Origin of the sequence: Mesorhizobium sp. M1050 (assembly GCF_040318715.1) — a bacterium.
Taxonomy (GTDB): domain Bacteria; phylum Pseudomonadota; class Alphaproteobacteria; order Rhizobiales; family Rhizobiaceae; genus Mesorhizobium.
Genome location: NZ_JAMYMV010000047.1, coordinates 1 through 49,706, shown reverse-complemented (window position 1 = coordinate 49,706; position 49,706 = coordinate 1). Strand labels below are relative to the sequence as shown.

Below are 49,706 nucleotides of genomic sequence, written 5' to 3'. Positions count from 1 at the left end.
ATCCTCGGCGAGGTCACGTCAACCGAATGCCGAAATTACTTCACCGAGGCTGGCTATGCCCAACCTAAATTCATCCCGCTCTAGGCCGGAACGGACCATCGGTAAATCAGCAGAGCATTCGCGGGTAAAGATTTGTTCGCGGTGTGGCCGAAATGCTCACGGTCACGAAACGCTCATGGCCCCTTGAGACTGCCGGCGATGGCACCCACCAGCGGGTCGTATTTCGACTTGAGGGCCGGCGGGTAGTCGATCCAGACCGTGCGGATGATGCCATCCCTGCCGAACAGGCGCCGCTCGTAAAAGATCTTTCCGTCCTTTATCCCAGACAGCACCGCCCAGTCCTTGCCGGACTTGCTGTAGGTGACCTTGTAGCCGGCTTCATCGCTGGCCTTCTCGGCAGCCACAAAACCCTTCGGCGTCTCATCGTCGATGTTGCGGATGCCCGAGCAGATCAGGCTGGCGCCATCCGTGCTCAGCCATACCTGTCCGTCGCCATTGTCCGGCTCGGGCTGGCGATCGGTGAAAATCTCACCGGGAAAGGTGCAGACGGTGCCGAAGCGCTCGTTCACATAGGTGGACGGTGCGGCAACCGCACTGGTCGCCGCACCTGCCATGACAAACGCCGGGAATAAATAACGCCGTTGCATGTCGCGCCTCGAAGCAAATGACCTCGGAAGCGATCTTGCCTGAATTTCACGAAAAGATCAGCCGCCGGTGACGCTCATATGGCGTGACACCGATGGGCGGCTGGTGCGGCGGTCGATGATGAAATCATGGCCTTTCGGCTTGCGGCCGATCGCTTCGTCGATGGCCTCGGCGACCAGTTCGTTGCCTTCGGAGGCCCGCAAGGGCGCGCGCAGGTCGGCGGCGTCCTCCTGGCCGAGGCACATATAGAGCGTGCCGGTGCAGGTCAGCCGGACGCGGTTGCAACTCTCGCAGAAATTATGCGTCATCGGCGTGATGAAGCCGAGGCGTCCGCCGGTTTCGGCGACATGGACGTAACGAGCCGGCCCGCCGGTCTTGAAGGGAATGTCGGTCAGCGTGAACTGGCGTTCCAGCGACGCGCGCAGCAGCGACAGCGGTAAATACTGATCGGTGCGGTCGGCGTCGATCTCGCCCATCGGCATGGTCTCGATGACCGTCAAATCCATGCCACGGCCATGCGCCCAGCGCATCATCTCGGGCAACTCGGCGTCGTTGAAATCCTTCAGCGCCACCGCGTTGAGCTTGACCTTCAGCCCGGCCGCCTGCGCGGCATCAATGCCTTGCATGACCTTGTCGAGGTGGCCCCAGCGGGTGATCTTGTGGAACTTGTCGGCGTCGAGTGTGTCCAGCGACACATTGATGCGCTTGACGCCGCAATCAGCGAGTTCGGCGGCAAAGCGCGAAAGTTGCGAGCCATTGGTGGTCAGCGTCAGTTCTTCCAGCGCGCCGCTTTCGAGATGCCGCGACAACTGGCGCACCAGATGCATGATGTTCTTGCGCACCAGCGGCTCACCGCCAGTGAGCCGCAATCTCCTGACGCCCTTTTCGATGAAGACGCTGCACAGCCGGTCGAGTTCTTCCAGCGACAGCAGGTCCTTCTTCGGCAGGAAGGCCATGTCCTCGGCCATGCAATAGGTGCAGCGGAAATCGCAGCGGTCGGTAACCGACACCCTGAGATAGCTGATCGTGCGACCGAATGGGTCGATCATGTCCATGCTTCGAGCGCTTCCCGTGGCCGTGAGCGGCATCGTTATATACCGCTATGTGATACGATCCAGCCTGTCATTCAAGATAGCGGTTGTTGATCTTTCGCAACATCCCTGCGCCGACATAGCATGTCGGTCGGCATCAAACAGCCTTTTCCCGTTTGACGAAGCGGCGTAGGGAAGGATGGATAATACGGATCGAACAGCATGACCGCACCGAAAGAACTCCGGGTTTCGAAGGACCGCAAAGTGCTGTCCGTCACCTTTCCCGATCATAGGCCGTTCGAACTGCCGGCGGAGTTGTTGCGCGTCGCCTCGCCATCGGCCGAGGTGCAGGGCCACTCGCCCGAACAGCGTGTGACGGTTCCCGGCAAGCGCAATGTCAAGATCCTCAAGATCGAGCCGGTCGGCAACTACGCCGTGCGCATCACCTTCGACGATTTCCACGACACCGGTATCTTTACCTGGAACTACCTGCACACGCTCGGCCACGAGAAGGATGCACGCTGGGACGCCTATCTGGCAGAGCTTGCGGAAAAGGGCTTGAGCCGGGACCGCTAGAGGCGAAGAGATCGAGCAAGATGTCGTCCGAAAACCGCCCACACTGTTCGGAATCGTGCTCCTGTCGTTGTCGTCAAAGCGTCATCGAAATGGAGTAGCGCCGGCGAAGGTTTGGAGACGAAAAAGATGTCCGTCATCACCACAGTCGAGCAGATCGAGGCGCTCTATGGCGTTCCTGGCGAGGCCTCCCTGGTCAAGGAACTCGACCGTGTCATTCCAGAATACGCCGCTTTCATCGAGTCCTCACCGTTTGTCGCATTGGCGACCAGCGGGCCGGAGGGGCTTGACTGCTCGCCGCGCGGCGATCTCGCCGGCTTCGTGCGCATCCACGATCCGAAAACCCTGATGATGCCGGACCGTCGCGGCAACAACCGCGCCGATTCGCTTCGAAACATCATCCGCGATCCGCGAGTCGGCCTGCTGTTCCTGGTGCCGGGCTCCGGCACGACGCTGCGCGTCAATGGTCGCGCTCATATCACCACGGATACAACGTTGTGCGCGTCGTTCGCGGTTGAAGGCAAGGCGGCGCGATCGGTAACCGTTGTCGACATCGATTCGGTCTACTTCCAATGCGCCCGCGCCATCGTCCGCTCCGAACTCTGGAATCCGGCGAGGCATGTCGACCCGAAGTCGTTGCCGACGCCCGGACAGATCCTGGAAATCACCAGCCGCAAGAACATCGATGGCGACACCTACGACAAGGAATGGCCGGAGCGGGCGAAGAAGACGATGTGGTAAGTTTGGGCTGAGGGGCGGTCACGCCTCCTTCAGCACCTCATAGATCTTGCGCATCTGCTCGCCGATCATGTCGCATTGTTCCGGCGTCGACTGGCTCATCGCCTTCTCGATCAGCGCCATGTGCACTTTCAGCGCCTGCATCAGCAGCGCCTCGCCGGCCTCGGTGAGCGCGAGCCGCAGGATGCGCTTGTCCTTGTCGTCGCCTTCGCGGCGCAGCAGGCCACGCGCCTCCAGCTGCGGCAGAAGCATGGTGATGTTGGAGCGACCGACGAGCAGCTTGCGGGCAAGGTCGTGCTGCGACATGCCGGGATGGCGGTAGAGGTTCATCAGCACATCGAGCTGAGCCGGCTTCAGGTCGAGCGGCCCCAGCTTCACCGCCAGCGTGCGCTCAAGCACATGGCAGGCGCGCGCTACCGCGACCCAGTTGCGAAAGCGCGGGTTGTCCCAAGGTAGCTCTTGTTTATTGTTCATCTTTGAACTATTATGTTCATGCTTGAACGTATGGATGGATTCTCACTATGGCATCATTCGGGCTGAAGGTCATCCGGGGCGTGTTTGGTGCGGCCGAGCGTGTCGCGCCGCGCCTGACCGGGCGCGCGGCGTTCGAATTGTTCTGCCGCACACCGAACGTCAAGGCGCTCAGCGACGGCGAACGGCGCGCAGTCGATCGCGCTGCCGAGTTCATGACCGAGGCGCGCCATCACCGGCTCAAGACCGCGACCCGCTGCGTCATGGTGCACGAGTTCCGGCCGGAGCCGGGCGGGGCAGCCGTTGGCACGGTGCTTGTCGTGCATGGCTGGCGCTCGCGCACCGAATATATGCGCGCGTTGATCGAAGGCTATCGCGCCGCCGGTTACAGGGTGGTTTCCATTGATCTGCCGGGCCACGGCCAGTCGCAGGGCAGGCGGCTGAACATGGTCAATGCCGTTGATGCGGTGCGGGTTGCCGGTGAGTGGTTCGGCCCGTTCGTGGCAGCGGTCGGTCACTCCTTCGGCGGTGCCGTCGCCGCCAATGCCGTCGCCGGTTCGGTCAAGAACATCCCGCCGCTGGCGGCCGGACGTCTGGTGCTGATCGCGGCGCCAAGTTCCCTGCCGGCGATCTTCGCCGACTTCAGCCGCATGCTCAATGTCGGTCCGCGCTCGCAAGCCGCAATGGCGGATCGTGTCCAACATCTTTCCGGTCGGCCGTTGCACGAATTCACCGGCGACCGTCAGCTCGCCCAGGCGCCGGTCCCGACCCTGGTCATCCACGCACCGGACGACCGTGAGGTTTCGGCCGATCACGCAAGGCGCTATGCCGGCGCCGGCGGTCATGTGCGGCTCTACTGGGCAGACGGGCTCGGCCATCGCCGCATTCTTGCGGACAAGGGTGTGATCGAAAGCGCGGTCGGCTTCGTGGCGCATCGCGAGCCGTCGCTGCTGCATTGACCGGCGATCGAAATTATTTCTTCTTCTCGCCGGGTTCGACCGGCAGTCCGGCCGCCTTCCAGGCGGTGTAGCCGCCAAGGATATGCTTTACCGGCGCAAGCCCCATGTCCTGCGCCGTCTTGGTGGCCAGCGCCGAGCGCCAGCCACCTGCGCAGAAGAAGACGAAGCTCTTTCCCGAGGCGAAGAACGGCTTGTGGTAGGGGCTTTCGGGGTCGATCCAGAATTCCAGCATGCCGCGCGTGACATGTTTGGCGCCGGGAATCCGGCCGTCGCGCTCCACTTCGCGCGGATCGCGCAGATCGACGAAGATGGTGTCTTCATCGTCGAGCAGCCCGGCTGCTTCCTCGGGCGAAACCACCTCGATCTCGGCGTTCGCCTCGTCCAGCAGTTCGCGATAACCTTTCTTCACGCCTTCATACCTCCCGGCTCGCTGGCGAATTTCGAGCACACCAGCCGCCGTTTGTCACGCCGCATCGGTTGCCGCCATTGTCTTCCAGGCCGCCATGGCCCCGGCCACCGTTGCCAGCAAGGCATCGTGCGAGGCGCCGTCGCGGGCCTGGATCGACATGCCGTGCTGAACCGTGGCGAAGAAAGTCGCGGCGACGCCGCAGTCGAAATCCGCCGACCGACACCGACATGAACCCGGCCGATGGTCCGCATGCCGAGCACCAGCGCCAGAAGATGGCGACGCCGCGATTCGGCAGGGCCGAGGACATCGCCGGCATGGTTGCCTGGCTGGCGGGCCCGGAAGGCCGATTCGTCACCGGCGCCGCGCTGACCATCGATGGCGGCGCCAACGCCTGATCTGCAATGGATTTCCCGGCTGGACGCAAACACCCCGCTCCAGCCGTCACGACGTTGTGAAACCGTTCTGCAACAGACGTTCCAAAATTTATGAAAGCTTAACGAAATCGGTATGAATCAGCATAGTCGCGCCTTACATCCGCCATGCGGTGAGCGAGACGATCTACGTGCGGAACGGGAACCGGTTGCGGCCGGAAGCGGGTGATCCATGAAATTCCTCGGAAACAAGGCAGCTGCGGTGCCGCTGATGGCGATCACGGCAACGCTCGCTTTCGGTATCCCGCAAGCAGGCGCGCAGGGGCTGTTCGACATGCTTTTCGGCGGCGGCGTCAAGCACGCGCCGCAAGGCGAGTTTCCGCCGCCGCCGAAGAACAAGCCGAAAGTGCCGGGCGGCGGTGGCAGCGTGAGAATCAGCGGCCCGTCCTATTACACCTACAAGGCCGATCGGCTGGTCCGCGTCGACTTCTCGGCGCTGGCGGCGAAGCCAGAGCCGGCGGTGCCGCAGGATGCGGCTTTCGTGCCGTCAGTGACCGTCGCTGCGTTTCGCGATGCCGTTGCCAGCTTGAATGATTACGAACTTTATGCCGAGCCCGATATCGCCAAGGCGCTGATCGCCTATTACTCGGCCAATCCGGATTTCATCTGGGTAACAGGGACCAGCCTCAACAGCCGAGCACAGGATGCTGTTCGGGTGCTTGGCGAAGCTTCAAGCTACGGCCTCACGCCGGCCGACTATACGGTCGAAGTGCCCGCCGTAGCTACGTCGACGACCGACCCCAATGCCCAATTGAAAGAACTCGTCCGTTTCGAGATGACGCTGTCGGCGCGCGTGCTTCGCTATGCTCATGACGCCCAGAACGGCCGCGTCGAGCCCAACCGCATGACCGGCTACTATGATTTCCCGGCCAAGCCGCTCGACTTGCAAGGCGTGCTGAAAACGCTGGCGCATACCCAGGAAGTGCGCACCTATCTCGAATCGCGGCATCCGCAGAATGCGGAATACCAGGCGCTGCGCGTCGAACTGGAATCCCTGCAGGCAAGTGCTGAAAACGACATCGTCGTCGACCCCAAGCTGTTGCTGAAGCCGGGCGAAACCAGCCCCGAATTGCCGAAGCTGCTGACTTTGATCGCGCGCAATCTCGATGACGAGACGGGCGGCGCCTATGGCGAGATCCTGTCCCGACTGGCCACCAGCGAAGTCTATGACCCGGAACTCATTCCGATCATCAAGGCCGTGCAGCAAAAGGCCGGCATGAAGGGCGATGGCGTCATCGGCCCGCGCACCGTTGCGTCGCTCGCGGGGACATCCAAGGCCGACAAGCTGCTGAAGGTGGAAGTGGCACTGGAGGAACTGCGCTGGCTGCCTTCCGATCTCGGCAGCCCGCGTGTCTTCATCAACCAGCCGGCCTTCACGGCGAGCTATATCGACAACGGGGAGGAAAAGCTGAAGACGCGCGTGGTCGTCGGCCGGACCACCAACCAGACCGCCTTCTTCTACGACCAGATCAAGCAGGTCGACTTCCATCCTTATTGGGGCGTGCCGCAGTCGATCATCGTCAACGAAATGCTGCCCAGGTTGCGCAACGATCCCGGCTATCTCGACCGGGCCGGCTACGAAGTGACGGATTCGCAGGGCAATCGTATTCCTTCGTCGGCGGTCGACTGGGGCGCCTATGGCGCGAACATCCCCTACAGCGTGCGCCAGCAGCCGAGCGAGGCCAATGCGCTGGGCGAACTGAAGATCCTGTTCCCCAACAAGCACGCCATCTACATGCACGACACGCCGCAGAAATCCTTCTTCGAGCGTGACATGCGCGCGCTCAGCCATGGCTGCGTGCGGTTGCAGGACCCGCGTGGCATGGCGGCGGCAGTGCTCGGCACGTCGGTGGACTATATCGCCGAGAAGTTGAAGCACGGCCACGCGACCGAGAATGTGACACGCAATATCCCGGTCTATGTCGCCTATTTCACCGGATGGCCTGACCTGTCCGGCAAGGTCGAATATTTCGACGACGTCTACGACCGCGACTCGCGGCTGAAGCAGGCCCTGGACGCCACCGAGGCGGTACGCTCGCCGTCGAGCTGATTTTTAGTGCTCCAGCAGCGGTCGCCGGAAGCCGGCGTCCCGCCCGGCGATCAGCCAATAGAGCAGCCCGGCGACGAGGCCTGCGGCGGCGATGATGCCGATGTCGACCCAGCGTTGCGGATCCATGTCCTCCGGTACGCTTGGCCAGATCAGGGCGAAGCCGGCGACCGCGGCACCGGCGCCGAAAACCATGTGCAGCAGGACATTGCGCAACGAGAAGAACTCGGCGATCAGCGCGAAGATCAGCGTCTGTAGCGCGGTCACCACAATCGTCAGGAAATAAACGAACATGCCGAGCGGCGGCACCACCAGAACCGCAATCGGCGAGACGCCCATGACGTCGAAATAGTTCGGCGAGTTGGGCAAGGAACTGAGCACGGCATAGATCGCCGCGATTGAGATCAAGCCCACCAGCACCGCCACGAGATAGCCGGCCAGCATCATCAATATGCGCTTCATCACGTGCTTCGCCGTCGCCATGCCCATCCCCCAATGCGGCTCAGTCAACCGCCATAGTCAGCCATCAAAGACGATCTGGCGCAAGGGCAGGGCAATCGCCTCAGGCCAGCAACCGTTTCCAACTCGTGGTGGATGTCAATTGTCGAAGCCGGCGCCGCCCCTCATTGTCCTGCCAGACATTTAGTGCGGGGAGAAAGGGGCTGGCCGCAATGCCCGTACCATCGTTGCAACGTTGGTGATTGGCGAAATCGTCTGCGAGCGTCCCTCTCCCCGTCACTATACGGGGAGAGGATGCCGGCAGGCAGGTGAGGGGCTGCGCCAGCATGGAAAGGCCGATGGGAACGGCCAATGAATTCGCGTCCGAACGGCCTTCGACGACAGCCGTTACTTCGGCTCGGCCGTCACGGGATCATAGTTGATCTCGACCTTCGCCTTATCCGCCGTGTAGTAGGTGACGGTGTAGGCGCCGCTGTCCCAGTCGACCTCCTTCACATAGAGAAAGCCGTCGCGCTTTTCGACCTTGGCGAGAATCTCCGACAGTTTCTTGGCATTGGGTGGCGGCAGCGGCGTATCGTCCGCGGCAAAGGCCGGCCCGCCGGCAAGAAGAACGGCGACGCTTGTCATCAGAAGTAATCTGGACATGGCTTTCCCTCAATTTTCCTCGCACAGAAACTCGCTGGCGTGCCGGTTTGTTCCGCTGCCGGAATGCATGACCATCTAGTCCGCTGATTTGCAGTTAACCGGAAGAAAAAAGCCATGCGCCAAAAAACTACGATGCGCCACTTCACAGTTCGTGGCCATAGGATGTTGGCGGTTCATTGGGGGGCTATATGCGCACGCGTCATTTCGTTGCCCCCGACGATGTCCCAACTGATGTGGAGCGCATCACGCTGAGCCCTTGCTACCTGTTCGAGGCGCCGCCGCCCGCTTGACTTAAGCGGCGCGTCGTTGAGCGGGGTGGAGACCTGAACGGGTTCGACGAGGGTCGACGGCGGTCACGATGCCGTGGTGGTGATTGCAATAGACGCGATCCTGCGAAGTTGGCCCGGCACAAAAACGATAACCGCCGGGTACTGACGCGTCTTCGCTCACCGGGAAGCGGCACTGATAGACGCCTAGCTGAATGAGGGGGACGTCTCTCGAAGTTGGTCTGATATTTTCAGGCATGGTTTTTCAGGTTCCTAGTTCATAGCCATTTTCGGCTGACGGCCGCAGTGCGACCGCGTCAGGGCGAGCTTCTCTCGTTTTGGAGGGCTGTGGATCACCATATGGTGTTAGTCGCAGCGTCAATGAAGCCCGACGTCCTGCTTTGGGAAGCCAGTTATTGCGACTTAAGGCCACACATGCCGCTGGGGTGCGGGTCGCTTGCGGGCCCCCACGCGCTACGCGCTTTTCGGTTTCAGGGCCCTCAACCGGCCAGCCCCAGGATGGCGAGCTGCGGGAGCGAAGACTTTTTGTCAGCAGACAGTGTGGTCGCGTCCCAGAGCATCTCTCCGAACTGTTGCGCCGGTGCTATGGTGTGCCTGCATGATCAGACAGCAGGGATATGAGGCATGCCCGAAGTCACCCGCCGTACACTTCTTGCGTTCACCGCCGTGGCCTCGGTCGTTGAACCGACGTTTGCTGAAGGGGAAGGTGCCTCACCCGAATTGCGGGCGCTGATCGGAGCCCATGAAGCCACCTATGTCGGGCTTCACAGGGTTGTTCATCAAGCGGGCAGTAGCAGCCACGAACGCAAGACGGCAGACCGAATTGAACAGGAATCATTGCTGGCCATCTGCTCCTATCCTGCGATCAGCCGAGGCGATCGCCGGGCCAAGGCCGATTACCTGTTGACCATTGAGGCACGGGGTGAACTCGACCTGGAAGAGCACATGCAGGCCATCCTGCACTCGATGAAGCACTGATCGCGGCTCGACCGGCGCAGTGCAGAGCTTGGACCCATCGACAGGAGTTCGTGCGCGAACTCTCCGGCCACCTTCCATTACTGCGACTACGCATCAGTGGCTAACGTACGAAGCAGTCAGCGACCTGTCGGGCAAATGGCAGGTGAGCCGACTGTTCGATGAAGCCCCGTCCCGTGCAGCCAGGGCGCTGGAACCCTGAACGCTACGCTACACGGTCTATTGCGCCAACGACCACATCGAGGTTTCGTTCTGGGATCTCGAACAGATGAAGGTGCGGCGCGGCTCCGACGTCTGTCAGTTCCAGAGCTACACGAGCTACAGCAGCGCCTTGAATTTCGCCCAGAAGAATTTTGGTGGGGAAGGGGCGGGGTGTAGCTTCTGACGCTGGTTTGGAGTGCGGCATTCAGGAAAATCGATGGTGGGCGATGCAAGGGCACCCGCTAGGGTCAAAACTCAATCAGCATGCGGTCGCCAATGGCAGAAGAGCCCGGTTCGGCTGGAGTGTAGCCATTCGTCTCGTCGATCCGAACGAGCAACTAGCGCCATCTGCGGAAGTTCGAGGCATCGCCGATGAACGGCAGCCGTCGGGCCCGTTCCAGAAGTTGGGGTGCGAGCGCACCATGGCGCAGGTCGGCCCCATTGCCGACTTTCCGCACCCACCATTTCCTTTCGAACGATGATCCTGCTTTGAGGGCGACCACCGCCGCAACACAAAGGCTTCAACGGTTCTATGCGGCCAATCGGACTTCTGCCGGGCCGCAAACGGACAGCCGTTCACTCCGGCAACCCCGCGAACCGCATCTGCTTGATCCAGCGGTCGAGGCTTCCGGGTGCGGTCCAAATCTTGTCCCACTCCCTGCGTTCTTTACTGATGGATTCACTGGGAGTGTTCTGGAGGAACACCGCAAGCGCTTCCTTTGCCTCTCGCTTGTTTCCTAGACAAGCGTGGATCCCCGCAAGCATGCGCTGTGCGCCGCTCGGGATTCTGGACATTTTCCGCATCGCCGCCAGCGCCGCCCCGCAATCATTCTTTTCCCAGAGCGCCCAGCCCATCTGCCAGTGGAACCAGTCAGGGTGGAAGGGATCGATGCCCTTGGCCTGCTCGATCCGATCGATCGCTTCGTCGGCGCGGCCAACATACAGCAGCACGTTCGTACTCATGACGAGGATATGCGAGTCGCTGGGGTTCAAGGCGATCGCCTGATTGTACTGGGCAAGGGCCTGCTCGACCTCTCCGGCTTCGGTATGGATTTCGGCGCGGACCTCATGCGCTCCAGCGTTATCAGGAGCGAGCAGGATGGCCTTGTCGGCGTATTCGGCAGCGAGTTTCAACGCCTCGTCCCGGTTGTGTTCCTGCGCGTGCCACCCGAATACCGCGTCATTGCGATAGGACCAGGCCAGCCCGATATAGCCGAACTGGGAGTTCGGATCCGCTTCCATCGCCTTGAGGCTGAACTGCCTTAACAGCTCGGTCCCCTCGGCTGAGATATCCTCTCCGATCTTGGCCCTCCCTATCAGGTAATAGCGGAGCGCGCTGACCTGCGCGGCATCGCTCTGTGGCAAGGGTCGCTCGATCCTTACTCCGACCCGATCCGCAAGCGTGCGGATGATTTCCTCCTGGACGACGAAAAGATCGCCAATCTCCCGGTTGTAGGAGTTGGCCCAGACATGTGATCCGTCATGCGCATTCAGCAACTGGGCGGACACTTTCAGCCGGTCTCCGATCTTCTGCTGGCTGCCTTCGAGCACGTAATCGACGCTGAGTTCATCGCCGATCTGTCTAATGTCAACCGGCTGGCCGCGGTACCTGAAGCTCGAGTTCCGGGCGATGACGGCATAAGTCTTGCTCCGCGCCAGCTCGGTGATGATCCCCTCGGCAACGGCATCGCTGAGATATCCCTTGTCCGCACCGGCACTCATGTCGTCGAAGGGAAGGATCGCAATCCTGGGCATGTCGCTCGAACGAACGGGAGCGGCTTGCCATGCTTCCGCGCCGTAGTAGGCGCCGATCGCTGCCGCGACGAGAACGAGTGCAGCAAGAATGAAGCCGCGTTGCGAGAATCGCGTCTTGGCACGTTCCGTGCCGGCTGCGGCGTTTGTGTACGCCGCGTTCGACGGATCGGCGTTCAGTCGGTAGCCTCTTCGAGGGACGGTTTCCACGATCACGTGCGCGTCGTCCGCCAATGCGCGGCGAATATCGGCAATGCATTGAGTGAGGCTGTCTTCGGTCACGAAGGTCTCGGGCCAAACCGCCTGCATAATCGCATCCTTGGACACGATTTCGCCCGGTCGCGCCGCGAGGACGGAGAGCACCTCGACGGACTGACTGCGAAGATTGACCGCTTTGCCTTCCATGGTTCGGAGTTCGTTGCTGTTCGCAAGAAAAACAAAACCGCGGAACGTGACCGTTTCAGCAGATTTCAGGTCAATTTCAGGGGCCGTTCGGGACATTTCACCCTCTTGGCGCGCTTCCTAGCATAGCCCAATCGGCCGTCGCTTCCAAGCGATCCCCCGGCAGCACCGGATGAAACGGAGGACGACATGAATCGCACCAAGCTCATCGTCGCTCTCGCTTTTCTTCTGGCAGCGCAAACGGCTGCAAAAGCGGATTCCCGCATCGCCAGATTCTGTGGCCCCGACCATGCCAACGAGGTTGACTCAGGCGACGTCCGTCCCAACCCCGGCGGCTATTGTGTCGCCAGCCTTAAGTCGATGGATGACCGGGCCATGTTCACCGCCATCGCTGTCACAATCTTTCTGACCAAACAGGGGGAGCTAATCAAGCTCCCCCAGGTGAAATCCATGACCTCCATGGCCGAGTGCAGAGCTTGGACCCATCAACAGGAGTTCATGCCCGGACTCCCCGACTATCCACCTTCCATTACTGCGACTACGCATCAGTGGCAAACGTACGAAGCAGTCAGCGACCTGTCGGGCAAATGGCAGGTGAGACTCGATGAAGTCCCGTCCCGTGAAGCAAGCCAGGGCGCTGGAACCGGAGCGCAACACGGTCTACTGCGCCAATGACCACATCGAGGTTTCGTTCTGGGAACTCGAGCAGACGAAGGTCCGAAGCGGCTCCGAAGTGTGCCAGTTCCTATGAGCAAAGATTTGACGGTTGAAGAAGCAATGCGACAGAGGGAGCAAAGAGAGGTCGCCGCCGCCATGCAGAAGCAGTGCGAGGATCGGAGCGGCAGCAAAGGCCGGCCCGCCGGCAAGAAGAACGGCGACGCTGGTCGCCGGCAGAAGTCTGGACATGGCTTTCCCTCAAAGGTTGCGACGGAAGGAAACTCGCTGGTGCCTTGGTTTGTTCCCTGGCGGGAATGAATGACGATCCAGCCTGCCGATTAACAGCTGCCCAACTGGTGGTCCGAAACTGCGCAGGTGCTTTCCAAACAGTGACATTTTAGAAATAGAGATGGCAATCTACTTTATCCCGGATTGCCCGCCGTAGTCCTTGCGGACAGCGGGCAGTGTAAAACCTGGCAACCCACCGGTCCGTGCCTCCATCACGCCGAACAATTCCGGGGATAGCGCTTGAGTTTCTGTCGGAATCTTCACGCATTGCGCCGCAATGGCAAATTGGAGGCCGCTAAAACCGGAATCGAAGAGCATCCGCACAGATGACACAATGGATATGCATAGTTGCTGCTCGGAAGACGACGCTTTGTTGTTGGCCGACCGCGTCTTCTGCCGTCCCGGTGGACATTCCATGGAGGCATCAATGCAGTTGAATATCAGTACTCCAGGTGAATTGAGTTTCGATCGCGCCGTTCAATGTGCTGACGTTTCGATCAGCCCGTTCGGCGAGCGCTGTCACGTCCGAGCCAGCGGCTCGGGAGGCACTTATTCAATCTTCGACTATCGGGCGCCGCCCGGGTTCGGTCCCGCCAAGCATCTGCATCATCGCGAAGACGAAATCATTGAGGTGCTGGACGGCAGGATTGCGGTGTGGACCCCAGAACGGACTTTCTCTTTGGCCGCCGGAGACACGGTTCTACTGCCGAAATCCATTCCGCATACCTGGCGCGGCTTTGGGCCCGATGTCGTGCATCTCACTATCAGCGTGGTGCCAGGGGGGTTCGAACGGTTCTTTTCGATGGTCGAGGAACGCCAGCTCACGACCGACGACCATGACGGTCTCGGCGCCGTTGCGCGGGAACTTGGGCTCGATGTACTGGGGCCGCCATTGTCCGACGAAGAGGTGGCGGCAATCGTCGGCCCGACGGATTGAGGCGGATGCAGGTGGTTGCCGCTCCGATCATCTTCAGCGACGGCCTTGCGGGCACAGCCTTGCGGTGACGGTGTGGACGGCTCGCTTTTTGATGACAGCAATTTCAGTAAGGAAAAATGGTGGGCGATGCAGGGATTGAACCTGCGACCCCACCCGTGTGAAGGGTGTGCTCTCCCGCTGAGCTAATCGCCCGCTCGTTGCCCGAAGGCCAAGCGAGCCGCGATATAAGGGAGGCGGGTGCGGGAAGTCAAGGCGGTGTCCGGTGTTCCGGCAAGGATTGATATATTGCCCCGCCCACCCTGTTTTCGACAAGACGCCGGCCGCCTCCCCGAGGGGATCGCATATGGATTCTTGCGAAGAAGGACCCCCGCCCTAACCCTCCCCACAAGGGGGAGGGAAGCTGCCGCGCGCTCTTCATCTTTGCGGTCAAAACGTCGGCAATTTTGCAGAGATCAGCGCCGACGGAATCTCCCTCCACCTTTGTGGACCTTGGTGGGGAGGGGTGGGGGTATTCGTAGGGCGCACGCCTTTGCCCCTTTGCGATTGCCTTGGCGGCTTCCCCCTCACTGTCCGGCAGCGGCGATCAGCTTTTGCGCCAGATCGAGTGTCAGGGCGTCGAAATGCGAGATCACAGCCGACGGTTCGAATTCGCGCACGTGGCGGTCGGTGTAGCCGAAATCGACTGCAACCACAGGAATGCCGGCCGCTTTTGCGGTGTCGATGTCGGTTTGCGAATCGCCGACCATGAGCGCGCGATGCGGGTCGCCGCCTGCCAGCTTGATGGTCTCGGTGAGGTGGCGCGGGTCGGGTTTGCGGAAGGCGAAGGTGTCCTGTCCGGCGATGGCAGCGAAATGCCTGGTCATGCCGAGCGCCTCGATCAGCGCCAGCGAGTTGGCTTCGTATTTGTTGGTGCAGATGGCCAGGATATAGCCGGCGGCCTCGAAGCGCGCGATGGCTTCGACGACGCCGGGGTAGGGCCGTGATTTACCGGGGATGTTGAGGGTGTAGTGATCGAGGAAAAGCTTGAGCAGCCGGTCGTGCTCCTCGACATCAAGCGATCGCCGCTGGGCGGCGTGCGCCCGCTCGATCATCACGCGGCCGCCGTGGCCGACAAAGCGCCTGAAGCCGGCCTCGTCGACCGCCGCGATCTGGCTGGCGGCAAGGCTGTGGTTCAGGCTGTCGAGCAGGTCCGGCGCCGTATCGATCAGCGTACCGTCAAGGTCGAACACGATGATCGGGCGGGTCATGGTCTGTCCTGGGCCAAGTTCATGCAATGGGCAGGCGATAGCGGCTGCGGCGCGTCAAGGCAAGCTCACTGAGCAAGCTCACTGGGCAAGCGCACGGGGCCAGCTTGGTCAGGGAGATATCGGGCGGAGCATTTCGCGGCGAGCCGCCAGAAACGGAAAACCCGCCACGGCGGCGGGTTGTTGGCGCAAATCAGCACCATAGGCAAATATGTAGCACAGCTGCCGTCACCGGGTCAAGCGCTGCAGGAAATAATTCCTAATATCCATCGCCCGTGCGTCGCCCGCCGACCGCGCATGAACAACATCGAATGCGATGCTGCACATCATCGGGGCACGCAGCGGCCAGGGCTTTGACCGGACCGGCAAAGATGCTACGAGCCCCCAAACGTCAGGGTTCCGGGGCAGCAAGCGACATGGATGCAAGGCAATTGAAGGTCGAAGCCGCACGGGCGGCACTCGCCCATGTGAGCGACGGCATGCGGCTCGGCATCGGCACCGGCACCACGGCCGAAGAGTTCGTGCGGCTGCTCGCCGACAAAGTCGCCGGCGGCATGACCGTCATCGGCGTGCCGACTTCGGAGCGCACCGCCTTGCTTTGCCGCGAGCTTGGCGTGCCGCTGTCGACACTGGAGGAAACGCCCGAACTCGATCTCACCGTCGACGGCGCCGACGAGGTCGACCCGGAACTGACCTTGATCAAGGGCGGCGGCGGTGCGCTGCTGCGCGAGAAGATCGTCGCCGCGGCGTCGCAGCGCATGATCGTCATTGCCGATCGCTCGAAGATGGTCGCCACACTCGGCCGTTTTCCCTTGCCGATCGAAGTCAATCCGTTCGGCCTGCGCGCAACCGAAATCGCGATCGGCGCCGCGGCTGAAAAGCTCGGTCTTTCCGGTCCGGTCACATTGAGGATGACGGGGGAGCAGGCTTTTGTTACAGACGGCGGCCATTTTATCCTCGATGCATCTTTTGGCCGCATTCCGGATACAAGAGCGCTTTCGAATGCTCTCCACGCCATTCCGGGCGTGGTCGAGCACGGTCTTTTCATCGGGCTGGCGTCAGCGGCCATCATCGCCGGCGGCGACGGTATCGAAACTGTCCATGCCGCCCGAAAACCAGGGAGTTCTATCGATCATGATGTTGCATAACCGGGTTCGCAGCCTTTCCATCCTTCTGGCGGCCTCAGCCGTTTTCGCCTTCTCGTCGCCAGCGTTTTCGCAGGATGTGACGGAATCGCACCTGAAGGCCGCCCGTGCCGCGGTAGCCGCGATCCACGCGACCGACCCGTTCGACAACATCTTGCCGCAAGCAGCCGCCGCGCTTGAATCGCAACTCATCCAGAAGAACCCGGACATGCAGGAACTGATCGGCAAGACGATCAGCGAGAAGGCTCTGGCGCTTGCTTCGCGCCGCGCCGACCTCGAGAAGGAAGCAGCACTCGCCTACGCAAAAGTGTTCTCCGAAAAGGAACTGACCGACATCGCCAACTTCTACAATTCCGATTCGGGCAAGAAGCTGCTCGATAGCGGCCCGACGGTGACACGCGACCTGGTCAAGGCAGCCGACATCTGGCAGAACGGTGTCGGCCGCGACCTCGCCCAGCAGGTCGGCGAGACATTGGCTGCGGCCGCCAAGGCAAAGGCGCCTGCAGCGCCTGCCGCGCCCGCGGACGGAGCCGCGCCGGCGGATGATGCCGCACCCGCCGATGGTGCGGCGCCCGCGGACAACAACTGACCCCACGTTTCAAACGGCCTTGCGGCCATCAGCAAAGCCCGGCTTGTCCGGGCTTTTCTTTTGGCGTTTTGCGGCCTACCTGTCTCTCAAATTTCCGAAGCTCGAGGAGCCGTCATGGCCGGTTACGACTACGATCTTTTCGTCATCGGCGGCGGCTCCGGCGGAGTGCGCGCGGCTCGCGTGGCGGCGGCACTCGGCAAGCGGGTCGGCATTGCCGAGGAATACCGTTTCGGCGGCACCTGCGTCATCAGGGGCTGCGTGCCGAAAAAACTCTATGTCTATGCCTCGCAATTCCCCGAGCATTTTGCTGACGCCGCCGGCTATGGCTGGACGGTGCCGCAAGCCAGTTTCGACTGGCAGACGCTGGTCGCCAACAAGGATCGCGAGATCAGCCGGCTGGAGGCGATCTACAAGCGTAATGTCGAGGGCCCCGGCGGCGAGACCTTCCATTCGCGCGCTACGATCGTCGACCCGCATGTCGTGCATCTTCTCGGCGAAGACCGTACCGTCACCGCCGATCAGATCCTGATCGCGACTGGTGGCCGCCCGGCTCCGCATCCGGCGTTGCCGGGCCACGAACATTGCATCTTTTCCAATGAGGCTTTCGACCTCAAGGAGCTGCCGAAGGCGATCATGATCGAAGGCGGCGGCTACATCGCAGTCGAGTTCGCCAACATCTTCCACGGTCTCGGCGTCGACACCACGCTGGTCTATCGCGGCAAGGAGATCCTCAGCCGATTCGACATGGACCTGCGGCGCATGCTGCACCAGACGATGGAAAAGAAGGGAATAAGGATCCTCTGCCATTCGGTGTCCGAGTGGGTGCGCAAGCGGCCGGACGGCCGGCTCGATGCACTTCTCAGCAGCGGCGAGGTGCTGACGGTCGACCAGGTGATGCTGGCCATCGGCCGCATTCCCAACACCGAGAATATGGGGCTGGAAGGCATCGGCCTAGAGATGACCAAGACCGGTGCGATCGCCGTCGACCGATACTCGCGCACCAATTTCGACAACATCTGGGCGATCGGCGACGTCACCAACCGCGTGCAGCTGACGCCGGTTGCGATCCATGAGGCGATGTGCTTCATCGAATCCGCCTTCAAGGGAAATCCGACCGCGCCCGACCACGACGCGATCGCCACGGCCGTGTTTTCGCAGCCCGAGATCGGCACCGTCGGCCTGTCGGAGGACGATGCGGTCAAGCGGTTCCCCGACATCGAAATCTACCGCGCGACATTCCGGCCGATGCGGCACACGCTGTCCGGTCGTGACGAGAAGATGCTGATGAAGCTGGTGGTCGATGGCGCGTCGAAGAAAGTGCTCGGCGCCCACATATTAGGGCCGGACGCCGGCGAGATGGCCCAGCTTCTCGCCATTCCGCTGAAGGCCGGCCTGACCAAGGACGATTTCGACCGCACGATGGCGGTGCATCCGACCGCGGCGGAAGAGCTGGTCACCATGTACAAGCCGATCTATCGCGTGAAGGGCGGCGAGCGGGTGGATTGACGGGCAAACCCCGGGCTTGAGGAACTCCGCCGCGGCACGGTCACGGCGGAGTTCAGGAAGCCGCTACAGCAGCGTGCCGCGCAGGATCACCAGCGCCACCGAGAAATAAATCACCAGCCCGGTGACATCGACCAACGTGGCGACGAACGGGGCCGATGCGCTGGCCGGATCGAAGCCGATGCGTTTCAAGGCGAACGGCAGCATCGACCCCGACAATGAGCCGAAGGTGACGATGCCGACCAGGGCCGCGCCGACCGTGGTCGCGATCAGCGGCCAATGCGGGCCGTAATCGTAGAAGCCCATGTATTGCCAGAGCGCGATGCGGCAGATGCCAACCACGCCGAGCACGGCGCCGAGCACGAGACCGGTGGGCAGTTCGCGCAGGGCCACCCGCCACCAGTCGCCAAGACCGATCTCGCGCAATGCCAGCGCCCGGATGACGAGCGATGTCGCCTGCGAGCCGGAATTGCCGCCCGAGCTCATGATCAGCGGGATGAACAGCGTCAGCACGATCGCCTTCTCCAGCTCGCCCTCATAGCTCTGCATGGCGTTGGCGGTCAGCATCTCGCTGATGAACAGCGCGCACAGCCAGCCGCCGCGCTTCCTGATCATGGCGAGGAAGCTCATCTTCATGTACGGCTCGTCGAGCGCTTCCATGCCGCCGAAACGGTGCGCGTCCTCGGTCGTCTCCTCGATCATCGTATCGATGATGTCGTCGATGGTGACGATGCCGAGGATCTTGCCGTGGTCGACGACCGGGACGGCCAGCAAATCGTATTTGGAGATCGTCTGCGCCAGGGTTTCGCGATCGGTGAGCGGGGTGACCGTCACCGGCGCACGATCCGGCGCCACCGTCATGATCGAATCGTCCGGCTCGCCGGTGATCAGCCGGCGCAGGCCGGTCGACCGCACCAGGAGCTGCGTTTGCGGATCGACGATATAGATCGCGTAGACGGTCTCGCGCGTCCGCTCGACCTTGCGGATGTAGTCTAGCGTGCGCCCGACGGTCCAGTTCGATGGCACGCTGACAAACTCCGTCGTCATGATCGATGCGGCGCTGCCTTCAGGATAGCCGAGAATGGCAAGCAGCGTGGCACGCAGGGGCGGCGCAAGCCCGCCGAGCAACTCGGAACGGGCCGGCTCGTCGAGCTCGCGCAGGATATCGGCGGCGCGGTCAACCGACATGGCGGTAAGCAGCCTGCCCGCCTTGGCGCGCGGCAGCGCCTCCATGAGTTCGGAGGCGCCGTCGAGTTCGGGCTGATCGAAGATCTCGACAAGCCGCTCGAACGTCACTTCACAAAGCAGTTCCGTCGCGGTTTCTCGCGGCTCCCTGTTCAGGGCCTCGACGATGTCGGCGACGTGATCATTGGCTAGGATACGGGCGATCGCGACGGCCTCGTCGCTCGCCACCGTGGTAAATTCGTTCATGGCTCACTCCTTGCCGTCCGGCAGGACATGAACCATTGGAGGTCACGTCTAGGCGGACGGCGGTTGCGTTCGACTGTGACTGTCGCCAGGCATGGCGCGGTGACCTTTCTGCTTGCGGGTTCGCGTTTGACTGTCTGCAAGCGGGCGCAACATAGAAGCGCGCCTTGCCGTGTCAATCGCGGTGAGGAGGGATAATACCGGCGAGCGGCCGAGATCGCGCGACTGTGATCGTCGGCAGCCGCATTGCGGCCAACTCAAGCCGCTGGGGCGCTATTTCTGCTTCAGCCGGCGCGAGAAGCGTAGCCACTTGTCCTCGACCGGCCTTGGCTGTGCGAGAATGGTTGTGAGCTCGACGGGCAAGGTCGGAACCAGTGGCTTCTTGGTGGCGACACCGTCGGCGATGGCGACGATGCTGTGATAGAATTCGCTGCCGGTGATCGATCGCGGCGCCACCGCCTCGTGCATGACGCTGATCACCGTGACATCGGGGCAGTTGTCCTTGATGGCCTGATGGAAGGCAACCTTGCCATCGGGGTCGAGCGCTCCGGTCGCCTCGTCGAGGAACAGCAGACCCGGCTGCTGCAGCACGATGCGGGCCACCACCAGCTTCTGTTTCTGGCCGCCCGACAGGACCTGATCCCAGCTTTTGCCTTCGCGGTTTTCGTAGGCCATGTGCTCGATGAAATCGCCAAGCCCGGCCTTGTGCAACGCCGACGCGACCTGCGCGTCGCCATGGTCGCGCTCGGAGCCGGGCAGGCAGACCAGCTGTTTCAGCGACACCGGCTGCAGCTTGACCTCCTGGGCGGCAAAGAAACTCTTGACGCCTTCCGGGAAGACGATGGTGCCGCGGCCATAGGGCCACAGGCCGTTGATCGCCTTGATCAGCGAGGTCTTGCCGCAACCGGATTCGCCTTTCAGGAAGGTCCATTCGCCGCGCCGGAAGCGCAGATTGGCGGCGCTAAGGAACGGCGTGGCATCCTCGCCCTGATGCGCCAGCTCCAATTTCTGGATGGTCAGGCCGAAAACCGCGTTCTGGCTGGCATACTGGAAGTCGGAGCGGCCGGTCTGGCTGTAGAATTCCTGCGGATGCTGGACATTCTCGATCGCGTTGGCCAATTCGGTGACACGCTGGCTGTTGGCGCGCAGCGTGGCGATGGCGGGCATGACATGGATGAACCAAGAACACTGGCCGATCAGCGAATTGACCAGCTCGGAACCGGTTATGTAGCCCTTGAGGTCGAGGCCGTTGTGGATGAACGGCACCAGGCCAGGTCCGTAGGCGACAATGCGGGCGCCGATGAAATTGTAGATCAGTTCGAACGACATGTAGACCGTGTTGACGATGTTCAGCCGCGTCCAGGTGCCGTCGATATCGACATAGAGCAGGCCATGCATGGTCCTCTGTACGCCTTCGCCCTGAGACGCCGCGACATGGAAGCTGCGGCGCAGGAACGTCGTCAGCTCGCCGCGATAGCTGCCTTCCGCCTGCTGCATCCTGACGTTGAGGCGCTCGAGCAGGCTGCCGAGCTTGACCGCGATCCAAGTGTTCAGCGGCACGTAGGTAGCGACGCCCAGGAAGGCGAGGACGGCGCTGCCATAGTTGCCGAGGAACTCCAGGCCTTTCACCTCGACGGAGTTTTCGAGCAGCTTCTGGCCGACGAAATAGAGCGAAGTGGCGACGCCAAGCACGCCCATGGCGAGGCCGATGGCGCCGCCGGTCATGTCCTTGATGGATTCCTGGACGCGCTGGTCGATGTTGTCGGGGGCCGGTGCGCCGCTGCCGGTTGCCGCATGCTGGGCATGGAAATGGGTATGATTGCCATCCAGCAACGCTTCATTGAAGCGACTGTCGAGCCAGCCGCGCCATTTGCGGTGCAATGTCGCCGAGACAAGATTGCGGATGCCGGTAAAGCCGGCGTCCTTGAGCAAGACCAGCAGCACGAGGATGCCGGCATTGACCAGCAGCGAGCGAAGCGGCGTGGTGTTGGCGGCGTCATGGAAGAATGCGATCGAGTTGACCAGTTCGCCGGAGGCTTCGGCGAACCAGACACCGGCCTTGCTGGACAGCGCCGTGAGCAGCGCGATCACCAGCGTCAGTGTCCAGGCTTCCTTCCAGCGGTCAGAAACCCAGTAGGCCCGCATCAGGCCCCAGAAGCTGCGCATCGACGATACCGGCGTCAGAAGCGATCGCCCTGAGGCATCGCGAGGTGTTTTTTCCGGTACTGACTCTTGCGATGGTCTACCGACCCGAATCACGATCCCGCCCAAACCTTTTTTCTTTTGTTACGGATGGTAACACCAATTGATCATTTTCCATTAATTTAAAACCCGGCCGACTGGATTACCCCGGCAGCCGTTGCCGTGAGGCAACAGAGTGCACGCTGAAATACGACGGCAACGGTCGGCAGAAATCAGGATATAGTGATTGATTTCAAGGAATTGACCTGCAGCGACCAGCTGTCACGGCAGCTTCCCCTAGGGAAGGCAATCACACGGTTTTGTGAACTTGAAATCATGGCAACCGACCGATTTTCTCACTGCGGGTTGACCTGAGCACCCGAAAACTTGCCGTTCGTGATCTCGCCGGGCACGCCATCACCATCCTTTCCTGAGGCAGGAAGTGACCGGAATCATCTGAGCGGCGCGTTCCTGTTGTCGAGGAGCCAGGGGGAACTGCGTTTGACAATTCATCGTTCGGAATTGAACCTTGCCTGGCGTTGTCGATACCCATGCATGTCCGGTTCTCCAACAAGGAAGTTTCCAATGCTTGCACGCGCGGCCGCAATCCTGTCCCTCTTCGCCGGGCTGCCTCTGTTTGCCTGGGTACCTCCGGCGCATGCCGCCTCGCAGGGCATCCCGTCAAGCGCCGAAGGCCAGATCGAGTTCAACACGCCGTCCGCCAACATCGGCTGCATCTACACACTGAAGGGCGGCACCGGCACCTATGAGCCGCGGGACGGCGGCCCGGAGCTGAGCTGCTCGCGCATCGAACCGAGCTATATCACCATCATCCTCGGACCCAAGGGGCCGGCCACGCTGATCAAGAACCCGGGCGAGCAGGGTTGCTGCAGCGACGTCGACAAGCTTGGCTACGGCCACAGCTGGAGTGCGGGGCCGTTCTCGTGCCAGTCGTCAACCAAGGGACTGACCTGCACGGCCACGAACGGACATGGATTTTTTATAAGCAAGGCCAAGGCGACGGTGAAGTAACGCTTGCCTTGTCGGGAAGGCGAGGGATGGCCGGCCTCAGCCGACCTTCTCCAATTCGCCACGCGCCTTGGCAGCCGCCACCTGACGAATGGCATCGGCCAGGGTATCGGCATCCTGCGCGCCCATGACCGCGTATCTGTCTTCGAGCAGAAAACACGGCACGCCTGTTATGCCCATGCGCGACGCGGTGGCGATCTCCGTGCGAACCGCCTCGACATCGGCCTCCGTCGGCAAAAGCGTGGCGACCACGGACGCGTCCATGCCGGCTTCGCGCGCGGCTTCGGTCAATACGCCACGGTCGCCGATGTTGGCGCCTTCCTCGAAATTCAGCTGGAACAGCCGGCGCACAAGCCTGTTCTGCACGGCTTCGCCGGCAGCACCGGCCCAGCGGATCAGGCGGTGCGCATCGAGCGTGTTGGCCGCCACCTTGATGGCGTCGAAAGCGAAGGAAATGCCCTCGGCCTCGCCCAGCGGCTCGATCCGGTCATGAATCTCGCGGATGCGCACGTCGCTGCCGAACTTGGCCAGCATGTATTCGTGGCGATTCTTGCCCTGCGGCGGAATGGTCGGATCGAGCTGGAACGGCCGCCAGCGGATATGCACGTCGATATCGCCGACAGCGGCAATCGCCTTGTCCAGCCGCTTCTGACCGATAAAGCACCATGGGCAGACGACGTCGGACACCACATCGACGGTGACGGCGTTCGGTTCGCTCATCTCGATCTCCTGAATTTCAGTTCGGTTTGCGCCACCAGGCCGGCAGTTGATACCCAAATATGGGCGTCTTTCGCGGATGTTCCAGGTAGTTCCAGTAGGCAATCCATTGCTGCGTGTTGTGCTGCATCGGCACCATGTAGTTGCCGGATATCAGCAGCCGGTCGAGAACACGAACCGCGGCGACATAATCCTCCTTCGTGCGGGCGCGCAGCATCGCTTCGATTGTCGCGTCCACCGCCGGATCGGCGACGCCGGCAAGATTGAACGAGCCTTCCGTCCTGGCTGCGGCCGAACTCCAACGCCCGGTCTGTTCGATGCCGGGCGACAGGGAATTGTTGAAGCCGCTCGAACCGACCAGAACCTCGAAATCGAAGCGCTGCTTGCGAGACTGGATCTGATCGCCGTCGAGGCCGCGAATGGTGACATTGACGCCGATCTTCTCCAGCGTGCGTTGGTAGATGCCGGCGAGGCGCTCCTCATCCTGCGAAGCGGTCAGGATCTCGAAGCCGAAAGGTTTGTCGTCAGGATCGAGCATCGTTCCATTCTGCACGTGGTAGCCGGCGCCTTTCAGCAGGTCGAAAGCTGCCTTCAACACGCGGCGATCCTGGCCGGATCCGTCAGTCACCGGCGGCCGGTAAGAGCCGTCCATCACATCGGCCGGCACGCGGCCGGGATAGGGCGCCAGAAGCGACTTCTCCCTGTCGTCGGCCGGATGGCCGAGCGCGGAGAGCTCGGAATTCTGCCAGTAACTCATCGTGCGCGTGTATTTGCCGCCGAACAGGTTCTTGTTGGCCCATTCGAAGTCGTAGAGCATGCCGAGCGCGCGCCGCACGACCGGGTTGGCGAATTTCTGCAGCCTCGTGTTGAACAGGAAACCGGTCACCACGGGCGGAATGCCGGTGTCGAAGGTTTCGGCAACCACGTCGCCCTTGTGGAACGCGGGAAAATCGAGATCGCGCTCGCGCTTTACCGGATCGCCGTCGTCGTCGATGGCGCAAAGCCCTTTCTTGAACGCTTCGAGCTTGGCATTGGCGTTGAGGAAATACTCTATGGTGATCTGGTCGTAATTGTCGAAACCGCGCTTGGCCGGGACATCCTTGCCCCAGTAATCCGGGTTGCGCTTGAAGACGATGCGCTGGCCGGGCTGCACCTGCGCGATCGTATAGGGACCACTGCCGATCACCGGCTTCAGCGTCGTCTTGTCGAAGGTTTCCTTGTCGAATGCGTGCTTCGGGATAATCGGCGTCAGTGCGATGATCAGCGGGAATTCGCGATCGGCCTTCTCATTGAAGGTGAAGCGTACGCTGTGGTCGCCGGTCTTTTCGAGCTTGGCGACCCTGGCCATGCGGTCGCTGTAAGGCGGGCGGCCTTTCTCCGTAAAGACGTCATAGCTGAACAGCACATCTTCCGGCGTCACCGGCTCACCATCGGACCATTTGGCCTTCGGGTTGAGGTGGAACTCGATGCTCTTGCGCTCGAGATCCATGTCGGCGGTGTCGGCCAGCAGGCCGTAAAGGCTAAACGGCTCGTCATAGTTGCGCTGCATCAGCGGCTCGAAGACCAGATTGCCATAGATCGTATCCATCATGCCGCGCGCCGTCGTGCGCAGGCTCTTGAGGATGAAAGGGTTGAGATTGTCGAAGCTGCCGACGACGCAAGAGGTGATGTTGCCGCCTTTGGGCGCATCGGGATTGACATAGTTGAAATGCGTGTAGTCGGGCGGCAGAGCTGGCTCGCCCTGCATGGCAATGGCGTGCTTCGGCTCGGATGCGGCCGGCTGATGCGAAAGTGCGAGAAACGATATCGCGGTGATCAGCCAAACAAGAACGCGGCCCATGACCGTCTCCTTAATGGGTCGGCTTGATGATTCGGTGCGCACCCTAGCATGACGCAGCTGCGCGCCGGCCAATCGTGCTTTCAACAATTGCTGACATCGGGCTGGATTCGACACCGCTTGCAGTGTAACACGCCCTCCGAAGTCATTCTGTTGCCTCATTTCGGCAACAGGTAGCTGGACCACACGGCACGAAGAAGCCGGTTCCGGGATCATTTGAGAGGAAGTGCACGACATGACGAGCCTGAACAGCAACGCGTACCGCCTGTCGGTCATGGCCGCTGGCGTGGTCGGCTTTCTCTGCGCAGGACTTTCCGCTGCTTCCGCACAGCAGCAACAGCAGATTCCGCAAGGCTGGTTCAAGGCCTGCACCAAGCAGGAAGACGTCGACATCTGCAATGTCCAGAACATCACCACCGCCGGCAACGGCCAGTTGGTCACCGGCGTCAGCCTGATCGAACTGAAGGGCAAGGTGAACCGCAAGGTGTTCCAGGTCACGGTCCCGACCGGTCGTCTGGTGCCTCCCGGCATCGGCCTGCAGATCGATACCGGCAAGGCGCAGAAGCTCGACTATGTAATCTGCTTTCCTGATCGTTGCGTGGCGGAAGTGCCGCTGACCGATCAGCTCGTCGCCGCGTTCAAGAAAGGCCAGGCGATTACGCTGACCTCCGTCAATTTCCAGAACCAGCCCAACCCGATCAAGGTCGCCCTGCAGGGCTTCAGTGGCGCCTATGACGGCCCGGCGCTGCAGCAGTCGGATATCGAGGACCGGCAGAAGAAGCTCCAGGATTTTGTCGCCAAGAACAACCAGGATTTCGCCAAGAAGCTCAAGGAAGAGCAGGACAAGGCGAAGACCGCCAACTGACCGGTCGATATCGCAGGCCAAACAAAGAAGCGGGGTCATGCCCCGCTTTTTTTATGACCGTCGCTTAATGCCTGGACTGCCGTTTCGGCTGGTAGCCCCCATCCGGCTTCTTGTCGAACATCTCCTTGATCTGTGGATGCCGGACGGGTTCCCCCGACTGATCCTCGAGCAGATTCTGTTCGGAGACATAGGCGACGTACTCAGTCTCCGAATTCTCGGCGAGCAAATGGTAGAAAGGCTGATCCTTGCGCGGCCGCACGTCGGCAGGAATGGCTTCGTACCATTCGTCGGTGTTGGCGAATTGCGGATCGACGTCGAAAATGATGCCCCTGAATGGAAACAGCCGGTGGCGAACCACCTGTCCGATTGCGAATTTGGCTGTTTTCATCGTACTCACCACTGAATTCCTTGGCTTTATTTGGCGCAGACTGGGCCTGAATTCAATCCCGAAGCGCTTCAGCGCGCTCCGAAGCTACGCAAGACGAGGCGCAAAGGTTTTACCGCATGCGGCCGATGTCGACGATCGTCGATGACGCAGCTTGTCGGAAACGGGAAGATCGCTGTCAGCGTGCCGGCCTTCGCCGGCCGCCGGCCAGCGCCGCAAAGCCGCTGCCGGGACGAAGTCCCTCGCGCATGAAAAAAGCGCGGAGCGGCGCGAAGCCGCCAAGCGCGCCGAGCCCGGCAACGCGGGCCATCTGTGCCGGCAGCATGCCGGAAAGCAGCGACATGTTGAGCAGATTGACCGCGCTGCTGCGCGCCAGAATATCGGGCCGACGCTTAAAATCATATGCCGCCAGGGCCTTGGCAGCTCCCGGGTCACTACGATTTTCACACGCGATTCCAATTAGATCTTCGACATCCCTGATACCGAGATTGAGGCCCTGCGCGCCGATCGGGGGAAACACGTGGGCGGCTTCGCCGATCAACGCTATCCGGTTTCGCGCAAAACGCAGCGGCGTCACAGCCGAAAGCGGGTAGATCTGCCGGCCCGGCTCGACCGTCACCCGACCCAGCATCGACTGCATCTGCTGTTCGATCCGCATCGAAAGCGTCGCATCGTCCAACGCCGCGAGTTCGGCCGCGGTCTCGGGTTTCACCACCCAGACCAGACTTGAGCGATTGCCGGGAAGCGGGACCTGAGTGAACGGACCGGTCTCGGTGTGGAATTCCGTCGAGGTGAAGGCATGGTCGCCATTGTGACGGAAATTGAGGACAAGGGCTGCCTGCGGATAGGAGCGAGCCGAGGTCGAGATGCCGGCAGCCTGGCGCGCCGGCGACAAGCGCCCGTCGGCTGCCACCCCAAGCGATGCGTCCACCGTGCTGCCATCGGCCAGAACGGCACGGGCGTGTTCGGCGTCGAGGTGCCAGTTGGCCACCATGGACCGTCGCCATTCGATGCCGGCATGCGCGGCAACGGCTCTGGCGAGCGCCGGATTGAGCACACTGTTGGGCAGGTTCAGGCCGAACTGATCCTCGTCTATCTCGCTGGCGCGGAAGGTGACGACCGGACTGCGGATCAACCGACTGGTCGCGTCGACGATGCGCATCACTTTCAAGGGCGCCGCCTTGGACTTGATCCCTTCGAGCACGCCCAGCCGCTCAAGCATTTTCACGGCAGGGTTCATCAGCGCCGTCGTGCGGCCATCGGGGGCAGAGGCCTCGGGCCCGACCAGCGTCACCGGGAAACCGGCAGCGGCCAAACCAAGCGCCGCGATCAGTCCGGCCGGCCCCGTGCCAGCAACCAGTATCCGCGCAGTTCGCTCATGCTCCAAGATCGGCTTCCGGCTTGCAATGCGAGGCGGCCACCCGGCCTGCCCGTCGATGAGCATATAGGGCAGATCATGCCGCTTGATCAACGCGGCGATTCGGCCCATTCGGATGACATGATCGGCCAGCAGGACGACTTCAGCCACCTCGATCGCGCCGGCCGCGCAATGGCCACCATTGCGCGCAATCCTCGGGTCACGGCAAACGTCGTCGTCGGCGCTTGTATCCTGCTTGCCTGGCTATTGCTTGCCGCGATGGCAATCCGCGGCGCCGAAGGCGGATTTGCAGGCGTCAGCGCCCCCGGCGACACGATCCTGCGCAAGCTGCCGCAACCGCCGCTGCCCGATTTCCTGGAACGGTTCTTTGCGCTTTGCCTGTCGCCGGCGCCGCTGGATGCAAGCCTCGGCCTGCAGGCCGGTGGGCTCGTTTCGATGTGGTTCCTGATGGCGATCGCGACGATGCTGCCTTCAGCCGCGCCGATGATCCGGACTTACTGCGAAATCGCCGATACGGCACGCATCAAGGGCGAGCCGGCCGTCCATCCGCTGGTGCTGGTCGCCGGCTACCTCAGTGTCTGGCTCGGCGCCTCTGTGACGTTCGCCGCACCGACCTTGGCCGCCCACGCATTCGGCTCGCCAGACGGGTTGCTGGTCCCGGTCGTCGGCATTGCCGGTGCGCTGGCGCTTCTGACTGCCGGCCTCTATCAGTTCAGCGGCTTGAAAGAAGCCTGCCTGACAAAGTGCAAGAACCCGTTCTCGATCCTTTTCGCGAACTGGAGCGCAAGGCCGGTCGGCATCTTCCGGCTTGGGGTCAAGCAAGGCCTCTGGTGCCTCGGCTGCTGCTGGGCGCTGATGATGGTGATGTTCGCTGTCGGCGTCATGAACGTCTTCTGGATGGCGTTGATCGGGCTGTTCACCCTGATCGAAAAACAAACAGCGAGCAGGGTTCCAACCCGGCTGGCCGGTGCGATACTGCTTGTCTGGGCAGCCGCGCTGCTAGTAGTCTCACTCTGAGTGGGGGAAAATCAATGGCAGATCAGGACTGGGCGATGAAAGGAGAGCTTGTACTCTCCTGTAATTGCACGGTTTTTTGCCCTTGCGTGTTGTCGCTCGGCAATCATCCGCCGACCGAAGGCTATTGTCAGACCTGGGCGGGGTTTCGCATCGATGCCGGCCATTTCGGGGACGTCGACCTATCCGGCCTCAATCTTGGGCTGGTCATGGAAATCCCAGGTTACATGAGCCGCGGCAACTGGACCGCCGGCCTGTTCATCGACAAGCGTGCCTCAGTCTATGCGGTCAAGGGGCTGACGAAGATCTTCACCGGCAAGGCAGGCGGAACCACATCGCTGCTCTCCATCCTCGTCGGCAAATTCCTCGGCGTCGAGCAAGTGCCTATCACCTATGAGACGCGTGACAAGACGCGTATCTTCCAGATACCGAAGATCATCGACGGTGCGGTGACACCGGTCCCCGGCAAGGATCGTGACAAGGATACGGTGATCAGCAACTCGGAATACTGGATCGCGCCCGAGATCATCGTCGCCAGGTCAGACAAGAGCAAGATGCGGGCCTTCGGCCGCAACTGGAATTTTGCCGGCCGTTCGGCCGAAATCTGCAAGCTGGATTGGCGGGGCCCGTGAGCAAGAACACAACGGCCCGGAAAGCCGCCAAAAAGATCACCGACCGGATTCCGCGGCCGAAGAAGAAAGTCACCTGGCCGCAGGCGAGGGCGTTCTCCGTCCATCTCTTGACCGCGTCGGGCTCGTTCCTGGCTTTCCTGTCGCTGGTGGCGGCAAGCGAAGAGCGCTGGACCGCGATGTTCTGGTGGCTCGGGCTGGCGCTGTTCGTCGACGGCATCGATGGGCCGATCGCGCGCAAGCTCGAGGTCAAGGAAATCCTGCCTACATGGTCGGGCGAACTGCTCGACAACATCATCGACTACGTGACCTATGTCCTGATCCCGGCCTTCGCGCTGTATCAGCGAGGCTTCATGGGCGAGGGCCTGTCGTTCCTGTCGGCGGCGATCATCGTCGTCTCCAGCGCCATCTATTATGCCGACACCGGCATGAAGACGAAGGAGAATTTCTTCAAGGGATTCCCCGTGGTCTGGAACATGGTGGTGTTCACGCTGTTCGTCATCGAGCCCGGACAATGGGTTTCGTTCGCGGTGGTGGTGGTGGCCGGCATTCTGACTTTCGTCCCGATCAACTTCATCCATCCGGTGCGGGTGGTGCGGCTGCGCCGTATCAACCTTGCGATGACCCTCTTATGGTGTGCTTTCGGCGCGCTTGCCCTTGCACAGGCGGCACTCGCCGCCTTCTACGATCAGATCGGCGTGCTGGGAGAACAAGTCGGCACCTTCACCAAGATCGGCATCACCATCACGGGGCTTTACCTCGCCAGCATTGGTGGCATCATGCAGTTCTTTCCCAATCTCGGTGCCAAGAAGGCCTGATCAGCCAGAGGAAGCCCAGCCTATGTCCAAAGCGATCCGCATTCACGCCCATGGTGGCCCGGAAGTCCTGACCTATGAGGACGCCGATCCAGGCCAGCCCGGAGCAGGGCAGATCCTGATCCGGCACACGGCGATCGGCCTCAATTTCATCGATGTCTATCATCGCTCCGGCCTTTACCCGCCGCCCGGCGGGTTCCCGCTTGTTCCCGGCGGCGAAGCTGCCGGCGTCGTGCTGGGGGTCGGCAAAGGCGTCGAGTGGCTGAAGCCCGGCGACCGGATCGCCTACGCCGTGACGACGGGAGCCTACACGCAAGAGCGCGTCATCGACGCCAGCCGCGTCGTCAAGGTGCCGGATGGCATCAGCGACGAACAGGCCGCCGCGATGATGCTGAAAGGCATGACCGCTGAGTATCTGCTGCGCCGGACGTTCAAGGTGAAGGCGGGCGACACGATCCTGTTCCATGCTGCGGCAGGCGGCGTCGGGCTGATCCTCGGCCAATGGGCCAGATATCTCGGCGCGACCGTCATCGGCACCGCCAGTTCGTCCGATAAGATCGAGCTCGCCAAGGACCACGGCTTCGACCATGTCATCAACTACAAGGAGCAGGATTTCGTCGCCGGGGTCGCCGCCATCACCGACGGCAGGAAGTGCGACGTCGTCTACGATTCGGTCGGCAACGACACGTTTCCGGCTTCGCTCGACTGTTTGAGGCCACTTGGCATGTTCGTCAGCTTCGGCCAGTCCTCGGGGCCGATCCCGCCATTCAGCATGTCGTTGCTGGCGCAGAAGGGCTCGCTGTTCGCAACCCGGCCGACGCTGTTCGTCTACAATGCAAAGCGCGAGGACCTCGAAGCCTCCGCCGCAGCCTTGTTCGAGGTCGTGCTCAGTGGCGCCGTCAAGATCAAGATCAACCAGCGCTACGCGCTCAAGGACGTGGGCAGGGCGCATTCCGACCTCGAGGGCCGCAGGACAACAGGAACGACCATTCTCATTCCCTAGAGACCGATTACAAACTCTACTCTGTCGGCCAAAACAGTCCCTTAGTCCGTTCTTCCTTGCTATTGCTTGAATTTCCGCTGAAATTCTTGAAGCTCTTTCAAGACGCGTGCCGCTTTCCGATGGGAGCCGGCCGCGCCTACCATGCTTTCGGGAACACAGAACATGTCTGGCTAACCAGATGGGAGGCACTGTGAGTGCAAATCAGGACGGCACAAACCTGCTCGAGGTCCGTGGCCTCACCAAGATATTCGGCACGCTGACAGCGTGCGATCATGTCGATCTAGACATCGCCAGGGGTGAAATCCACGCTTTGCTCGGCGAAAACGGCGCCGGCAAGTCGACGCTGGTCAAGATGCTGTTCGGTTCGCTGGAGCCCAATTCCGGCGAGATCTTCTGGAACGGCCAGGCAGTCAGGATTTCCAGCCCCGGCGTGGCCAAGAAACTCGGCATCGGCATGGTGTTCCAGCATTTTTCGCTGTTCGAGGCGCTGACCGCGGCCGAGAACATTGCGCTATCGCTGGACGACGGTTCGCCGATCAGCAGCATTGCGGCGAAGGCGAGGGCGCTTTCCTTCAGCTATGGCCTGCCGCTCGATCCTGAATCGCTGGTCGGCGACCTGTCGGTGGGCGAGCGCCAGCGTATCGAGATCATCCGCTGCCTGCTGCAAACGCCGCAGCTCATCATCCTTGACGAGCCGACTTCGGTGCTGACGCCGCAGGAAGCCGACAAACTGTTCGAGACGCTGGATCGTCTGCGTTCGGAAGGCAAATCCATCCTCTACATTTCGCACCGGCTCGAAGAGGTCAAACGCATCTGCGACCGGGCCACCGTGCTGCGGCACGGCAAGGTCGTCGGCCACTGCAACCCACGTGCGGAAACCGCCTCATCCCTGGCGCGCATGATGGTCGGGAACGAGGTGCAGGCGGTGGTGCGCGCACCCGTCGAGGGCATCGCCACGGCACAGCCACTTCTCGAGATCCGCAACCTCAGCCGCAAGCCGGCGACGCCGTTCTCGATCCCGCTCAAGGGCATCGACCTGAATGTCCGGGCCGGCGAGGTGATCGGCATCGCGGGCGTCGCCGGCAACGGCCAGGGCGAGTTCTTTGAATCCGTCTCCGGCGAGGTGTTGCAGCAGGATGCCGCCTCGGTGCGGATCCGTGGCAAGAATGCAGGCAATCTCTCCATCACCGGACGGCGCCTGCTGGGCGCCGCTTTCGTCCCGGAAGAACGCCTCGGCCACGGCGCCGCGCCGCGCATGAAGCTTTCGGAAAACCTGCTGCTGTCGCGCCATGCCACCGACGGCAAGGCCTTCGTCGGCGGCGGCGGAATGGTCGACAGCGCGGCCATCTACGCCGCCGCTCAACGCATCATCGAGGCGATGGACGTGCGCAAGAGCGCGCCGGATCCGGAGGCGGCGGCACTTTCGGGCGGCAATCTGCAGAAGTTCATCGTCGGCCGCGAACTCGACCGCCGGCCAAGCGTCATGGTCGTGAACCAGCCGACCTGGGGCGTCGACGCAGGTGCCGCCGCCCACATCCGCCAAGCCTTGATCGAGTTGTCACGCAGCGGATCGGCGGTGCTGGTGATCAGCCAGGATCTCGACGAGCTGTTCGAGATATCGGATGCGATCGCGGTCATGCACAATGGCGCGCTGTCGAAGCCGATGCCGATCGCCGAAGCGACCTTCGAGAAAGTCGGCTTGCTGATGGGCGGCGCCGAACCCGGTCACGCCGAACACACGATGGAGACGGCATGATGCGCCTCGAACTCGTCAAACGCCCGCAGCGCTCGGCGCTGTTTTCAGCCCTGTCGCCGTTCATCGCCTTCGCGCTGACGATCATCGCCGGCGCCATCATGTTCGCACTGCTCGGCGTCAACCCGCTGACCGCGTTCAATATCTATTTCATCGAGCCGATCAGCCAGGTCTGGCAATTGCACGAGCTGGCGATCAAGGCGGCTCCGCTCATCCTGATCGCTGTCGGCCTGTCGGTCTGCTACAAGGCCAATGTCTGGAACATTGGTGCCGAAGGACAGTTCATCTTCGGCGCCATCTTCGGCTCAATCATTCCGGTGCTGTTTCCGCAATTCGAAGGGCCGCTGGTGCTGCCGCTGATGCTTTTGCTCGGCATGGTCGGCGGTGCGGTCTATGCGGCGATCCCCGCCTTCCTGAAGACCCGGTTCAATACCAACGAGATCCTGACCAGCCTGATGCTGGTCTATGTCGCCCAGCTTTTCCTCGACTGGCTGGTGCGCGGTCCTTGGCGCGATCCGCAAGGCCACGGTTTCCCGCAGACGATCCAGTTCGGCGACTCGGCCGTATTGCCGGAACTGCTGCCGGACGCCGGTCGGGCGAATTGGGGATTTGTCTTCGCGTTGGTCGCCGCGGTGCTGATCTGGATCCTGATGAGCCGCATGCTGAAGGGCTTCGAGGTGCGCGTGCTGGGGTCAAGCCCGCGGGCAGGGCGTTTCGCCGGCTTCGGCCTCAAACGCATGGTGTTCTTCGCCTTCCTGCTGTCGGGCGCGTTGGCAGGGCTTGCCGGCATCTCGGAAGTCTCGGGTGCTATCGGCCAGCTGCAGCCTGTCATTTCGCCCGGCTACGGCTTCACCGCCATCATCGTGGCGTTCCTCGGCCGCCTCAACCCGCTCGGCATCGTCGCCGCCGGCCTGGTGCTGGCGCTGACCTATCTCGGCGGTGAAGCGGTGCAGAGCGCACTCGGCATCTCCGACAAGGTGGCGCGGGTATTCCAGGGCATGCTTTTGTTCTTCGTGCTCGGCTGCGACACGCTCATCCACTACCGCATCCGCCTGATCGGCCTGGCGCTGACAAAACCGGAGGGTGCCGCGAAACTCGATCCGGAGCCCAAGCTGAAGGAAGCCCGTTGATGGACATCACCGTAAACATCCTTCTGACCATCGCCACGGCGGCAACGCCGCTGCTGATCGCAGCGATCGGTGAACTGGTGGTCGAGCGCTCCGGCGTGCTCAACCTGGGCGTCGAAGGCATGATGATCATGGGCGCCGTTGGCGGGTTTGGCGTCAGTTATCTCACGGGATCACCCTGGATCGGGCTGCTGGCGGCAATCGCCATGGGCGCCGTGTTCTCGCTGCTGTTTGCCGTCATGACGCTGTCCCTGGCCACCAACCAGGTGGCGACCGGCTTGTCGCTGACGCTGCTCGGGCTCGGCCTCTCCGGCATGATGGGGACGAGCTTCGTCGGTCAGCCCGGCGAACGGCTGCCTAACCTCGACATTCCCGGCCTGACCTCGATCCCGGTGATAGGCCGATTGCTGTTCGGCCAGGACCCGATCTTTTACATTTCGATTGCGCTCACAGCTGCCGTCACGTGGTTCTTGTTCAAGACCCGGACCGGGCTGACACTGCGCTCCATCGGCGACAGCCATACGTCGGCGCATGCGCTTGGTATCAAGGTCATTCGCTACCGCTATCTCTCCGTCATCTTCGGTGGCGCCTGCGCCGGTCTCGCCGGCGGCCATCTGTCGCTGGTCTACACGCCGCAATGGGTTGAGAATATGACTGCCGGCCGCGGTTGGATCGCGCTGGCACTGGTCGTGTTTGCCTCGTGGCGGCCATGGCGGGTGCTGGCCGGCGCCTACATCTTCGGCGCCATTTGGGTTGGCCAGCTTCACGTGCAGGCAATCAACCTCCAAGACTTCGTCGATGCTCCCTGGGTGATCTACAAGGTCATCGCTTTCCTAAAATCATTTCCGTCTCAACTGCTTTCTTCTCTGCCCTATCTGGCAACCGTCGTGGTTCTCGTTCTAATCTCGCGCAACAAGCGTCTGACGATGATGAACACGCCGGCTTCCTTGGGGCAGCCATTCGTTCCGGATCGTTGACAACAAAAACAAACGGGAAGCTCCAAGGCTTAACTCAGAGAGGTAACACAATGAAAAAACTGCTTATTGCCCTGATGACAACGACCGCCGCCCTATCGCTGGCGGCAACCGCCGAGGCTGCGGACAAGCTAAAGGCGTGCTGGGTCTATACCGGTCCTATCGGCGACTTCGGCTATTCCTACCAGCATGATCAGGGCCGTCTCGAGGTGGAGAAGGCGCTGGGCGACAAGGTCGAGACCGCTTACCTTGAAAACGTCTCCGAAGGCCCCGATGCCGACCGTGCTTTCGAGCGTCTGGCGCGCGAAGGCTGCAAGCTGATCTTCGGCACATCGTTCGGCTTCATGGACGCCGAAGTGAAGGTTGCCAAGAAATTCCCAAAGGTGATGTTCGAGCATGCGACCGGCTACAAGACCGGCGACAATCTCGGCATTTACAATGCGCGGTTCTACGAAGGCCGCTATGTGCTTGGCCAGATCGCCGCCAAGGAATCCAAGTCCGGCGTCGCCGGTTACATCGTTTCATTCCCGATTCCCGAAGTGGTGATGGGCATCAACTCCTTCATGCTCGGCGCACAGTCGATCAACCCGAACTTCAAGGCCAAGATCGTCTGGGTGAACTCGTGGTTCGATCCGGGCAAGGAAGCCGATGCCGCCAAGGCGCTGTTCGACCAAGGCGCCGACATCATCGTCCAACACACCGATTCGACCGCTGCCCTGCAGGTGGCCGAGGAGCGCAAGCTGCACGGGTTCGGCCAGTCCTCCGACATGATCAAGTTCGCGCCGAACGCGCAACTTACCGCGCTGACCGACGAATGGGGTCCGTACTATATCAGCCGGGTCCAGGCAGCCCTCGACGGCACCTGGAAGCCCGACAATGTCTGGCTCGGCATCAAGGATGGCGCGGTCAAGCTCGCGCCTTTCACCAACATGCCCGACGACGTGAAGGCGATGGCGGAAGCCACCGAAAAGAAGATCGCCGGCGGCTGGAACCCCTTCACCGGACCGATCGCCAAGCAGGACGGCACGCCGTGGCTGAAGGATGGCGAAGTCGCCGATGACGGCACGCTGCTCGGCATGAACTTCTATGTGAAGGGTGTCGACGACAAGCTGCCGCAGTAAGCAGCGAGCGATACAAATGAGGAGGGCGCCGCGAGGCGCCCTTTTTCATTCGGCAAGTTGTGCCCCGGCTTGTGTGTGACGAAATCTCGCGAGCCCGACATAGAAGGGGTCGGTTCCGGTAGGGGGCGAAATGGGGTTCACTTCGACACGAGCGGTTTGCTCATGTTGATTCCGGTTACCCGAAAGCCCGTGGCTTCATAAACATGCCTGGCGCGTTTGTTATCATCAGCCACTCGGAGCTTTATTTGTTGAAAACCTTTGCGTTTCAGGTCGTTTTCAAGAACTTCTAAGGCCCGCTTACCGAGGCCTTGACCCTGATAGGCAGGAAAGATGTGAAAATCACTGATGAATGCCGCGCGCATCGTCGGATCCTGTTTGTACCATAGGTACCCAATAAGCCTTTCAGGGGTTCCGGTCGGATCGACCAGGCACAGCAAGACGTGCCCGGTCGTATCGACGCCGTCAGGTAAGTCAGATGCGATTTCCTGTCTCGCTTGTGCAAGAGACTCATTATCGGAAAGCCGGTAGTTCGAGGCGATCTCGGATGCGTAGTCAGGAATAAAATCATGAAGTTTTTTGCGCTCAACACGATCTAGCTTCGTCCCGGAGCCCGTCTCTTTGAATATCGCGGCCACGTCGTAACCGATCGACCGCGAGGCCGAGCCAGATCCTGAGCAGCCGCTGAGCCGGTCGTTCGCACGTTCGCCAGATCAGCCATGAAACAACCAGCATGAGCGCGATGCAGCCGAGGGCGGCAAACCATTTGCCGATCAGGGGTGCAGCGGCATTGATCGCGAGATAACCGATCTTCTGATGCAGCAGATAGAGTGGGTAGGTCAGGCCGCCCAGCGCCAGGGTGAGCGCCGACGGCCTGACACGGTTGCGCAACAGCACCGCGCCGATCAAGGCCGCGTGCATGACGACATTGGCGAGGACGAGATTGGCCGATGTAACTGCGATGCCGTAGTGGCCCTGCATCCAGCGCTGCGTCACCGACAGTGTGCCGCAGGACATCAGGAATGATGCGACAAGCAGCAGCAAAGCCGGTAGTGAACGGCCGTGTGCGTGGATGTGATGAAACACCACGCCAGCGGCGAAGAACGGTCCGAACTCGGTGATGAACAGCAGCCTTGCCGCGCCGCTGCCTACGAAAAACTCGTTCAACGCCGACACCGCCAGCCAGACGAAAATCAGCTCTAGCTTGCGTTTCTGGAAGAGCCCGGTGAAAAGCGCCAGCGTCACCCAACCGTAGAAAACCAGCTCAAGCACAATCGACCAATACACGCCGTCCATGAAGGGTTGGCCGAGGGCCGGTGCGAACATCGACAGATTGGCGGCATACTGACTGAAAGAGGCTGGAATCAGTGGTGTGCCGGCAAGGATGACCATCGTGAAGGTGAGCGTCATGCAGAGCAGGAAGCCAGGATAAAGGCGAACGAAACGTGCGACCGCAAACTCGCCCCATCTGCGGTTTTCCGCCGACCAGGCAATGACGAAACCGCTGATCAGAAAGAACAGATTGACGCCGAGATAGCCGTAGAGGGCGAACGGCGCTGCAAGCGGATAACCCTCGGCAAGAAAGCCTTCGGCGGCCGCGCCGCGAAAGAAATAGTGAAAGAGCACGACAGCAAGTGCTGCCGCCAGCCTGAGCAGGTCCAGCGTCGCGATATAATCCTGCCCCGAAGGTTTGGCGTCCATCCGCGTTCCGTATTTATAGTACGGAAACTCTACTGCGGATCGCGGTTGGACGGGTTAAGGGCCCCAACTATCGCCGGATGTAGTAAATAGCGCCCGTCAAACCGCCGAACCATAGAGGTCATAAGCATCGGCGCGGTCGATCTTGACGGTGACGATGTCACCTTGACGCAGCGGACGGCGCGACTGGATGTGCACGGAGCCGTCGATCTCGGGCGCGTCGTATTTGGTGCGGCCCTTCGCCGATGTGCCGTGCGCCTCGTCGATCAGCACCGGCAAGCGCTTGCCGACCTTTTTGGCTAGCTGCGCCGCTGAAATCTTCTGCTGGCGCTGCATGAAGCGGTGCCAGCGCGCCTCCTTGATTTCCTGCGGGACCTGTTCGAGGCCGAGCTCGTTGGAGCGGGCGCCCCGGACCGGCTCGTATTTGAAGCAGCCGGCGCGATCGATCTTGGCCTCGTCGAGCCAGTCAAGCAGCATCTGGAAATCGTCGTCGGTCTCGCCGGGAAAGCCGACGATGAAGGTCGAGCGGATGGCGAGATCCGGGCAGATCTCGCGCCAGCCGCGGATGCGCTCCAGCGTCTTTTCGCCATGTGCCGGCCGGCGCATGTTCTTCAGCACCTGCGGCGAAGCGTGCTGGAACGGAATATCGAGATAGGGGAGGATCTTGCCATCGGCCATCAGCGGGATGACGTCGGCGACATGCGGGTAGGGGTAGACATAGTGCATGCGCACCCAGATGCCGAGCTTGCCCAGTTCCTCGGAAAGGTCGAGGAACTTAGCGCGCACTTCGCGGTCGCCGAACATGCTGGCCTGGTACTTGATGTCGATGCCGTAGGCGCTGGTGTCCTGCGAGATGACCAGGAGTTCCTTGACGCCGGCCTTGGCCAGTTTCTCGGCTTCGCGCAGCACATCGGCCGCCGGCCGCGAGACGAGGTCGCCACGCAACGCGGGAATGATGCAGAAGGTGCAGCGGTTGTTGCAGCCTTCGGAAATCTTGAGATAGGCGTAGTGGCGCGGCGTCAGCTTGACGCCTTGCGGCGGCAAGAGATCGATGTAGGGGTCGTGCGAAGGCGGCGAGGCCTCATGCACGGCGGCCATGACGCTCTCATAGGCCTGCGGTCCGGTTATCGCCAGCACATTGGGGTGCTTCTCGCGAATGACGTCGGGCTCGGCACCGAGGCAGCCGGTGACGATGACCCTGCCGTTTTCCGAAAGCGCTGAGCCGATGGCATTGAGCGACTCGTCGCGGGCGGAATCGAGAAACCCGCAAGTGTTGACGACGACAAGGTCGGCACCGTCATGCTTGCGTGCGATCTCGTAGCCTTCGGCGCGCAAGCGCGTGATGATACGCTCCGAATCCACCAGCGCCTTCGGGCATCCAAGACTGACAAAACTCACGCGGGGAGCGGACATATAGGTTTTCCGGGCTTTCAGGATTGCCGGCGCAGTACCACACTTATTACGGCAATGGTATGGGCACGCCTGCGATGCGGCAAAACGCACGGCGTTTGCACTGCGGAGCTTTCGGTCGAAGACGCGGCGGACAGCCGCCTCAGCTGACCGCGCCGTTTATATGCGGCCAGACTTCCACCGCCCCGCGATAGACCATGTCCACCGCCACATAGAGGATGATCAACAGGCCGACATAGGCGATCCAGCGGTGGCGATGCAGCAGCTTGGCAATGAAAGTCGCGGCGAGGCCCATCAGCGCGATCGACAGCACGAGACCTATGACCAGCACAGGGAAATGGTCGCGCGCAGCACCCGCGACCGCCAGCACATTGTCGAGCGACATCGACACGTCGGCGACGACAATCTGCAAGGCTGCCTGGCCGAGCGTCTTGCGCTTCGCCTTTCCGGCCACCGCCTTGTCGCTGTTGAGATCGAGGTTCGACAGCGCCTCGGTCGCTTCCAGCTCATCGGCTTGGGATGTGCGCAGCTCGCGGTACATCTTCCAGCAGACCCACAGCAGCAGGATACCGCCGGCCAGCAGCAGACCTACGATCGCCAGCAGTTTGACGGTAACCGCGGCAAAACCGATGCGCAGCACGGTTGCCGCCAGCACACCGATGAGGATCGCATTCTTGCGTTGTTCGGCCGGCAGGCCGGCTGCGGCGAGGCCGATGACGATCGCATTGTCGCCGGCAAGCACAAGGTCGATGGCTATGACCTGCAGCAGGGCCGTCAGGCTGGCAGCGCTGAAAATGTCCATCGACCGGAAGCCCTTGCTGATTTGCCGAGTGATCCTCGATTATCCCGAGGGCCTAACTTGGCGGTCCCTTGGCGTCAAGGGATCGCTCGTGGCGACATCACCGAAGCATCGTTACGTCAAATCTGGATCAGAGGCTCCGCGGCACTCGTCGATAGCTGGGCAAAACCATGGCCGATCACAAATCAATCGTAGAGATTATATTTGGCCCAATCGGCTTCCGGTATCTCGTCGCCGATCCGGTAGCGCAGTTGCAAAACTTCCATATGGTCGGGCGCCGTCTCGCACTTGAATTTCAGCCGGTACCATTGCCCGTTGCTCCGAAACGCAGCGCCCGGGCTTTTGATTGCATCAGCGTCCATCTCGGGTGTCGCGAAGGCGTAGGCGACGACGCGATCGGCTTTGAACTTGCGGTCATCGTGGGTGATCCGGTCGAGCACTTCGGCGTCACAACGCTGTTCAAGACGGGTCTGGAGATCGAGTTTCAACAGGCCTGCGCGCAATGCACTGTCCATTGCGCTGGCCGGAAAACTCAATGTCACAGACGCCAAGGCGATCATGCAGAGCTTCTTCATGGGCGGGACAAGCACCATATTTTGTCGGAGGAATCAACCAAGGGACCACCTTGGACCCCGCAGGCATGATCAATCAAATGCTCGATGCGTTCAAAATTGCGTGTCGGGATTCATCGTGCGCCCTGTGGCCAACGGACCAGCGAAGCACGGCCGGCATCCGTGAGATCGTAGAGGCCGCGGTCGACGCGCGCGAACCAGCCGTAGACATTGTGCTGCAGGATTTTCGGCGCGATCGGCGTCAGCGCCTTCAGGTCGCGCGGCCGCTTGGGTCCGTCCACCATGGCGGCAGCGCAGGCGAGGGCGCTTTGCCGGTAGGCCGTCATGATCGGATTGCGCGATCCCCCTCCCGCAACGGGATCGCCGCGACGGCGCTGGTGCTCGTCGACCAGGCGGGAGCGCCGGCGCGCATTCTTGCGCGGCGCCTGCGCGATCGGACTGAGAAGCACTTCAACGCGGTCGGTCGCGGTCACGCCAAGCAGGCCGAAGCCAAGGCGGCGGCAGAGATTGCGAAACCGTGCATCGCTTTCGCGGCCCTTGCCCCGGGCCGACATGCGCGCGGCCAGCCAGACCTCGTCGCAGGCCGCAGCACGATCGACACCTTGCAGCACCAGCTCGAGATTGAACTGCAGCTTCAGTTCGCAGATGACGACGACGGGCGGCTCACCCTCGCGCAGTGCGACGATGTCGCAGCCGCCGATCTCGCCTTTGACGACAAAGTCGAGGCTTTCGAGGAACAGCTTCACCGGCGCATAGAGTGACGTCTCGTTCATGCCGCGAAGGTCTAGCCGATTCGACGCGAAAAGCCTCCCGCGGTGCGATCGTCCAACGCCACGTCGCCAGCACCCGGGCTGGAAATGCAGCGTCCTGCGTCCTCAAGAATGAACTTTTTCGAGGAAAGCCAGCAGAACGCTGTTGAATTGCTCAGGCCGCTGCAACGGGGCAAAATGGCTTACGCCGGACAGGATGATCAGCTCGGACGCCGGGATGCAGCGGGCGAGATAATCGGCGTGCTCGTGTTTGATGAACTCGTCATGCTCGCTTTGAACGATCGCCACAGGCACGCGTATTTGTGCCAGGTCGGCCGCGGAATAGTTGGGTTCGGTCTTCATCATCAGGCCTACGGCATCAACAAATGCAGCGAACCGGTCCGGCGTAGCCGACAATGCGGCATAGTCCTTGACGTGCCGGCCGAAACACCGGTCGAGAACCGGGCTTGGCTCGATTTCCTTCGTGCCGCTGGGATCCATGTTGCAGCCGAAGAAGAATACACCCGCGATGCGATCCGCGGCCATCATGCCTAGGATCAAAGCGACGCATGCGCCGTCGCTCCAGCCCACCACAGCCGCCTTCTTCAGCTCCAGACGGTCCATCACGGCCAGAACGTCGGAGGCCATCAGTTCGTATTTGCACGGCCGCTCATCGCGCGTGCTGCGCCCGTGGCCCCGGCTGTCGATCACCACGACGCGGTGGCCGGCCCCGACCAATGCCGGAACCTGGAATCCCCAATTGCCGCTGTGGCCGAGGCCGCCATGCAACAAAATCACGGGAGAGCCTGTCCCATAAGTCGCGTACCAGATTTCCGCACCTTCGTGCTCCACCTGGCCTTCGTTACTTGCGGCCGGAAGAGGGGCAGCGCCATACGCTTCGAATTTCTGAAGGTCGCCGTCGTGGTATTCCATGCTGAAAGGTCTCAAGGCAAACGGGAAAAACCCGCAATAACCGCTGGCGCGGCATTGCGCTCTCGCGAGTTTTACCTGTGCTTCCCGAGTTGACAAGCGCCCTGACGTGACAACCCATCGATGTCAGGCTTCGGTGCGCGGCGCTTGTCGGTTCGACAGCTTCCTGCGGGGAAGGAACGGATAGCCGGTCTGACCGATATAGGTCGAGGGGATTGGATCGTCGACGCCGTACTTCTCCGGCACTTTGTCCCCGGTGGCATTATAGGTGCCGAACATGACGTCGAGGAAAGGCAGCTGCCCGGCGAAATTCTTGTCATAGGCTTCGCGCTGGTTGGCATGGTGCCAGCGATGGAACTGCGGGCTGGCGATCAGCCACTTCAAGGCGCCGAAAGGAATCCGCACGTTTGAATGAACAAGCATTGTGTGGCCGAAGTAGATCATCGAAAAAACGGCGATCGAGGCATCGGAAAACCCAAGGAAATAGACCGGCGTCAGCGATATCGCTTTGGTGACAATGATGTCGACCGGGTGATTGTGGAAAGCCCCAAGCCAGTCCAGTTCCTCGATGCCGTGGTGAACTGCGTGGAATTTCCAAAGCGCGGGGATTTTATGGAAAGCCCTATGTGCCCAATAGACGCCGATATCGGTGATCAGGATGATTTCCGCAACCTGCAGCCAGACGCGCTGGCCACTGACGGCTTGGGTTATCGATTGCGGGACAAGGATCGCAGCGAAGCCGAGGACACCGGCCGCCATCATGGCCATGGCCATCTTTATGAAGAAGCCGTTGAACAGCATGTAGATCAGATCGACGATCAGGCCCTTGCGGAAAACCTTCTGCGGCCGCTCGGCAAACAGGTTCTCGAACGGAATGAAGATCAGCGCGCAGATCAACAGTGCCTTGATGCCAAAGATATCCATTCATTCGCCCCAGCGCGCCGCCTGCGCCTCTGAGAAGAACCACATCTCCCCTTTCCAAAGGCTAAAGGTTCTGTGTTCGCGCAGAGGCAAAACGCAAACGCAAACCGTGAGCATGAAATCATTATTAAATTATTGATTTTATTTGTATTTATGTGACCATCATGTCAGGGCGCAAAGCCGCGCTTGATGCAATCGACCAGCGCCCTTGCCGGGGCGGATGCGCGCCAGGTCGTGCTAGATATCAAGGCGTCCAGGCGGGTCTGTGCGTCCAGGCTCGCCTTTTGCGCACGTTCAATTTCCTCGGCCTGCTGCGAATTCTCAGAACGCAGGCGCTCAAGTTCAGCATGGATTTTGGGCGAGTGCACGCTGGCTATATGAGACCATAGCTGCCGTTGTGATCGGTCCAAGTAACTCTGCCGATCCAATGCGTGAGGCTGAAGCTGATTCTGGACTGCAGATGCGAGCTTCCCGAGACCCATAACGGCCACCGTGTCCGGCAGGAACACCGTCTCATGGGTGATACCTAGATGATCGAGGAAGCGTTCCGCATTGACAATAGCGTCCGCGATCAGGTTGGCGTCGTGGAAGGAAATAATGCACTCCGATTTCATAAGCGGTAAAACACCGACAAAGTCCGAAAAACAGGCCGTGTTCGTGTGTTCTCCGTCGATCAGCGCGAGCGTGGCCCTGGGCTCGATCACCTCGGGCCGCACATCGGAGACATCTAGGTCAACTGTGATAAGTTTAGCCATTTCGGTGGGGGGAACCCAATCCGAAAGCACGGCGATCATCCGAGCCGCCGAGTTTTCAGGATAGTGAAAGACCTGTGCACGCTCGTCAGGCTGCGTCGCGGGTCGCGGGTCGACCGATATCGCAGCCTCGCAGGCTGGATCGAGCAGGTGTGGGAACAGGCTACCGCCGATATGTGAACCAACCTCAAGGTAGACATAATGGCCGAGCACCGAACGAGCAAAGTTCTGCACGCGCAGGAAACTCGTTCGGTCACAGAGGGTGCTCTCGGTTTTGACTTGGAAAATAGCAATGTCGAGCGTCTCGATCATGCCTATCGCTTGATCTGCGGTTGGCATTGGGTAGCTCCCTGGATTACTGGGTTGCAGCTCGCTTGCACGGGCAATTGGTTAGACCGTCGCAAAAAATGACTGTAGCTCAGTTGCACTTTGGCTCGAAGTCCGCAACAGCATATTCAATTCGAAAAACGTGACGCCTTGAAGGGTCGACTATGAACCGCCTCTATACAGATCTTCTTATCAAGGTCATTGCCAATACGATTTACGGCTCCGCTTCGCAGGTGATCGATCCCTCGAAAATGGGAGAGACGACCCCCTTCAATCGCGAAGATCGTCTCCTGGGCCGCGATTGGCCGGCGGTTGCCCATTCCATGGCGGGCATAAAACGCTTGACGAATGTGCGTGACCTTGTCCAGCGAGTCATCGATGAGAATGTGCCAGGAGATCTCATCGAAACCGGCGTCTGGCGAGGTGGCTGCTGTATCCTCATGAGGGGAGTGTTGGCTGCCAATGAGGTCAAGAACAGGAAGATCTATGTTGCCGACTCGTTCGACGGTTTGCCACCGCCGGATGCCGGGAATTTTCCAGCCGACAGTGGTGACCGGCTACACGAATACCGCCAATTGGCGATCGATCAGGCGCAGGTTGAATCCAACTTTGCCGCCTACGACCTTTTGGATGACCAGGTGGTCTTCGTCAAAGGCCTGTTTGGTGACACCTTGCCTGAGCGGGTGGCGGGTCCATTAGCTCTCATCCGTCTGGACGGCGACATGTACGAGTCGACAATGGATAGCCTTGAGGCGCTTTATCCGAGGTTGTCGCCCGGCGGGTTCGCGATCATCGACGACCTTGCGCATCCACCATGCCGGCAGGCGGTCGATGACTATCGCGCATGCAACGCCATCGAAGCCGAGGTACACGAGATAGACTGGACCGGCGGTTGGTGGCAAAAGCCAGTCACCGGCAATTAAGCACGGAAGCGCGATGAAACAGAACCACGTGTCCGTCGTTGTTGTCGCGTACAACATTCCCCGAGAACTGCCCCGAACTTTACTTTCGCTTGCGTCGCCCTACCAGCAAGGCGTGACATCGGATGACTACGAGGTCATTGTCGTCGACAACGGATCGTCACCGGCCATCAGCGAGAGCCTGGTCGCGGAATATGGGCCGAACTTTCGCCTGCTGCGCATCGATGATGCATCACCTTCGCCAGCGGCCGCCGTCAACCGCGGAATCAAGGCGGCCAGGGGTGACAAAATCGGCATGATGATTGACGGCGCGCGCATCGTGACGCCCGGTTTGGTGCATTTCGCACGCATCGGCGTGGATATGGCCCCAACGGCGGTCGTGGCAGCGCCCGGCTGGTATCTTGGAAGTGATGTCCAGGTGAATGCGCCTGGGAACGGTTATACAAGGGCCATCGAGGATTCGCTTTTGCAATCAATCCGATGGCCGGATGATGGATATCGGCTGTTCGAGATCGGGACGATGGATGAATCGTCGGTGGATCCGTGGTTTTCGCCTATAGCCGAAGCGAATGCCCTTTTCATGCACCGGGAGAGCTGGCATGCCATCCATGGCGTGGACGAACGCTTCAGCTATCCGGGAGGTGGCCTCGTCAACCTCGACACTCTGGAACGTGCAATGAAGCTGCCGCAGGCAAGGCTCATCCTCACGCTGGGAGAGGCAACATTTCACCAATTGCACGGCGGTGTCTCTACCAATGCAAGCGTCGAGATGCAACCAAAAAACTGGCCCCTCTGGAAAGCCGAACGGGATGCATTGAGAGGGCCAGGGGATCTTCTCCTACACATCCCCTCGGCGTTCGTGGGAACCTTGCCTGCGTCGCTGCTTCCGCACTTTGCCCGTGCCATGATTGCGTCTCCGCACGGCGTCGCACCGGCCACGGCCGCCGGCTTCAGGGCGCAATTAAAGCCATCGGACGAGCCCGCTCCAACGAACCGGACTTCGGCGGCACTCGTCACGTTGGCCAATGTCCAATTCGAGCGCGGAAACTACAAGGCGGCGGCAGACATCGTTCGCCTGGCAAGCAGCCATGCACCCGCCGATCTTGCAGCGTCGCGACTTCTTTTGTCCGCCGGCGTTCTTTCACGGAGCAGCCACGCACGAGATGCCACCTACTTTATGGCGATCGGCGATGCACACCGCGCCATCGGTGCGAACGAGACGGCTGAAGTTCAATACCGCAACGCGCTAGCGCTTGCCGCTGATAGCGTGGACGCCCATATCGGGTTGGCCAGCATACGGATGTCGGGACCCTCTTACTACGATTGGCTGGAGCGTCTCTACGCAGAACTGAAGCCCGCTGTCGTGGTTGAGATAGGGGTCTATGACGGCGTATCGCTTTCCAAGATCAAGGCTCCGTCCCTTGCAATAGGCATCGATCCAAATCCACGTGCCACAGTGGCGCTCGGCGCGGAGACGCACATTTTTCCTGAGACGAGCGACGCCTTCTTTGATCGTGGCGCTGCAGACCTGCTGCTTGGCAGCCGCCGGGTTGGTGTCGGGTTCATCGACGGGCTACACACCTTCGTCCAGGTGCTGCGCGATTTTGCGAACCTTGAACGCTACTGCGACGCCAGTTCGGTTCTGCTCGTACATGACACAGCGCCGCTAGACGACGCGACGCAAAGGGTGCCGCCAACAACGCAATTCCACACCGGCGATGTGTGGAAATTGGTTCCAGCGCTCAAGACGCTTCGCCCGGATCTCGACGTGTTCACCATTGCCGCGCCCTGGACCGGCCTCAGCGTCATATCCGGCTTTGGTAAGGACAAATACGATCGTTCATGGATCGTCGATGCGGTCAAACGCTTCGCAAATATGGAATTTGTTGAGATCCAGCCAAGCCTCGACGAATCCCTTTGCATGGTCGCAAATGAATGGGAGCCCGTGTTTGCGCGGCTCAGAGCCAACCTCGTCGGCAAAGGGCGTGACAGTCACAATCAAAGCAGCTGGCGGCGGCAAGTTGCGAGGCTGAGGAGAAGACTGCGGTGAGCGGGTTCTTGCACAAGTACTTTTTGAACAACAGTGGCAAGGAGATGTACAAATGGCTGCACTATTTCGACGTTTATGAACGTCATTTCGAACGGTTCCGGAACCAACGGCCAATCGTTGTTGAAATCGGCGTCTATAAGGGAGGTTCTCTTGAGATGTGGCGCGCATATTTCGGCGAGGGTGCGCGAATTGTTGGCATCGATATCGATCCTACATGCAAGGTACACGAATCCGATGGAATAGAGGTCTTCATTGGGAGTCAAGATGATCCGCAACTTCTCGATCGGATCGTTGAAAAGTATGGCCCTATCGACATCGTCATCGATGACGGAAGCCACATGATGGATCATGTCATCGCGACATTCGAGCATCTCTACCATCACGTACAGCCGAACGGGGTCTATTTCGTCGAGGACACACACACAAGCTATTGGGATGATTACGGTGGCGGACTGCGCAAGGTAGGTTCGTTCATGGAATTCGCCAAGGGAAAGCTCGACGAGATCAACGCACATCACGCACGCGGCGTCCTCGCGGCGAGTGCTTTCACCCACACAACAGACGCGATCTGTGTCTATGACAGCATTGTCGTCTTTGAAAAACGGCCGCAGGGCAGACGTCAGTCTCTCTTGACCGGTCAGGGATAGATCTATTCCGGGCAGGATTTCCGAGTTGGGCTTATCTGGTCGACGAAACTGGCATGGGGAGGAACCGAAACGGTGCGGAAGCCGTCGCATGGAGTATCCGCGTAAGCATTTGTCTTTAAATGATCTTATCTGAGCTAGAGCGTCGGACGTTCAGTTTGAATCGCGAGGGATTCCAGTGAGGCGTGGTTCATGATTCACTTCCTGTAGGAGGTGATTTGCCATGCCCAAGCCCTATTCGCTCGATTTGCGTGAACGTGTTGTGCGGTTTGTCGAGGCTGGCCACTCGCGGCGTGCGGCGGCGGCACATTTTGGGGTGTCGGTTTCGTTTGTCGTGATCCTGATGAGGAACTATCGAAAGACCGAGAGCCTTGCGCCCAAGGCCAGCGGTGGCCGCCGCCATTCCAAGCTCGACCCGCATCGAGCGTTCCTGCTTGGCCCTGTGGCCGAGAAGGATGACATCACCATGCCGGAGCTTGCCGCCGACTGGCCGCTGCTACAGACGTCCAGGTCGCTCCTGCCTCGATCTCGCGCTGGCTCATCAGGAATGGCTATCGCTAAAAAAAAACGCTGCTGGCCAGCGAGCAAGATCGTCCCGACGTCAGCAAGGCGCGGCAGGAGTGGCAGACCAGGCGTCAGCCGCGGATGCGGCTTAAGCCACATCGGCTGGTGTTCATCGACGAAACCGGGACCACTACGAAGATGACACGTCTGCGCGGCCGCTGCCTAAAGGGCCATCGGCTGCGCTCAAAGGCACCGTTCGGGCATTGGAAGACGCAGACCTTCATCGCCGGGTTGCGCTGTCATGGGCTCACGGCCCCTTTTGGTATCGACATGCCGATGAACCGGCGCATCTTCGAAACCTATGTCGAAACGCAGCTCGCTCCGACGCTGGCAAAGGGCGATGTCGTCATCCTCGACAATCTCGCTGCCCACAAGAGCCCGGCCGCCGAGGCAGCGATCCGGGCCAGAGGCGCATGGCTGCTCTTCCTGCCGCCCTACAGCCCAGATCTCAATCCCATCGAAATGGGCATTCGCCAAGCTCAAGGCGCACCTGCGCGCAAAGGCCATCAGAACCATCGACGCCCTGTGGCAGGCCATTGGCGATATCTGCAATCTCTTCTCTCCAACAGAATGCAGAAATTACTTCGCAGCCGCAGGGTATGGACTCACATGAAAGTCCGCCGCTCTAGTTGTGAGCTTTCAAGGGTTGTCCATTCGGACCGGACCGAGGAGACTGGAGTTACCAAGCCGCAGCACTCCCGGGTGGGTCCTATTGGACAACCCTCTGAA

Annotated in this window: 47 protein-coding genes, 1 tRNA gene and 3 pseudogenes; 25 read left to right on the top strand and 26 right to left on the bottom strand. The window is 61.0% G+C overall.

All coding sequences use genetic code 11. From position 1 onward, the window contains the following. Positions 1 to 173: 173 nt before the first annotated feature. The gene (locus tag NKH57_RS23145; protein ID WP_352947570.1) at positions 174 to 614 is read right to left on the bottom strand and encodes a hypothetical protein; all 441 of its coding nucleotides are present in this window, start codon (positions 612 to 614) and stop codon (positions 174 to 176) included. A 90-nt stretch (positions 615 to 704) separates the two neighbouring features. After that, the gene (gene moaA, locus NKH57_RS23140) at positions 705 to 1,700 is read right to left on the bottom strand and encodes a GTP 3',8-cyclase MoaA (protein WP_352729690.1); all 996 of its coding nucleotides are present in this window, start codon (positions 1,698 to 1,700) and stop codon (positions 705 to 707) included. Positions 1,701 to 1,898: 198 nt separating this feature from the next. On the opposite strand from moaA, the gene NKH57_RS23135 reads away from it, so the two are divergent. Together NKH57_RS23135 and NKH57_RS23130 are read left to right on the top strand one after the other, a co-directional pair. Then, positions 1,899 to 2,252, top strand: a complete 354-nt coding sequence (locus NKH57_RS23135) for a gamma-butyrobetaine hydroxylase family protein (RefSeq protein WP_352729688.1) — start codon at positions 1,899 to 1,901, stop codon at positions 2,250 to 2,252. 126 nt (positions 2,253 to 2,378) lie between these two features. Further along, on the top strand, positions 2,379 to 2,990 hold the full coding sequence (locus NKH57_RS23130; RefSeq protein WP_352729686.1) for a pyridoxamine 5'-phosphate oxidase family protein: 612 nt from the start codon (positions 2,379 to 2,381) through the stop codon (positions 2,988 to 2,990). Positions 2,991 to 3,008: 18 nt separating this feature from the next. Here NKH57_RS23130 and NKH57_RS23125 read toward each other — a convergent pair whose 3' ends face one another. After that, the gene (locus tag NKH57_RS23125) at positions 3,009 to 3,461 is read right to left on the bottom strand and encodes a MarR family winged helix-turn-helix transcriptional regulator (protein ID WP_023759169.1); all 453 of its coding nucleotides are present in this window, start codon (positions 3,459 to 3,461) and stop codon (positions 3,009 to 3,011) included. 47 nt (positions 3,462 to 3,508) lie between these two features. Between NKH57_RS23125 and NKH57_RS23120 the strand changes: the two genes are divergently transcribed. After that, complete coding sequence (locus tag NKH57_RS23120) at positions 3,509 to 4,417, top strand: alpha/beta hydrolase (protein ID WP_352729684.1); 909 nt, start codon at positions 3,509 to 3,511, stop codon at positions 4,415 to 4,417. Positions 4,418 to 4,430: 13 nt separating this feature from the next. On the opposite strand, the gene NKH57_RS23115 is transcribed toward NKH57_RS23120, so the two are convergent. Further along, the gene (locus NKH57_RS23115) at positions 4,431 to 4,826 is read right to left on the bottom strand and encodes a rhodanese-like domain-containing protein (protein ID WP_352605165.1); all 396 of its coding nucleotides are present in this window, start codon (positions 4,824 to 4,826) and stop codon (positions 4,431 to 4,433) included. 54 nt (positions 4,827 to 4,880) lie between these two features. Then, positions 4,881 to 5,039: pseudogene (locus NKH57_RS23110) on the bottom strand (TetR/AcrR family transcriptional regulator); the annotation flags it as partial. Positions 5,040 to 5,041: 2 nt separating this feature from the next. Between NKH57_RS23110 and NKH57_RS23105 the strand changes: the two are divergent. Both NKH57_RS23105 and NKH57_RS23100 read left to right on the top strand, forming a co-directional pair. Then, positions 5,042 to 5,221: pseudogene (locus NKH57_RS23105) on the top strand (SDR family oxidoreductase); the annotation flags it as partial. A gap of 208 nt (positions 5,222 to 5,429) precedes the next feature. Beyond that, a complete protein-coding gene (locus tag NKH57_RS23100; RefSeq protein ID WP_352947566.1) occupies positions 5,430 to 7,307 on the top strand; it encodes a L,D-transpeptidase family protein in 1,878 nt (625 codons plus the stop codon). 3 nt (positions 7,308 to 7,310) lie between these two features. On the opposite strand, the gene NKH57_RS23095 is transcribed toward NKH57_RS23100, so the two are convergent. Then, the gene (locus NKH57_RS23095) at positions 7,311 to 7,793 is read right to left on the bottom strand and encodes a hypothetical protein (protein WP_352729755.1); all 483 of its coding nucleotides are present in this window, start codon (positions 7,791 to 7,793) and stop codon (positions 7,311 to 7,313) included. 357 nt (positions 7,794 to 8,150) lie between these two features. Further along, entirely contained in the window at positions 8,151 to 8,408 is a 258-nt protein-coding gene (locus tag NKH57_RS23090) for a PepSY domain-containing protein (RefSeq protein WP_023759162.1), read from the bottom strand. Positions 8,409 to 9,319: 911 nt separating this feature from the next. Between NKH57_RS23090 and NKH57_RS23080 the strand changes: the two genes are divergently transcribed. Beyond that, positions 9,320 to 9,673, top strand: a complete 354-nt coding sequence (locus NKH57_RS23080; protein WP_023759161.1) for a hypothetical protein — start codon at positions 9,320 to 9,322, stop codon at positions 9,671 to 9,673. A gap of 774 nt (positions 9,674 to 10,447) precedes the next feature. Here NKH57_RS23080 and NKH57_RS23075 read toward each other — a convergent pair. Next, positions 10,448 to 12,124 carry a winged helix-turn-helix domain-containing tetratricopeptide repeat protein gene (locus NKH57_RS23075; protein ID WP_352947563.1) on the bottom strand — a complete coding sequence of 559 codons (1,677 nt, stop codon included), beginning with the start codon at positions 12,122 to 12,124 and terminating at the stop codon, positions 10,448 to 10,450. Positions 12,125 to 12,214: 90 nt separating this feature from the next. On the opposite strand from NKH57_RS23075, the gene NKH57_RS23070 reads away from it, so the two are divergent. Then, positions 12,215 to 12,700, top strand: a complete 486-nt coding sequence (locus tag NKH57_RS23070; protein ID WP_352947561.1) for a hypothetical protein — start codon at positions 12,215 to 12,217, stop codon at positions 12,698 to 12,700. Here NKH57_RS23070 and NKH57_RS23065 read toward each other — a convergent pair. Continuing rightward, positions 12,686 to 12,931, bottom strand: a complete 246-nt coding sequence (locus NKH57_RS23065) for a hypothetical protein (protein ID WP_352947559.1) — start codon at positions 12,929 to 12,931, stop codon at positions 12,686 to 12,688. The two genes, NKH57_RS23070 and NKH57_RS23065, sit on opposite strands and share 15 nt — an antisense overlap. A 415-nt stretch (positions 12,932 to 13,346) precedes the next feature. Here NKH57_RS23065 and NKH57_RS23060 point away from each other — a divergent pair, with 415 nt between their 5' ends. Continuing rightward, positions 13,347 to 13,907 carry a cupin domain-containing protein gene (locus NKH57_RS23060; protein WP_352947557.1) on the top strand — a complete coding sequence of 187 codons (561 nt, stop codon included), beginning with the start codon at positions 13,347 to 13,349 and terminating at the stop codon, positions 13,905 to 13,907. A gap of 117 nt (positions 13,908 to 14,024) precedes the next feature. On the opposite strand, the gene NKH57_RS23055 is transcribed toward NKH57_RS23060, so the two are convergent. Further along, a tRNA-Val gene (locus tag NKH57_RS23055) sits at positions 14,025 to 14,099 on the bottom strand. 371 nt (positions 14,100 to 14,470) lie between these two features. Then, positions 14,471 to 15,154, bottom strand: coding sequence for a phosphoglycolate phosphatase (locus tag NKH57_RS23050; protein ID WP_352605179.1), 684 nt, complete (start codon positions 15,152 to 15,154; stop codon positions 14,471 to 14,473). Between the two features lie 413 nt (positions 15,155 to 15,567). Here NKH57_RS23050 and rpiA point away from each other — a divergent pair, with 413 nt between their 5' ends. From rpiA to gor, 3 genes are all read left to right on the top strand, one after another. Next, positions 15,568 to 16,299, top strand: coding sequence for a ribose-5-phosphate isomerase RpiA (gene rpiA / locus NKH57_RS23045; RefSeq protein WP_352834368.1), 732 nt, complete (start codon positions 15,568 to 15,570; stop codon positions 16,297 to 16,299). After that, a complete protein-coding gene (locus NKH57_RS23040) occupies positions 16,286 to 16,885 on the top strand; it encodes a DUF2059 domain-containing protein (protein WP_023757794.1) in 600 nt (199 codons plus the stop codon). Before rpiA ends, NKH57_RS23040 begins: the two co-directional genes overlap by 14 nt. Positions 16,886 to 16,999: 114 nt before the next feature. Next, positions 17,000 to 18,391: a glutathione-disulfide reductase gene (gene gor / locus NKH57_RS23035; protein ID WP_352947554.1), complete on the top strand. Its 1,392-nt coding sequence runs from the start codon at positions 17,000 to 17,002 to the stop codon at positions 18,389 to 18,391. Positions 18,392 to 18,454: 63 nt separating this feature from the next. Here gor and mgtE read toward each other — a convergent pair whose 3' ends face one another. Together mgtE and NKH57_RS23025 are read right to left on the bottom strand one after the other, a co-directional pair. After that, positions 18,455 to 19,819 (bottom strand): magnesium transporter, encoded by a 1,365-nt coding sequence (gene mgtE, locus NKH57_RS23030; protein ID WP_352947551.1) that lies wholly within the window; start codon positions 19,817 to 19,819, stop codon positions 18,455 to 18,457. Positions 19,820 to 20,089: 270 nt separating this feature from the next. Next, positions 20,090 to 21,982, bottom strand: coding sequence for an ABC transporter ATP-binding protein/permease (locus tag NKH57_RS23025; protein WP_352947549.1), 1,893 nt, complete (start codon positions 21,980 to 21,982; stop codon positions 20,090 to 20,092). A 600-nt stretch (positions 21,983 to 22,582) separates the two neighbouring features. Here NKH57_RS23025 and NKH57_RS23020 point away from each other — a divergent pair. Next, the gene (locus tag NKH57_RS23020) at positions 22,583 to 23,029 is read left to right on the top strand and encodes a hypothetical protein (RefSeq protein ID WP_352947546.1); all 447 of its coding nucleotides are present in this window, start codon (positions 22,583 to 22,585) and stop codon (positions 23,027 to 23,029) included. 36 nt (positions 23,030 to 23,065) lie between these two features. Here the strand turns inward: NKH57_RS23020 and NKH57_RS23015 are convergent, their stop codons facing one another. Continuing rightward, positions 23,066 to 23,746 carry a DsbA family oxidoreductase gene (locus tag NKH57_RS23015; RefSeq protein WP_352947544.1) on the bottom strand — a complete coding sequence of 227 codons (681 nt, stop codon included), beginning with the start codon at positions 23,744 to 23,746 and terminating at the stop codon, positions 23,066 to 23,068. 16 nt (positions 23,747 to 23,762) lie between these two features. After that, on the bottom strand, positions 23,763 to 25,583 hold the full coding sequence (locus tag NKH57_RS23010; RefSeq protein WP_352947542.1) for an extracellular solute-binding protein: 1,821 nt from the start codon (positions 25,581 to 25,583) through the stop codon (positions 23,763 to 23,765). Positions 25,584 to 25,815: 232 nt separating this feature from the next. On the opposite strand from NKH57_RS23010, the gene NKH57_RS23005 reads away from it, so the two are divergent. Continuing rightward, on the top strand, positions 25,816 to 26,445 hold the full coding sequence (locus NKH57_RS23005; protein ID WP_023757800.1) for an invasion associated locus B family protein: 630 nt from the start codon (positions 25,816 to 25,818) through the stop codon (positions 26,443 to 26,445). Between the two features lie 64 nt (positions 26,446 to 26,509). Here NKH57_RS23005 and hspQ read toward each other — a convergent pair whose 3' ends face one another. Then, positions 26,510 to 26,833, bottom strand: a complete 324-nt coding sequence (hspQ, locus tag NKH57_RS23000) for a heat shock protein HspQ (protein WP_023757801.1) — start codon at positions 26,831 to 26,833, stop codon at positions 26,510 to 26,512. A 175-nt stretch (positions 26,834 to 27,008) separates the two neighbouring features. Then, on the bottom strand, positions 27,009 to 28,217 hold the full coding sequence (locus NKH57_RS22995) for a UbiH/UbiF family hydroxylase (protein ID WP_352947539.1): 1,209 nt from the start codon (positions 28,215 to 28,217) through the stop codon (positions 27,009 to 27,011). A gap of 69 nt (positions 28,218 to 28,286) precedes the next feature. Between NKH57_RS22995 and NKH57_RS22990 the strand changes: the two genes are divergently transcribed. From NKH57_RS22990 to NKH57_RS22955, 8 genes are all read left to right on the top strand, one after another. Continuing rightward, positions 28,287 to 29,225, top strand: coding sequence for a DUF2182 domain-containing protein (locus tag NKH57_RS22990; protein WP_352947536.1), 939 nt, complete (start codon positions 28,287 to 28,289; stop codon positions 29,223 to 29,225). Between the two features lie 14 nt (positions 29,226 to 29,239). Next, positions 29,240 to 29,854, top strand: a complete 615-nt coding sequence (locus tag NKH57_RS22985) for a DUF1326 domain-containing protein (RefSeq protein WP_352608695.1) — start codon at positions 29,240 to 29,242, stop codon at positions 29,852 to 29,854. Then, the gene (pcsA, locus tag NKH57_RS22980; RefSeq protein WP_023757805.1) at positions 29,851 to 30,669 is read left to right on the top strand and encodes a phosphatidylcholine synthase; all 819 of its coding nucleotides are present in this window, start codon (positions 29,851 to 29,853) and stop codon (positions 30,667 to 30,669) included. Before NKH57_RS22985 ends, pcsA begins: the two co-directional genes overlap by 4 nt. A 22-nt stretch (positions 30,670 to 30,691) precedes the next feature. Further along, the gene (locus NKH57_RS22975; RefSeq protein WP_352947533.1) at positions 30,692 to 31,669 is read left to right on the top strand and encodes a quinone oxidoreductase family protein; all 978 of its coding nucleotides are present in this window, start codon (positions 30,692 to 30,694) and stop codon (positions 31,667 to 31,669) included. Between the two features lie 178 nt (positions 31,670 to 31,847). Beyond that, on the top strand, positions 31,848 to 33,425 hold the full coding sequence (locus NKH57_RS22970; RefSeq protein WP_352947530.1) for an ABC transporter ATP-binding protein: 1,578 nt from the start codon (positions 31,848 to 31,850) through the stop codon (positions 33,423 to 33,425). Next, on the top strand, positions 33,422 to 34,552 hold the full coding sequence (locus tag NKH57_RS22965) for an ABC transporter permease (protein WP_352947528.1): 1,131 nt from the start codon (positions 33,422 to 33,424) through the stop codon (positions 34,550 to 34,552). The genes NKH57_RS22970 and NKH57_RS22965 overlap by 4 nt, the downstream gene beginning before the upstream one ends. Further along, on the top strand, positions 34,552 to 35,526 hold the full coding sequence (locus NKH57_RS22960) for an ABC transporter permease (protein ID WP_031259678.1): 975 nt from the start codon (positions 34,552 to 34,554) through the stop codon (positions 35,524 to 35,526). Before NKH57_RS22965 ends, NKH57_RS22960 begins: the two co-directional genes overlap by 1 nt. A 50-nt stretch (positions 35,527 to 35,576) precedes the next feature. Beyond that, positions 35,577 to 36,644 carry a BMP family ABC transporter substrate-binding protein gene (locus NKH57_RS22955; protein WP_023757810.1) on the top strand — a complete coding sequence of 356 codons (1,068 nt, stop codon included), beginning with the start codon at positions 35,577 to 35,579 and terminating at the stop codon, positions 36,642 to 36,644. A 137-nt stretch (positions 36,645 to 36,781) separates the two neighbouring features. On the opposite strand, the gene NKH57_RS22950 is transcribed toward NKH57_RS22955, so the two are convergent. From NKH57_RS22950 to NKH57_RS22910, 9 genes are all read right to left on the bottom strand, one after another. Beyond that, on the bottom strand, positions 36,782 to 37,279 hold the full coding sequence (locus NKH57_RS22950; protein WP_352947524.1) for a GNAT family N-acetyltransferase: 498 nt from the start codon (positions 37,277 to 37,279) through the stop codon (positions 36,782 to 36,784). Further along, positions 37,227 to 38,342 carry an acyltransferase family protein gene (locus NKH57_RS22945; protein ID WP_023757812.1) on the bottom strand — a complete coding sequence of 372 codons (1,116 nt, stop codon included), beginning with the start codon at positions 38,340 to 38,342 and terminating at the stop codon, positions 37,227 to 37,229. The genes NKH57_RS22950 and NKH57_RS22945 overlap by 53 nt, the downstream gene beginning before the upstream one ends. A gap of 96 nt (positions 38,343 to 38,438) precedes the next feature. Then, entirely contained in the window at positions 38,439 to 39,752 is a 1,314-nt protein-coding gene (gene rimO / locus NKH57_RS22940; RefSeq protein WP_023757813.1) for a 30S ribosomal protein S12 methylthiotransferase RimO, read from the bottom strand. 139 nt (positions 39,753 to 39,891) lie between these two features. Then, positions 39,892 to 40,551 (bottom strand): TerC family protein, encoded by a 660-nt coding sequence (locus NKH57_RS22935; RefSeq protein WP_023757814.1) that lies wholly within the window; start codon positions 40,549 to 40,551, stop codon positions 39,892 to 39,894. A gap of 182 nt (positions 40,552 to 40,733) precedes the next feature. Then, entirely contained in the window at positions 40,734 to 41,141 is a 408-nt protein-coding gene (locus NKH57_RS22930) for a DUF930 domain-containing protein (protein ID WP_032907007.1), read from the bottom strand. A gap of 92 nt (positions 41,142 to 41,233) precedes the next feature. Beyond that, the gene (locus NKH57_RS22925) at positions 41,234 to 41,893 is read right to left on the bottom strand and encodes a DUF2161 domain-containing phosphodiesterase (protein ID WP_023757816.1); all 660 of its coding nucleotides are present in this window, start codon (positions 41,891 to 41,893) and stop codon (positions 41,234 to 41,236) included. A gap of 102 nt (positions 41,894 to 41,995) precedes the next feature. After that, positions 41,996 to 42,802 carry an alpha/beta fold hydrolase gene (locus NKH57_RS22920; protein WP_352947520.1) on the bottom strand — a complete coding sequence of 269 codons (807 nt, stop codon included), beginning with the start codon at positions 42,800 to 42,802 and terminating at the stop codon, positions 41,996 to 41,998. Positions 42,803 to 42,925: 123 nt separating this feature from the next. After that, on the bottom strand, positions 42,926 to 43,723 hold the full coding sequence (locus NKH57_RS22915; RefSeq protein WP_352947518.1) for a sterol desaturase family protein: 798 nt from the start codon (positions 43,721 to 43,723) through the stop codon (positions 42,926 to 42,928). Between the two features lie 164 nt (positions 43,724 to 43,887). Beyond that, positions 43,888 to 44,784, bottom strand: coding sequence for a class I SAM-dependent methyltransferase (locus NKH57_RS22910; protein WP_352947515.1), 897 nt, complete (start codon positions 44,782 to 44,784; stop codon positions 43,888 to 43,890). A gap of 179 nt (positions 44,785 to 44,963) precedes the next feature. Here NKH57_RS22910 and NKH57_RS22905 point away from each other — a divergent pair, with 179 nt between their 5' ends. From NKH57_RS22905 to NKH57_RS22890, 4 genes and pseudogenes are all read left to right on the top strand, one after another. Beyond that, positions 44,964 to 45,722, top strand: coding sequence for a TylF/MycF/NovP-related O-methyltransferase (locus tag NKH57_RS22905; RefSeq protein ID WP_023757820.1), 759 nt, complete (start codon positions 44,964 to 44,966; stop codon positions 45,720 to 45,722). A 13-nt stretch (positions 45,723 to 45,735) separates the two neighbouring features. Beyond that, positions 45,736 to 47,769 (top strand): glycosyltransferase, encoded by a 2,034-nt coding sequence (locus NKH57_RS22900; protein WP_050589480.1) that lies wholly within the window; start codon positions 45,736 to 45,738, stop codon positions 47,767 to 47,769. After that, positions 47,766 to 48,416 carry a class I SAM-dependent methyltransferase gene (locus NKH57_RS22895; protein ID WP_032907009.1) on the top strand — a complete coding sequence of 217 codons (651 nt, stop codon included), beginning with the start codon at positions 47,766 to 47,768 and terminating at the stop codon, positions 48,414 to 48,416. The genes NKH57_RS22900 and NKH57_RS22895 overlap by 4 nt, the downstream gene beginning before the upstream one ends. Before the next feature lie 220 nt (positions 48,417 to 48,636). Beyond that, positions 48,637 to 49,590 (top strand): annotated as a pseudogene (locus NKH57_RS22890) (IS630 family transposase). The last annotated feature ends 116 nt before the right edge of the window (positions 49,591 to 49,706 follow it).

Bases quoted from the DNA above. Each gene is read 5' to 3' on its own strand.
- NKH57_RS23145 (WP_352947570.1), bottom strand. From the start codon at position 614: ATGGCAGGTGCGGCGACCAGTGCGGTTGCCGCACCGTCCACCTATGTG.
- mgtE (WP_352947551.1), bottom strand. From the start codon at position 19,819: ATGAACGAATTTACCACGGTGGCGAGCGACGAGGCCGTCGCGATCGCC.
- NKH57_RS22910 (WP_352947515.1), bottom strand. From the start codon at position 44,784: ATGATCGAGACGCTCGACATTGCTATTTTCCAAGTCAAAACCGAGAGC.
- NKH57_RS23025 (WP_352947549.1), bottom strand. From the start codon at position 21,982: ATGCGCAGCTTCTGGGGCCTGATGCGGGCCTACTGGGTTTCTGACCGC.
- NKH57_RS22925 (WP_023757816.1), bottom strand. From the start codon at position 41,893: ATGAACGAGACGTCACTCTATGCGCCGGTGAAGCTGTTCCTCGAAAGC.
- NKH57_RS23135 (WP_352729688.1), top strand. From the start codon at position 1,899: ATGACCGCACCGAAAGAACTCCGGGTTTCGAAGGACCGCAAAGTGCTG.
- hspQ (WP_023757801.1), bottom strand. From the start codon at position 26,833: ATGAAAACAGCCAAATTCGCAATCGGACAGGTGGTTCGCCACCGGCTG.
- NKH57_RS22955 (WP_023757810.1), top strand. From the start codon at position 35,577: ATGAAAAAACTGCTTATTGCCCTGATGACAACGACCGCCGCCCTATCG.
- NKH57_RS23040 (WP_023757794.1), top strand. From the start codon at position 16,286: ATGATGTTGCATAACCGGGTTCGCAGCCTTTCCATCCTTCTGGCGGCC.
- NKH57_RS22975 (WP_352947533.1), top strand. From the start codon at position 30,692: ATGTCCAAAGCGATCCGCATTCACGCCCATGGTGGCCCGGAAGTCCTG.
- NKH57_RS23130 (WP_352729686.1), top strand. From the start codon at position 2,379: ATGTCCGTCATCACCACAGTCGAGCAGATCGAGGCGCTCTATGGCGTT.
- NKH57_RS23020 (WP_352947546.1), top strand. From the start codon at position 22,583: ATGCTTGCACGCGCGGCCGCAATCCTGTCCCTCTTCGCCGGGCTGCCT.
- NKH57_RS22970 (WP_352947530.1), top strand. From the start codon at position 31,848: ATGGGAGGCACTGTGAGTGCAAATCAGGACGGCACAAACCTGCTCGAG.
- NKH57_RS22985 (WP_352608695.1), top strand. From the start codon at position 29,240: ATGGCAGATCAGGACTGGGCGATGAAAGGAGAGCTTGTACTCTCCTGT.
- rpiA (WP_352834368.1), top strand. From the start codon at position 15,568: ATGGATGCAAGGCAATTGAAGGTCGAAGCCGCACGGGCGGCACTCGCC.
- moaA (WP_352729690.1), bottom strand. From the start codon at position 1,700: ATGGACATGATCGACCCATTCGGTCGCACGATCAGCTATCTCAGGGTG.
- NKH57_RS22960 (WP_031259678.1), top strand. From the start codon at position 34,552: ATGGACATCACCGTAAACATCCTTCTGACCATCGCCACGGCGGCAACG.
- gor (WP_352947554.1), top strand. From the start codon at position 17,000: ATGGCCGGTTACGACTACGATCTTTTCGTCATCGGCGGCGGCTCCGGC.
- NKH57_RS23120 (WP_352729684.1), top strand. From the start codon at position 3,509: ATGGCATCATTCGGGCTGAAGGTCATCCGGGGCGTGTTTGGTGCGGCC.
- NKH57_RS23015 (WP_352947544.1), bottom strand. From the start codon at position 23,746: ATGAGCGAACCGAACGCCGTCACCGTCGATGTGGTGTCCGACGTCGTC.
- NKH57_RS22905 (WP_023757820.1), top strand. From the start codon at position 44,964: ATGAACCGCCTCTATACAGATCTTCTTATCAAGGTCATTGCCAATACG.
- NKH57_RS22935 (WP_023757814.1), bottom strand. From the start codon at position 40,551: ATGGACATTTTCAGCGCTGCCAGCCTGACGGCCCTGCTGCAGGTCATA.
- rimO (WP_023757813.1), bottom strand. From the start codon at position 39,752: ATGTCCGCTCCCCGCGTGAGTTTTGTCAGTCTTGGATGCCCGAAGGCG.
- NKH57_RS23080 (WP_023759161.1), top strand. From the start codon at position 9,320: ATGCCCGAAGTCACCCGCCGTACACTTCTTGCGTTCACCGCCGTGGCC.
- NKH57_RS22900 (WP_050589480.1), top strand. From the start codon at position 45,736: ATGAAACAGAACCACGTGTCCGTCGTTGTTGTCGCGTACAACATTCCC.
- NKH57_RS23005 (WP_023757800.1), top strand. From the start codon at position 25,816: ATGACGAGCCTGAACAGCAACGCGTACCGCCTGTCGGTCATGGCCGCT.
- NKH57_RS23125 (WP_023759169.1), bottom strand. From the start codon at position 3,461: ATGAACAATAAACAAGAGCTACCTTGGGACAACCCGCGCTTTCGCAAC.
- NKH57_RS22920 (WP_352947520.1), bottom strand. From the start codon at position 42,802: ATGGAATACCACGACGGCGACCTTCAGAAATTCGAAGCGTATGGCGCT.
- NKH57_RS22930 (WP_032907007.1), bottom strand. From the start codon at position 41,141: ATGGTGCTTGTCCCGCCCATGAAGAAGCTCTGCATGATCGCCTTGGCG.
- NKH57_RS22965 (WP_352947528.1), top strand. From the start codon at position 33,422: ATGATGCGCCTCGAACTCGTCAAACGCCCGCAGCGCTCGGCGCTGTTT.
- NKH57_RS22915 (WP_352947518.1), bottom strand. From the start codon at position 43,723: ATGGATATCTTTGGCATCAAGGCACTGTTGATCTGCGCGCTGATCTTC.
- NKH57_RS22990 (WP_352947536.1), top strand. From the start codon at position 28,287: ATGCCGCTTGATCAACGCGGCGATTCGGCCCATTCGGATGACATGATC.
- NKH57_RS23090 (WP_023759162.1), bottom strand. From the start codon at position 8,408: ATGTCCAGATTACTTCTGATGACAAGCGTCGCCGTTCTTCTTGCCGGC.
- NKH57_RS23050 (WP_352605179.1), bottom strand. From the start codon at position 15,154: ATGACCCGCCCGATCATCGTGTTCGACCTTGACGGTACGCTGATCGAT.
- NKH57_RS23095 (WP_352729755.1), bottom strand. From the start codon at position 7,793: ATGGGCATGGCGACGGCGAAGCACGTGATGAAGCGCATATTGATGATG.
- NKH57_RS23070 (WP_352947561.1), top strand. From the start codon at position 12,215: ATGAATCGCACCAAGCTCATCGTCGCTCTCGCTTTTCTTCTGGCAGCG.
- NKH57_RS23010 (WP_352947542.1), bottom strand. From the start codon at position 25,583: ATGGGCCGCGTTCTTGTTTGGCTGATCACCGCGATATCGTTTCTCGCA.
- NKH57_RS23100 (WP_352947566.1), top strand. From the start codon at position 5,430: ATGAAATTCCTCGGAAACAAGGCAGCTGCGGTGCCGCTGATGGCGATC.
- NKH57_RS23065 (WP_352947559.1), bottom strand. From the start codon at position 12,931: ATGTCCAGACTTCTGCCGGCGACCAGCGTCGCCGTTCTTCTTGCCGGC.
- NKH57_RS22945 (WP_023757812.1), bottom strand. From the start codon at position 38,342: ATGGACGCCAAACCTTCGGGGCAGGATTATATCGCGACGCTGGACCTG.
- NKH57_RS23075 (WP_352947563.1), bottom strand. From the start codon at position 12,124: ATGTCCCGAACGGCCCCTGAAATTGACCTGAAATCTGCTGAAACGGTC.